This window comes from Rubripirellula lacrimiformis, assembly GCF_007741535.1.
GTDB classification, from domain to species: Bacteria; Planctomycetota; Planctomycetia; order Pirellulales; family Pirellulaceae; genus Rubripirellula; species Rubripirellula lacrimiformis.
The window spans coordinates 5,017,411-5,075,081 of record NZ_CP036525.1; the positions used below are offsets into that span (position 1 = coordinate 5,017,411).

Sequence of the window (57,671 nt, forward strand, 5' to 3'; positions counted from 1 at the left end):
ACTGCTGGATACGTTCGGTGAGTCCGGATGGGTCGAATCAGATTGCGTTGCCAAACGAAGCGGTCCTATTTTGACGGATGCGGTTGCCGCTAGCGTAACGGTGTCGTTGCTGCGGCGGTTCAGCGGTCACCAGTTCACCGGTTCAGCGGTCACCAGTTCAGCGGTTGCTTGTCACTACATCGATGGTTCCCGTGCAGGTTGCCCGGATAGACATTCGCTGAATGCTAATCGGTTTGGACTACCGATTCAGTTGGTCCAAATCCAATCGATACAGGACTTGGTTGTAGTCGTGGCGAGGCGTACTGTCACTCGCTTGGGAGAATGTCGACGTATAAGTCCCTTCGAACAGCAAAATCGGGGAACCTGCGGGCGTAAATTCTGGATGCAACTGAGGGTTATAAAACGTGTAGTGGTCGTGAGTGACGACTTTGATCGCGTTGCCCCAAGGTCCCATGGGGCTGTCCGATTCGGCGTACCAGATTTCCCCTAGAAACGATGGGCCTCCGTATTTCTGAGTGAAGATCGTCACCCATCGTTGTTTGAATTCGTTCCATGCAATCGAACCTCGGTGAGGTGTGATCTTGGTTGGTATTTCGGTTGCCCCATCTGTTTCGTCGCGATCTGCCGTTGTCACATGATCGGGCGTGGACAATGTTTGCCAACGATCGGGCGAGGACCAATCTTTCAAGGTCGGTCGACATTTCAGCGTTGGAAACGGGTCACCGAACAGCACCCAAGGTTGACCATCCTGATCGGTCCATGGCGTCGCATGCCCGCCGGGCATCGGCGGCGGAGTTGGCGTTTGTTCGCTTTTGCGCCAGATCACGCGATGCCGGTCAAATTGCTGGGTGTCGTCGTTCCAAAGGCACAGCCCTTTTTCATACTCGGCCAGTGGCGGCTTGATTTTCGAATACGTCGCCCCCAATCGGGTCCCACCGGTTTCATCTTTCAGCGTGACAAGGCCGAACAGCCATGTTGGCCCGTCGCCCGGCATTTCCGCGACGTTGTCAGGAACTCCGTCATCGTCGGTTCGATAGTCATAATGCAAGGCAATCGGTGGCTCGAATGAACCGAGCGGCTGTCGATCGGTCGTCGCACTTATCATATGGAACCGGCCCAATGGGTAGTTTGCCAACCGCGTGTCGCCCCAGGCCCAGAATAGTTTTCCACCGTAGGGCGATGTTTGCACGCTGTCGCATCCCAAAATTCGTTGCTCGGTCCAGTCCGAACGCAGACCAAGCTTCTGGGATTCGCCAAAGATACCCGCGCCGGTCAAACGCCCCAAACGTTGGGCAGGCAGCGACCGATTCACCTCGATCGTGATGCTGTGACCCGGCTGGGGTGTTGCCCGGACACCGCGATAGCCGAAACCGTCTGCGGGAACGGAATATCCATGACCGCGAACATGAAACCACGTCTCGGTTCCCATCAACTCGGGCAAGTCCATAGCGATCAAGCCCGCGTTGTCCGAAACGAATTTGCAGTGATGAACGGTCTCCAGTTCCACCATCGGGACAGGCCATTGATTCGACGCATCCACGATCTGGATTTGAAACGGCTGGATCGCCATCGCGGTCCCGGCAACGAGCACCGCGAGCCACGAACCCAACCGTAGCGAAACACTTGTTGCCATCGGATTTTCCTGAACAATTGATCCACGAAATTTACGCTTGCGATGCACGATTCGCAAATCCGTCGGGCAGCCCGTCGTGGGTGATTCCGCCACAGCATAAGCGACCGGATGCGTCACGGTGGCCAAGATGAACGGCACCCCAGAATCGGGTCGATCCACGAAATGAGATCGCTCTATCCGGTGTGCGCCAAAATCACATTCCGGAGACGCCAACGTCTGGCAACAGCGATCGATTCGATGACAGACCGATCATTCCGTTGGCGGCTCCGGGTGCTGCGGACAAGCCAAACGACGACGAAAGGCCGCCGGTGTGCACCTGTATACACGGGATCGGATACATCCAGCGACCAGGATCGAAGGCCAAATGTATCCAGAGAATCATCGATCGACGGCGTTGGGAAGACAAATCAAGTGCCGGAACCGACGGAAACCGCGTCCCAAATGATGGTCGGGACAGCTAAGATCGTTTAAGGTTGAACCCTGCCTACGGCGCAGGATCTTGCCGGACCGACATCGACTCCGATAGGCTCTGCAACGCTTTACGCGACCGCAAAGACATTTTTCCTTTTCATCATGAGAATCACCGTGAATCGCTCGCTCTTATCTTTCGCGATTGCATGCGCAATGGCAACCTACACGTTGGCACAGACGCCCAAGCTATCCGAACTGCTACAGCAGCTTCCATCGAAAGCGAATTCGATCGGATACGTGCACGTGCCCACGTTGATCCAACTGAGCGGAGACAGCACGATCGTCGGTGCGATGTCGGACAATGTCGACGAAGTCTGGTTTGCGTCCGATTTGAACATCGGAAACCTGAAACCTAAATGGGAAGCCGGTTACACGATCAGCCGTAACCAAGCGACTGCGAACACGATCGCCAAAGCCGTCGATGGGTATGTGGACACCGTGGCAGCCCGTGACGTGGTGTTTGCGCCCTCGCAAACCTACCTGGTCCCGATGGAAAACAATCGAGTCGGATTCTTGCGTCCAGCCGATCGATCGCTGCTGGCTAGTTTCCTGAAAAAGGGTGCGCATCAAGCGGTGCCGGAATATCTGGCTCAGCAGTCCAAGCAACCCGAGCAATACCTTTCGTTCATGCTGGCTGTCGATCTGCAGGACGTCTTTTCACCGGTCGCACTTGCCAAGCGAGTCGGCGAACTGCGATCACTCAATTCATTGTCGACGGCGGATTCCGCTGACGTGTCGCGAATTTTGGCGTCGGCCCAAGGCGTTAGCCTGATCCTTGGTCGCAAGAGTCTTTCTGACTGCATCCTGTCTTTCGAATTTGGCCAATCGCCTGCCAAGCTGGAACCGGTCGCCAAAGAACTGTTCCATGAACTTTCCGAACAGAACGGCACCAGCATCCCAGAACTATTGGCATGCACGGTCAAGATGGAAGGCAACACGCTGAAGCTGCAAGGCGGATTGAAAGCCGAAACTCTTGGCTTGTTGCTCGGCATCTTCTCGGCCGGCGACCACGTCAGCGACATCACCCATTCCAAAGGTGACGATCAGGTTGCACTGACCAAAGACAAGGTCAGCAGCAGCAAGACCAAGGACTACTTTGATCATGTCAATCTTTACATCGACAGCATTCGACGCTACTCGGCACAGACCACCGGCGCGCGAGCACAGTGGAACAACATCAACGCACGAAAGATCGATGCGATGAGCGTGCTAGGAGTCGACCCAGACATGATCCAGTACGGTTCGACCGTCGCCGCCATGATGCGGAACGACGCCTTGGCGATTCAACAGATCAACATCAAGGCCGGTCAAACCAAGGCGTCGCAGTCGTTGAACCAAGGATTCCAGTACGACAGCTATGGCAACGTTGGCTATTACAACAGCTACAACAATGTCAACCAACACCGGGCAACCGATGCACAGGCTAGAGGAAACGCGTACAGCAACTATCGCGAAATGTTGTCCGCGATCGACCAGTTGACCGCCGATCTTCGCAAGACGATGACACAGAAGTACAACATGGACTTCTAAGCCACCGTTTGGCTTCGATCCGAAGTGGACGCTGAGAGGGGGGGCAGCCGATTGACCGACGTTCTGACAAACGTCAGAATGTTCGCACTCCAACTTTGCTCCTGCCATTCGCACCGGTGAAGCCAATCCAAGTCTTTGGATTTCACACGGGTGTCGTCACCTTGCTTCGCCAACCAAGTCGCGGCGGGGCGATGTGAATGCTGGCCTCCAACGCCCTCCCTTTGCGGAAAGACACGAATGCCGGCACCCATTGAATTCATCATGATCGGCGGGTTTCTTGGCGCCGGTAAAACGACGCTAATCTCCAAGTTGGCCAAGTCGTACCAAGCGGCCGGCAAACATGTCTGTGTGGTCACCAACGATCAAGCGGCCGGGTTGGTCGACACAGAGATGTTGAAGAGCCAGGGGTTGGAAGTCAACGAAGTTGCCGGATCGTGCTTCTGTTGCAATTTCAACGGGCTGACCGACGCGATGCAAGAGTTCGAAACTCGTCGACGGCCCGACATCATTTTGGCCGAACCAGTCGGCAGTTGCACGGACTTGGTCGCGACCATCGCCGTACCATTGATGCAGCAGTTGGGCGAAGAATTCCTGCACCGGCCCTATGCCGTGGTGCTGAAGCCCAACCATGGCAACAAGATCCTGTCGGGGGTCGGTGGAGGTTTTTCGGAGAAGGCGGAGTACATCTTCCGCAAGCAATTGGAAGAGGCCGATATCGTTCTGATCAATCGAGTCGATGAACTGTCGGCAGATAAACTGCAACAACTTAAAGACCACCTTGCGACCCAGTATCCGGGCAAGCAAGTGATCTGCATCTCGGCCAAGACAGGCCAGAACATGGACGCGTTGGTGCAGGCACTCCAGGCCCAATCGTTTCCACGCCAACAGATGATGGACGTTGACTACGACGTCTATGCCGATGGCGAGGCTGAACTGGGTTGGCTGAATGCGACCGCCGTCTTTCGCAGCACCGAAGGTATCCCGGCCGACGACATTGCGGTCGGCTTGGTCGATCACCTTCGCAGTAGCCTGCGCCAAATCAGCGCCGAACCCGGGCACTTGAAAGTCCTGGCCCGCGCCGGTGACGACATTGCGGTAGCCAATCTGATCGATAGCGATTCACCAACGGTGTTATCGCTATCGACCCAGACGACTTCGCCAGAGGTGGCAGCCATCATCAACGCGCGCGTGCGGATGGCTCCCGAAGTGTTAAGCGAACATGTCCAAGCTGCCATCCAAGCGATGGCAAAGTCCTATCAAGCCACGACGGAAATCACGCAGATGGAAAGTTTTCGTCCTGGCCGTCCGGTGCCGACATACCGCAGCACGTCGTCCTAGTTCTCGGATTCGCTGTTGCGATTAGCGGTGTGCGTGTCGCCGCCCATCGTTCGCGTGACACTTTCAATCGCGTCATCATCGCCTTCGTTGAACGTCAACGTCGTCGCGGTGTACCGGGCATTGAAGGTCAGTGGGCTGGTCGCGATCAATTCCAACTTCGCTCCACCGACTCGGACAAACAACGTTCGGTCTTCGCGGCTGACGTCGTATCCGTCGTACTTGCCGACAAGGCGATCCAGTTCGGCCGGCGTCAGCTGGACGATTGATGTTTCGTAGGCGGTTGTCCGTGGGGTTCGCGGCGATTCATCCAACGGGCGGATCCAGATATTGCGGTATCGGACCGGGTTGCCGTGATCCTGCAGCGACAGAGGCAACTTGTCCGAATGATGGTCAAAGGATCCCGGTTCTAGCCACGATGTTGGGCCAAACGGTTCGGTCGAATCTTGAACCAGAACACCGTTGTGCAGGACGGTGACCCGAGGCGACGAAACCAGTTCGCCGCTTGCGCCGAAACGTGGGCGACGGAAAATGATGTCGTAACTTTGCCATTGCCCGGGACCACGCGAAGCATTGACCAAGGGCGGGTACTGGCCATAGATCGATGCGGCACTGCCATCGGCGTAGGTCTTGTTTTCAAAGCTGTCCAGCACCTGCACCTCGTACTTGCCCATCAGGAACACACCACTGTTGCCACGCCCCTGGCTGTTTCCTTTGACATCGGCCGGTGATGCCCATTCGATATGAAGTTGGCAATCGCCGTACGCTTGGCGTGTGAAGACGTAACCGCTGCCTGCGACCGATTCCATCACACCGTCTACGATCACCCATTTCGACGGACCACCGTCACTGCTGCGCCACTGCGACAGGTCCGTGCCGTCAAACAGGACGGTAGCGTCACTGGGCGGAGTCACCTTCAGATTGCCGTCGCCCGGGGTGATCACCTTCGGCAAGGGCCGATCGATGTCATGCTGACGCCATCCGTTGGGCAATTGAGCCACACCAAGGGAAGTCCAGGCACAGAGGACCAAAACCGGGGAGAACAGGCGCCACGTCATAAAGTTGACTCAATCATCGGGAGGGGTAAATGGGGACCCGGCGGACGCCAAGTCGCGGGGCACAATCATAGTCGATCCCATGCCGGGACAGGGACTTTGATCGCCAGACTTGACTGCCTCCTACAATGAAGGCTTCGCCAAACGAAACTCACACCGCGAGGCCCAGTCCCACCCCACACGAAGGTTAAGAATCGCCATTGTGGGGCACCGCAGACGTTGATTCCCCCGCCTGGCCCCAAGCTGACCCAAATGGTGGTTTGCAGCCGCCGATAGGAAGAATGCGGCTCAGTATTGGTGTGGTTCCTGTGAAATGGCGTACGAGCCCACCTCGCGGATCCGGAGAGTTCGAAGCGGATTTGCGATCCCCACCAGATTGAGTGGATGCACTCAACAATAACCTTTTGATTTGATAATAATCGCCCGGGCACGCTGAAAACGACGGTTTACCGCAACGTTTCCTCACCCGACCTCGGGGACGGCAGACCCAAATTCAGGAAACCGGCCCACAGCAGGATTGACCCGGGTAGGCCAAGTGCCACAGAGTCTGAACAGCGGCAGCAAACCAACGAAGTCAATCGGCGCAAAGGGCGTCGCAAATTGCCGCAGCCAATCGAAACGCCAGAATGGTCACCAAAAGTTGTCCCCACTAACCGCATCATCGTTCCCGGCAGCAATCGATTGGGCAAAGCTTTTTGCCCTCGAAGAAGGCATCGGACTGAGCATCATTCGCACCGATGGAATCTTCCGATACTGCAGCCCCGGGTTCCTTCGTAAAGTTGGCATCTCGACATCCAGCGATTTGACCGGCATCAACCTGCTGGACGTTTTCGAAGAGTCGTTTGCCAAAGAACGCATCCAATGGCTCCAGAAGGTTTCTCAAACCGAACGGCCAGCGAGGACCGAACATGTGCTGCATGGCAGGGCGATCGCGTCGACCCTGATGCCGCTGCAGGAAGAACCGTTTGCGGATCACGTCTTGGTGCTTTCGCGATCGATCGCATCGAACGACGAAGATAATCATCCGCCCATGCCGGTTCCCAGTGCGGCCGCCGCCAATCCCGAGGCCCCGCTGAATCCCGACGCAGTGAATCCCGACGCTTCGGGCCACACCGGCGCAGCCCCCCAGACGGAACAACCAGGGGAGATCGCGGACACTGCGGTTTCGCCCAATCCGATCCCATCGGAATCGGCGTGTTCAACCACAGCGGCGTCCGAAACGGTCGATGGCGTCTCGTCAAAAGGCGAAACGTTTCGATCGAACCTGATCGATTTAGGCCCACTTAGCATTTTGGGCAAACGAGAACTGGAAGTGCTGATTTTGCTAGGCAACGGGTATTCGGTTCCCGAAACCGCCCGATTTTTGTATCGCAGTCCACGGACGGTTGAACGGCACAAGGCTGAAATCGGACGGAAGATCGGCGCATCGACCATCGCTGACATCGTTTCGGTGGTCTGCCGTGCCGGGTTGCGTCCCGAGCATCGCAATCTGACACGGATCAACGCCGTGCATGCGTCCTATCGCGAAAACGGCGTCCTCTAGGTCTCGCGTCTGATCGATCAACGCCCCACCCCAAACCCGGTTGGGGGGATTTGGCCTGCGTCGCATTGCCGGGTCATGGAATCCGGCCCACAGCGTCCCAGATCGTGCGGGCGCATCTTTTCAAGCCGTTGAAATAACGATAGCCTTCGCTGAATGGCATCTTCAGCCGCGACGACCGCTCATAAACTCGCCGACGTGCCCCGTCTGTTGGACCAGGCCGCGGGGATCAGCGCGCAATTAGCGAAGCTAAAAAAGCCGAGCAAGCGGTCAAGAAATGCCAAGGCAAAGAAAGCCACTCCATTAGCGTTCGCTGGCGTTTGGGGGGCACTGCGAGGCGTCTTTGCGGCGTCTGTCGCGATCCAGCGTCCCCACATCCTGATGTTGTTGCCACAGGCAGCCGACGCCGACATCGTCGCCGGCGACGCGATCGCGTTTGGGCTGACCGAAGCGGTGTCGCTGCCGTTGTCGGCCGCTGACGTTTCCGCGTCATCGATTCGCGATGAAGACTACGCTGACCGCCTGCAAGTGCTGCAGAAACTGCTGCAGCGGAACGAGGCCCCCGAAAACCCGCTGCTGATCACGGCGTTCATCGGCGGTGCGATGCAGTTGGTGCCGACGCCCCAGAAGCTTCAGGATTCGACGCGCCGAATCAACGTTGGCGACGAAGTCGAGCCCGAGGAAATTCGCCGCTGGTTGGCCGAAGCCGGGTTCGCAGCGACCACGGCGGTGGCGCTGCCGGGCGAATTTGCCACTCGCGGCGGGTTGTTGGATATCTATTCAGCGGACCAACCGCAACCGATTCGAATCGAATGGTTCGGCGACGAAATTGAATCGATCCGCCGATTTGATCCGGGCAGCCAACGCAGTATCGAATCGCTAAATCATGTCGAAATCGCTGCGGTGGGTGTCAGTGGCGCGGATGACGACGAATCGCCCGACGATGCCAGTGCATTCGGTTCGATCGCGGACTATTTGCCCGACGATGCGATCGTCGTCGTGGTCGATCCACAGGACACCGAAAAGTCGGCCCGAGATCTGATCAAACGAACCGGCGACGGTGCGAACTTGATCAGCTATGACCAACTGATGGATTCACTATCCGGTCACAACGTGATTTCCGCGTCGATGTTGGCCGAACCGGATGCCAAGAAAGTCGTCGACGTTCACTCCAGTACCGCTGATGCGTTTGCGTCGTCGCTGGACGAAACGCTGATCAAGATCGATACGGTCGCGGCCGAACATGAAGTCATCCTGGTGGGCGATACGCCGGCCGATGGCGAACGGTTGACCGAACTGCTGCATGACAGCGCAGCGACTCGCGAAGGCCGACTGCACCTGACGGTTGCCGAGCTATCGGGCGGGTTCCGATTGGTGGCCGCCAAAGTGTTGGTGCTGACCGGCGCCGAACTATTCCATCGCAGCCCGGTGCGTCGTGGCCGTTCGCGTTCGCGCGGAAAACCGATCAACAGTCTGATGCAGTTGGAACCAGGTGACCTGGTTGTCCACCTGTCCTATGGCATCGGGCTCTATCGCGGCCTGAAACACATCGAGAAAAACGGCCAGCACCTTGAACACCTAACGATCGAGTTCGACGAAGGCACCAAGATCTATGTGCCGGCATCTCGTATCGGATTGATCCAGCGTTACGTTGGCGGCACCACCCGGCAACCGCGACTTGCCAAGATCGGCGGCCAAGCATGGAAGTCCCAGCGCAAGGCAGCCGAAAGTGCCGTCACCGACATGGCCGAAGAACTGCTGGAAATGCAGGCCCAGCGGACGACCCGGCAAGGGATTTCGTTCGACTTGGACAACGATTGGCAGCGGCAGTTTGACGCTAGTTTCCCCTACATGGAAACACCCGACCAATTGACGGCGATCGATGCGCTGAAGTTGGACATGGAATCGACGCGGCCGATGGATCGGTTGATCTGCGGTGACGTCGGTTACGGCAAGACCGAAGTTGCGATGCGAGCAGCGTTCAAGGCAGTGACCAGCGGTTTCCAAGTTGCGATCTTGGTTCCCACGACGGTGTTGGCCGAACAGCACTATCATAATTTTCGCGAACGGATGGCCGAGTTCCCGGTCGAAATTCGCAAACTATCGCGATTCGCCACTCGATCCGAACAACGCGAAACGGTCAAAGACCTGCGGCGTGGAAAGGTCGATATCGTGGTCGGCACCCACCGTCTGGCCAGCAAAGATGTCGACTTCAGCAATTTGGGCCTGGTCGTCGTTGACGAAGAACAGCGGTTTGGCGTGGCGGTCAAAGAGAAACTAAAAACACTGCACAGCAACGTGGACGTCTTGACCCTGTCGGCGACGCCCATCCCACGGACGTTGCACATGGCCCTTGTCGGCGTGCGGGACATTAGCAACCTGGAAACGCCACCGGCCGAACGCCGATCGATCGAAACCAAAGTGGTCCGCTGGGACGACAACCTGATCCGAACGGCGATCGTTCGGGAACTGAACCGCGGCGGACAGATCTTTTTTGTCCACAACCGCATTGGCGATATGCCCCAACTGGTCGAAAAGCTGAAATCGATCGTGCCGGAGGTACGCATTGGAATCGGGCACGGCCAGATGGCCGAAGGTCAACTCGAACAGGTCATGGTGGACTTTATCGAACACAAGTTCGACATGTTGGTGGCGACCACGATCGTTGAAAGCGGCTTGGACATTCCGAATGCGAACACGATGTTCATTGACGATGGTGATCGGTACGGACTTAGCGAGTTGCACCAACTTCGCGGGCGTGTTGGCCGGTACAAGCATCAAGCGCACTGCTACCTGATCGTTGCCAAGCACAAACACCTGTCGCCCGAGTCGTCCAAGCGTCTGCGTGCGATCGAAGAATTCAGCCAGATGGGCGCTGGCTTTGCGATTTCGATGCGTGACTTAGAAATCCGTGGCGCGGGCAATCTGCTGGGGTCACAGCAATCCGGTCACATCGCCGCCGTCGGATACGAACTTTATTGTTCGTTGTTAGAAGACGCCGTACGCACCCTGCAAAAGTTGCCGCCCAAGTTGTCGGCCGATGTCGACATTGATCTACCCGTCGAAGCCTATCTGCCCGACGACTACGTACCGGACCTTCGCCACAAGATCGATCTGTATCGCCGGATCGCCAAGATCAACAACGCATCCGAGATCGTCACGATCCGCGAGGAACTGAAGGACCGATTCGGCGAACCACCCGAAGCCGCCAAACGCATGCTGGAGATTGCCGAGCTGCGGATGGACGCAGCAGCATGGCAAATTGCAGCCATCACGACCAACGATCGATTCATTGTCCTCCACTACACCAACCGGCAACGAATCGAACAACTCGAAAAGAATACTCAGATTCCCATTCGCATCGTTGACAACAAACGCGCCTACATTCCCACCAAGGCGTACAACATGAACGTCGATTCCGCCGGAACCAGCTGGCTGCAACTGGCTCGCGCGGCCCTTCACTTGGGATAGCACAGCGATCCAGTGGTGAAATGTCTTCCTCGGACGATCCGTCCCATCCCGATCCTAAGGTTCATCATGAAACGCTTCGCATTCCAGCTTTCCGCCCTTCCGGTCATGATGCTGGCCATCGGACTTGGCGGCGAAGCATCGCCCGCGATCGCCGACTGGCCCGCGTTCTTAGGTGGACAAGCCAAGGATCAGATCGAAAAGTTTTCGCCACCGATCGAGTGGTCGCCAACAGAAAACATCGCCTGGCAAGCGGCGATCACCGGTTACGGGCAGTCCAGCCCAGTCATCGTGGGCGACCATGTCTACGTCACGGCGGTTGATGGACCGATGAAAGAATCGAATCTGGTCGCTTGCTATTCGCTGGCCGACGGTACCAAGCGATGGGAAAAGTCGTTCCCCAGTTCGCTGCAGGTCAAAAACGATCTCTACACCAGTCGTGCGGCCCCCACACCGACCGCCGACGAAGCGGGCATTTATGCGTTTTTTGAAAGCGGAAACATGGTCGCACTGACTCCCACCGGCGACCTGCGGTGGGAACGGGACCTGATGGCCGACTATGGAAAATTTGACGGCCGCTTTGGACTCGGGGGGTCGCTGGTCCAGAACGACAGCAGTGTCTTTGTACTAGCCGACAACGACGGCGCCGCCTACATCGCAGCGTTCGATAAATCCAGCGGCAAAACCATTTGGAAGACGGACCGAACGCCTAGAATTTCGTGGTCCTCGCCAACCCTTGTCCCCGTCGGCGATTCCCATCACATCGTGGTTTCGTCCTCGGGTTCCGTCGATGGCTATGACCCTGTCTCCGGTGCATTGCTATGGACGTTTGATGATGTGGGGGGCAACACCGTCGCCACGCCGATCGCGGTCGGCGATGCCCGGTTCTTGGTTGGTGCGTCGCCTGGACGTAGTGGCGAGAATGCAGAGGGCGCGAAACAGTCCAACATGCTGATGCAGATTGTTCCACTGCCAGCCGATGGTGCGACACAGTATGTTGCCGAAGTTGTGTGGCGAAACGAATCGGCGACCAGTTCCTTTGGGTCACCGATCGCATACCGCGGCTACGCCTATTACACCAATCGCGCCGGCGTCCTCTACTGCATCGACCTCAACCATGGTGACACCGCCTACACTTCGCGAATGCCACAGTCCAATTGGGCAACGCCGTACGGAATCGGCGAGAATGTATTCATCTTTGGTAAAAGCGGCACCACTTCGGTGATCGCTGCGGGCGACGAAATCAACATGGTCGCCGAGAACCAGTTGTGGGTCGCATCCGAAGCCGAAGCGGGTGAGACTCTGTACGGGGTAGCCCCGCTACCCGACGGCTTCCTGGTCCGCACCGGCACCCGTCTGTTCCGAATCGTCGCCCCGTAGCGATAAAAACGCCAGATGAAGCAGCCCCGATCCAAGCAGCCCCGATCCAAGTAGGCCGGATCCAAGTAGGTCGGATCCAAGTAGGTCGGATCCAAGTAGGTCGGATCCAAGTAGGTCGGATCCAGGAGCGCAGCGACGCAGATCCGGCAATCCCCCACCCAATCACCCACCAAGCATGCCGGAGCCGCGCTTCGCTTGCTCCTGCCTACATTTGTGCTGGCGGATCGCAATGCGGCTTGGGCTGAACGTGGCAACAGGGCGTGAATTTTGGATGCCGTTTGCCGTTCGGGAAAGAATCGTTAGGTTTGTCGCGGAACACCTCCCCTGAATCTTCCGAAAGAAAGCTGCCAAAACTGTGCGCGACGCTGACTACACCCGCGAGTTCGATGGACTGATTTTTGATTGCGACGGCACCCTGAGCCATTCGATGCCGCTCCACTTCGTGGCGTGGCGCGACACCATGTCGAAGTATGCAATCACATTCGGTGAAGATCGTTTCTATTCGATGGGCGGCATGCCCAGCGACAAAATCATCGAGATCTTGTCCGGCGAACAAGGGGTTTCGGTCGATGCATCCGTCGTCGCCCAAGAGAAGGAAGACGCTTTCGAAAAGCTGATTGACCAGTTGCCCACACTGGACGACGTCGTGGACGTGGCGAGACGACACCATGGTCGGATGCCGATGGCCGTTGCCAGCGGAGGCATCCGAACCATCGTGAACCGGCAATTGGACCAGATGGGAATCACGGATCTATTTGCGGCGGTCGTCACTGCCGAAGACACTCAGCGGCACAAACCCGAACCGGACGTGTTCCTGGAAGCCGCCCGGCAACTGGGACTCGATCCGACCAAGTGCTTGGTGTTCGAAGACTCGCCGCTTGGATTTCAGGCTGCTGATGCTGCGGGCATGCAGTGGATCGATGTGCGTCCCTACCATCCCGAATCAGGTAGCTAGGAGCCGCTCGGTTGCTTCACCGGTTGGGCGATAGCGACCGTGAAGCAGTTCGCATGCGGATGCCAATAACGGTTTGTCGATTCAGTCAGCCGTTTCGCGATAGCCTCGGATTCGTCACCCACGAACCGGGGCTACCGGCCAAGGCGGCTGATGGGGGGACCCTGAACGATTCCAGTCCACCAGCTCGGGCCGATGCCACGTCGCCCCAGGTATCCAGACAGGCAGGTATCCAGACAGCCAAGCATCCAGACAGAATTGGGGATCCTCGGATCCGCTACTTGGCGGCCGAACCGTTGGTTGGCCAGACCGCGGGCCCGTCTGTGACGACTTTCCGGAACCCGTCGGCAATCGGATCGCGTGCATAAAAATAGGCGTTCGCCATGGCCATGGGTATGGCGTTTGGGGTCTGCTGGTCGGGGGCTTCGCCGTCATAGGGGTAGGCCTGCACGACGGCGCGGTCGTACAGATTGGGCAGTCCTGGCTGATGGCATCCTTCGATTTGGTCCAACACCGTCATCACGCGATCGATGTCCGAGTCAGCAAATAGGCGGATTTCACCGACGACGATCCCGTTTCCCGCGACGACGGCGGGGTAGTCGTGACGGTCGAATAGGCACCCCCGAATCCAAGCTGGGCGGATGGAGATCGGTTCCGCCGGCCACAGATGGGCCCGACATTGTCCCTGCTTCAGCGTGCCATAGGCAAATACGTGTGGATTCATCGCAGGAAACGGGGATCCGAGAGTTCGAACGGTCGGCCAGAATGGGTCGCTTTGAGAGCGGCGCCGAATATGTCATGATTACGGTACCGAAAGCAATTCCCGTTCATGACTGCGACCCGACCCACCATGCCGATCGATCCCGATTTTGCCGCCGCGCTCGCTTCCCACTCGATCGAAATGGACGAGGCGATGGCTCAAAGGTTGCAAGACTATGTCACTGTGATGTGGCGATTCAATGAACAATTGAATCTGACCCGCCACACCACGTGGGACCTTTTTGTTGGTCGGGACCTCCGCGACTGCTTGCAGCTCGCACCTCTGTTGGCCGAGGGCGAAGAGGTCTTGGACATGGGCAGCGGAAATGGGGTTCCCGGTATCCCGCTGGCCATCCTGCGGCCTGACATCGAAGTCTCGTTGGCCGAATCGGTTGCCAAGCGAGCCAAGGCGCTCAGCGAGATTGTGGCGGAGGTCGGGATCCAGGTCCCGGTGTACGCGGCCCGGGGCGAAGATCTGATGGAAGATTTTCGGTTCACGTCGGTCGTCTCACGCGCCGTCGGCAGCATCGCGAAGTTCTGTCGCTGGATCGAACCCCACTGGATGATGGTGGACCGCCTGTTGTTGATCAAAGGCCCCAAGTGGCTCGATGAACGGGGCGAAGCCCGCCACTTGGGTTCCTTGGCGAATTTGCAAATGCGAAAAGTCGCCTCCTATCCACTGGGGGATGCCGAAGAATCCGAGGGCGTGATTCTGCAGATTTGGCCAAAGGGCTCGACACGGTACCAATAGCTCTGTTAGGTCCGGGACACTCGTTTCACCCGGGGCTACTAACCACTCAGGCGGCGCTTATACTCCTGGGCTGGATTCTCCACAAACACTCAATTTTTTGGCGAAATGTCGGACTACAACCTCACCCACCTCAAGCAGCTCGAAGCGGAATCAATCCACATCATGCGCGAGGTCGTTACCGAGTTCAATAAACCGGTAATGCTGTACAGCATTGGCAAAGATTCAGCCGTGCTGGTCCACCTTGCGCTAAAGGCGTTCTACCCAGCCAAGCCGCCATTCCCGCTATTGCATGTCGACACGACCTACAAGTTTCGCGAGATGATCGAGTTCCGCGAACAGTACGCACGGAAGGAACTCGGCTTGGACCTGCTGGTTCACATCAACGAAGAAGGAATCAAGCACGACATCAAGCCGTGGGAAGACAGCGAACGCCACACGGAAATCATGAAAACCGACGCGCTGAAGCAGGCGTTGGACAAGTACCAGTTCGATGCAGCTTTCGGTGGTGCACGTCGCGACGAAGAGAAGAGCCGCGCCAAAGAACGTGTCTTCAGCTTCCGTGATAAGTCCCATCGATGGGACCCCAAGAATCAGCGGCCCGAGCTCTGGAACCTATACAACGGCCGCGTGAACAAGGGCGAATCGATTCGCGTCTTTCCAATGAGCAATTGGACCGAACTAGACGTGTGGCAGTACATCCACTTGGAAAACATCCCCATCGTGCCTCTGTACCTATCGGCGCCCCGCCGCGTGGTCGAGCGTGATGGCGTGTTGTTGATGCGAGACGACGATCGCATGCCGCTGCTGGCCGGCGAAAAAGAAGAAACCAAGATGGTTCGCTTCCGCACACTGGGCTGTTACCCGCTGTCCGGAGCCGTCGAAAGCGAAGCGGCGACCTTGCCCGAAGTGATCCAGGAAATGCTGCTGGCGACGACCAGCGAACGCCAAGGCCGAATCATCGACCAAGACGAAGGCGGTGCGGGAATGGAAGAGAAGAAACGCCGCGGATACTTTTAACGAACAGGTTGCAGACGGCTCTGTCCCCCACCTGCTTTTCAGCAAAGCGTTGACGGCTGCCAACCATTCGTTTGTTCTTGTTACCTGACACCTGTCACCTGAAACCTATCTTTCTCCATGTCCCATCAATCTGACCTGATCGCGACCGACATTGACGCCTATCTGAAGCAGCATGAACAGAAGCAGTTGCTTCGGTTGATCACCTGCGGCAGCGTTGATGACGGAAAGAGCACGTTGATCGGCCGACTGCTATTCGACAGCAAAATGGTCTACGAAGACCACCTGAAACAACTGGAAGTCGATTCCAAACTGGTCGGTACGACCGGCGGTCAAATCGATACCGCACTGTTGATGGATGGATTGAAGGCCGAGCGTGAACAGGGCATCACGATCGATGTTGCGTACCGCTATTTCAGTACCGCAAAACGCAAATTCATCATCGCCGACACCCCCGGCCACGAACAATACACGCGGAACATGGCCACCGGCGCCAGTTCGGCCGACCTGGCTGTGATCTTGATCGATGCTCGGCACGATCACGGCGTGTTGACGCAAACCAAACGACACTCGTTCATCGTTTCCCTGCTGGGGATTCGTCACGTCGTTGTCGCGATCAACAAGATGGACTTGGTCGATTACAGCGAAGAACGTTTCGAAGAAATCTGTGACGATTACCGCTCGTTCGCGACGCGTTTGGATCTTCCCGATCTGCACTTCATTCCGATCAGCGCGCTCAATGGCGACAACGTCGTCGATCGCAGCGAGCACATGCCGTGGTACACCGGCAGCACGCTGATGAATTTCCTAGAGAACGTCTACATCGGCAGCGACCGGAACCTGCAAGATTTCCGGATGCCGGTACAGTACGTCAATCGCCCCGATCTAAACTTCCGCGGTTTCTGTGGCACGATTTCATCCGGCATCATCCGTGCCGGCGAGGAAATCATGGTTCTGCCAAGCGGCCAAAAGTCGCATGTTAAACGCATCGTCACCTTCGACGGGGATATCGACGAGGCGTTCGCGCCGCAATCGGTGACGCTGACATTCGCGGACGAGATCGACGCCAGCCGTGGCGACATGATTGTGCGTCCCGGCAATTTGCCGCGATCGCGATCCGAATTTGACGCGATGCTGGTTTGGATGAACGCAGATGGAATGGTGCCTGGCAAAACCTATCTGTTCAAACACACAACGCAAACATTACCCGGAACGATCGACACGCTGAAATATCGCGTGGATGTCAATTCGCTGCACCGCAGCCCCGCCCCGGCGTTGGAACTGAATGAAATCGGCCGCGTCGGCATTACTTTGTCGGCCCCGATCCATATGGACGCCTATCGAAAGAACCGCAGCACCGGTGCCTTCATCGTCGTGGATCGATTGACCAACGCCACCGTGGCGGCGGGCATGATTTTGGACAAATCCGGTGATGCGAAGAACCGAACCGTGTGGGACGATTCGGATGCCGATGCATCGACGTCCCCCAACGCCGTATCGCAGGTTTCTGCGGATGATCGTGCGGCCCGCTTCGGCCAGCGTCCGGCCACCGTGTTGCTGACTGGGCTAACCGGCAGCGGCAAAACCTCGATCGCACACGCAGTCGAACGCAAACTATTCGACGCCGGCCGCGCCGTGGCCAGCATCGATGGCGAAACGGTGCGACGAGGGCTCAGCCGTGACTTGGGCTTCACCGCCGAAGACCGCAGCGAGAACTTGCGTCGCAGCGGCCATTTGGCTCACACATTGAACGATGCCGGCATGATTTGCATCGCGTCGTTCGTCGCACCATCGGGCGACGTACGCCAGAAAGTCGCCAAATTGATCGGCGAAGGCAAATTTTTGGTCGTCCACGTTGCGACCCCCGTCGATGTGTGCCGCCAACGTGATACCAAGGGACAGTATGCCAAGGCCGACGCAGGCGAATTGGTGAACTTCCCAGGCGTGACGGCGACCTACGACGTCCCCGAAAACGCGGATCTGACAATCGACACGACCAGCGACACCGTCGATCAGTGTGCCGATGCCGTCGTCGATATGCTGCGATCCCGCGGTTTCATCAAATAGCGATCCGAGCCGTTGGTGGTCGCCAATCATTTTGACGTCATCCGGTACAAACGTGTACTGGATGTTCGTCAGATGGGATTTTGGCCGTCACCTTTCGCCCATTGTGTCGCTACGATCGGCATGACAGGGATATTGCCCCAGATTGCTGGCTGGGGTAGTGGCATTTGTCACCAAATTGCCACAAGGAGGCTCGAGAAAGTAACGGCGCTGCAATTCTATGGAGGTGATTAGGGCTTCACTTTTTTGACTCCAGCGGGCAAAGGATCTATCGATGTTAGGTATTTCACCTAAGGCGATTAGCGTCCTTTTGGTTGAAGATCAGGAAAGCGAGGCCTTCATGGTCACACGCATTCTGACCCGCACATCGCAGGCTGTCTTCGAAGTCGAACATGCGTCGTCACTGCAGGAAGCCATCCAGCAGCTTTCAGAAAACGATTTCGACGTTTGCTTGCTCGATCTTGGGCTTCCCGACGGACACGGAATTGAATCGCTGCATCAGATCCGATGCGTGGACGCGAGACTTCCAGTGGTGGTCCTGACCGGAAACGACAACGAAACACTTGGCCTAGCCGCGATTGAAAAAGGCGCCCAGGATTACGTTGCCAAGGGAGCAATCAGCGGCCAATTGCTGACTCGATCGCTAAGCTTTGCGATCGCAAGGCAGCAAAAGATGCTGGGCATTGCAGCCGACGCCAACACAGACATCCTGACAGGGATGCCCAACCGCAGGCGTCTTAGCGCCAGTTTTTCCGAACTGGTCGAACATTGCAAAGTGATGTGCATCGCTTTGTTGGACATTGACCATTTCAAGCGAGTCAATGACCTGCACGGCCACTTGGTCGGCGATCACGTGCTTCGCCACATCGCCAAACTGATCAGCGAATCTTCGCAACATGGAATCCAAGCTGCCCGATACGGCGGCGAAGAATTCGCAATTCTGTTGCCAGAGGCCGGGCTAGAAAACGCGATCCACCACGCTACCGAATTGATTCGCAGCATCGAGTCATCGCAAATCGAACTGAGAGACGTTTGTTTGAAAGTCACCGCTAGCGTCGGAATCACATCGGTCATCGACGGGGACCAGTTGGAAGACGCACTACGACGAAGCGATGTAGCCCTGTACGACGCCAAGCGTTCGGGCCGCAACCAAGTCTGCGTGAAAATCTAATGGAAACCTTGTCTGCATCGCCTGCGGAACAGATCCGTACCACGGTTGCGAAGGCGCACGTTCTGCAACGGCTTCTGTGGATCGTGATTGTCCTGGCGATCGGTTTCACGCTATTCGCTTGGAACTATTCTCGGCGTTATCAAACCGAACGATTAGAGCAGCGTTTCGATCGTGAAGCCGACCAAGTCGTCGCCTTGGTGATCGATCGGATGACGAAGTACGAAGACATCCTGTGGGCCGGCACTGCGTTTGCAAACACCGTCGACGGCAGGGTGGAACATGGCCAATGGGAACGTTTCGCAAATTCGATTCGCGTCGAGCAAAAGTACCCGGGAATCAACGGGATCGGATTGATCGAACCGCTTCAAAACGATGAGGTGGAAGCATTCTTAGCCGAACAACGTCTGCAACGACCTGATTTTGTAATTCATCCCAATCGAAAGGGTGAACAGTATTGGCCAATCCAATCGATCACCCCGCTAGTCGGAAACGAAAGTGCGGTTGGTCTGGATATCGCGCACGAAAGCAACCGCATCACAGCGGCTCGCAAAGCGCGTGATACGGGCACCGCACAGGTAACTGGTCCGATCATTTTGGTTCAGGACTCTCAGAAAACACCCGGTTTCCTGTTCTACGCTCCCTATTACGGCCCCAACGGTGGCCCCAACAACGTCGATTCATTCCGCGGATTGGTCTACGCACCATTCGTGTTTCGCAAACTGATTGCCGGAGTCCTAGAGAGCGATCGACGTCAGGTTGGCATACGATTGAGCGACAGCGGCACGGACCTTTTTAACGAATTAATGCCTTCGGATTCGGACTTCGATCCGGATCCCCTGTTCAAAAAGAACTACAACTTCGACGTGTATGGTCGTCGATGGGATTTTTCCATCTGGTCGTCCAAGTCGTTCCGCGACAGTGTTGACCAATCCCAATCCAACTTCATCCTGCTTGCCGGAGTGTTGATCGACCTATTGTTGATCGGAACATTCTTCCTGATTGCGCGCGAATCCAAACGGTCCATTGCGATGGCCGACGAAGCCACCGGGCGTCTGGAAAAACTAGGGCTGGCTGCCAAAGTGAATCGGATCGGCGTCTTTGACTTCGATCCCATCGGCGGAGCGCTCGATTGGAGCGATTCGATGTACGAACTCTATGGGCTAGAGCGTTCCAGCTTTGACGGTGCCTATCAGAGTTGGTTGTCCAGCGTTCACCCCGACGATCGCGCCCCATCGGAGGCCGCATTGGAACAGTCGATGCAGCGTGGCGAGCCATTCGATTTTGAATTCCGTATCGTCCGTCCGGATGGCGAAATTCGCTACCTGGACGCAAAAGCGGTGGTGTTTTGCGATGACAGCGGTCGTGCGATTCGAGTCTTAGGAGCCAACTCCGACGTCACCGACCGTAAACTGGCAGCCTTAGAGTTGGCAGCGACGCAGCGACTACAAGCCGCGATCCAAGATGCTGCGGGCGTGTCGATCATTGCAACCGATCCCTATGGCGTGATCACGTCGGTCAATGCGATGGCCGAAAAAATGTTGGGCTACGAGAGTCGCGAATTGGTGTTCAAGCACTCGCCTCAGATTTTTCACGACCGGGACGAAGTCGTCCATCGTGCAAAGTGGCTTAGCGAAACGACCAATACCACCGTGGAACCAGGTTTCGATGTCTTCGCCCAGATCGCGAAAGGTGGAAAAGTGGCTCCGCTTGAATGGACTTACATTCATAAAAATGGAACCCGATTGCCGGTCGTCTTGTCGGTCACAGCACTGCTGGACAACGATGGAACGACGACCGGATACCTGGGCGTTGCCAGCGATATTTCCGAACAAAAGAAGACAGAACGTGAACTGCAGAAAATGAACTTCAGCCTAGAACGCAGTAACCAAGAATTGGCCCAGTTCGCCTATGTTGCGTCGCATGACCTCCAAGAACCCCTGCGAAAAGTAACCGCGTTTTGCGATTTATTGATGGAAGATTGTATCGACCAAATCGACGATGGCGGGAAACGATACGTGGGATACATCGTCGACGGTGCCAAGCGAATGCGGTCGCTGATTCAAGACCTATTGGCGTACTCTCAAGTCCAAACGTTGGAACACCAAACTGAATTGCTGGATATACGAGTCATCGCATCGTTTGCAGTGGATACGCTTTCCGAAGCAATCGCAGAATCGGACGCAACGATCACGTTCGGCGAAATGCCGCAGGCACATGCGAATGCCAGACAGATGGAACAACTGTTCCAGAACCTGATCGGAAACGCGATCAAGTATCACGGCGATCAATCCCCGGTGATTCAAATCGAGGGCGAGTTCGTCGACGGCAACGCCCGCTACTCTGTCTCGGACAACGGAATCGGAATCAAACGGGAATACCGCGAACAGGTGTTCGGGATCTTCAAAAGATTGCACAACCAAACCGCCTACAAGGGCACGGGAATCGGGCTGGCCATCTGTCAACGAATCGTCGATCGCCTAGAAGGGCGGATCTGGGTGGAGGAATCCCCCCTGGGCGGATCTACCTTCCTATTCGAATTCCCAAGCGATAGCGACGTCCCATTCGAAGCAAACGTCTAGCCACCATCGAAGACCGCGCTGCGTTCGAACAGCAACGAACGGTGGACGGATGGTCGCCAAATCAGACAGACAACCGGCATTGGTCGTCTGAAGGTGATGCGTCAGGTGATCGAGTCACCCGTGCTGCCGCTCGATACGGTGTCCACCGAATGATCCACCGTCTTGGAGCCGATTAAGCTTTCTTGACGAATTCGGACTTCAACGACATGGCACCGACACCGTCGATTTTACAATCGATGTCATGATCTCCGTCGACCAATCGAATGTTCTTCACCTTGGTGCCGCCTTTGACGACCAGTGACGAACCTTTGACTTTCAGGTCCTTGATGACGACGATCGTATCGCCAGATTGCAAGACATTTCCATTGGCGTCTTTGACCGCAGCTTCATCGGCCTTGGCGGCTTCTTCGGCCGGTGACCATTCATGACCACACGACGGACACACCAACAGGATGCCGTCTTCGTATGCGAATTCCGATTGACAAGCAGGACAGGGAGGTAATTGGCTCATAGAAACAGATCGTAACGACGGAACGAACGGGCCAGCGGAACTTTGCCAGCGGAGTTGCAGGATGAAACAGTGGCCAGTATAGCGATTCACACCGCACCTACGAACCTGCGTGACAGAAGGACGCACCGGATCGATGTCGCCGATGCCCTTCGGCTGTCCGGCCTTATTTTGCCATCTGAACTTCTTCCGCCGGCGGCAGCAGCTTAGGCTTGATGGTCAGATGGCCAATCGGAACGAAACGCATGCTGCTGGCGACCGCCGCAATGTTGTGCGTTCCGCATCCGGTCATCATCAGGTGAGCGGTTTTCGTAGAACAAAATCCCGCCCTAGGGGCTTCCATCTTATGAAAGTCCAGCAAGCGAAACGACGTTCACGGCTTTCGGGAACACCCACTGTGTGATGTCGTGCAGTCGTCAGATCGAACGACTTGGCACCGCTTCGATTCTACTTGCTTGCCACGACCTTGGTTCGGCAAAGTCACCGGTTGTCTCGTTCGCATGCAGCATCCACCGTCCGCGGTGAAAGCCTTCTAGAACCAGACGAATCCGCAACGAATCACGTTCAAGATCCGTGAATTTGGGAGGACCTGCATTCAAGTCGTGCTCCTTTGCATCGCGATTCCCAAAGAAATCGACGAAACCTGGCAGCCTAGCGATCCGTTCAGGGTCACAGATGAAGCCCAGGCTCCACGCACCGAAATTCCGCCGCTCGATCACACGATTGGCCAACAGAATCCTGCCGCTGTGTCGCGTGTCACTGGCAATGCGTTCGTAAAGCGAGCTGACCGAACTTGCCGGTCCTTCCAACACATGAAAAAAGGCATCGTCGCGGTAAAGCAACACGCCGCTAATTTGATGCGTTTCGTTTTTATGGCGTGAACGTTGAACGAGTTCGCCAATTTCCGTATCGCTGAACGATACGAGTGCCGTGCTGGCATAGACCAGCTGTTTCAGCTCGCCATGCTCAGTATCAATTGATTTCATGATTTGTACCAATGCCAAGAGAATGCCCCGCGCTTGGCAGCCTTGAAAGGTCAGATTCGTCCAACCGTTCCCGACTATCAAAAGTCTGTGTCAGCTTTGCGACCATTGCAGCTTGGGAAGCCGCGGAATCACCATTCACTGTCACCGCATAACATGCTGTGACGATGGTGCGGGTTCTCTGATCGGATGCTGATCAAGAGGGGCCGCTGGGACCGTCAGAGGCCGGCGGAATGGTCCAGCAGGACGGATGCTGATGCATCCCGATCCCTTGGCTATCCGACAAATGGGCGTAATAGGTCACCGCGTCGGGAGCAGCAAGCAAAATCAGGCGAGTATCCAAGCCCGCCGCATCATGGATCGCTGCAATCAGAGATCGGCCGATTCCCTGGCTCTGAAATGCGACATCGACCGCCAAATCGGAAAGATAAGTGCAGTAGGCGAAATCCGTCATCGCACGCGCGACACCCACGAGCAGCGCACGGTCATTTCGGGCGGTCACGATCAAATCCGCATTCGCCAGCATCTTCGAAATTGTCGCCACGCTATCCACCGGTCGCCGCGCCGCCAGCGTCGATCGCTGCAACACGTCGATGAATTCATCCGCCGTTAAATCCGCCTCGATCGCGTACTGCATCCGTTGTCTTTCGGTCGATAGTGGAGTGGAAAACGATCAGGCCACGCAGCATGGGACAAATCGCGGAGCACGGTTTCACAATCGGCAATCACTTTTGCTGATCAGCATCCATGGATGCCAGGCTTGAAAAATGTTGGGTCAGCGCGATCGTGTTCGCCAATCGTTGTGCGGCGCGGGTGTCGTTCATCGGCGCTGCGGCGTTTGCGTCGGCCGACTCGTCGGCCTTGATCGACTTCAAAACCAAGCATGGGTGACGCGGGGACACCTCGTTTCGAGTGATCAATTTTTCCGTTCCCGGATGGCGAACGACCACGGTGTCATGCTTTCGCAGGAACCCTTGCCACGATTCGCGAAACTCGTCCAACGACACCGCGGTGCCGACCTTCGCATCGTCGAGCCCGATCTGGTCGCGAAAGTACTCGTCGCCCAGGCAATCGGCCTGGATCACCATTTCGAAACGTTCGCCTGTCACCAAACGTTGGGCGACCCAATAGACAGGCCGCGGAGGAACTTTTGACTTCGGCGGACGGACTCGTGGCTTTGGCCGAACGGAAGCCGGTCGATAGTCACCCTGTTCCTGTTCACCGTAGGCGACGACGATGTTTTCCAAAGTGCCGCGCAGTGCCTTAGGAACGTTGTTGGCATCGGGGACTCGTTTGGAGTTCACGCGCCAATTGGATTTTGGATTGGCGATCTGTTGGTCGATGATTCGATCAAACGCCTGCATCAACTCGGCTAGTTGCAAGGCAAGTCCCGGCGTCTCGGGTTCGTTGTCCGCCAATGCAGCGATCACCGCTTCCAAAGTCGAAAGGGCCTGATCGTCGGGTTCACGGCGGATTCGGTATCGTCCCGGTTCGGGTGGCGCCAACTTGAAACGGGGAAGCGTCGCCAAGCGGGGAATGTCCCGCATCAGTGTTTTGGTGTGGTGCCAGGTTCCGTCCAAGACAATCAATTGCGATGGACGCTGATCGACCGGCAAATCGGTCAACAGCGGCACGTCATCGCCGGGATACAGAACGGCCGCATCATCGGCCAGCGTGACTTCGTTCATCCGCCGAGCCAACACGTCGTTGTTTTCAACGATCAATCGGCAACGGTCCAACGCCATGTCGACCATCCGAGCGGTGTTGAACGGATGTTCGCGTTCTCGCCGATGCTGCAAAATCAGCACGTCGGTGCGATTGGCAACCGAAGGAATCAGAGAGCAGTAGCACAGTTTCTGTGGCCGGAAACAGCGCAGGCAACGAGGCTGGAAGTCAGGTGCCGCCTGGGTTTCCCCAGGTTGATTGTTTGAATCGGCGGCGGGCACTGATGGGGGGGGTGGTTGATCCGACGGAGTATTCAAACGACCGGCCCCTCGTCACCAAAAAAGAACATCCGCTGCGATGATGGATCTTGCAAAGGTGGTTGTCTCGATTTCTGCTGCTGTTGGCTCTGTTGCTGAGGTTGGTTCTGTTGCTGCAATCCAGCACCGGGGACCACGCCGGCCGATGGTTCATCAATCGGTTCGACATCCACACTGACACGCAGCGAAGGTTTCCCACCGCCCAACACCACGCCACGCATCGGGCTGACGTCGTTGTAATCGCGCCCGACACAGATCGGCACGTGTTGTGTCCCAACGAAACATGCATTGGTGGGATCATAACCAACCCACTGATGCTCCGAACCAGCGTACACGCTTAGCCATGCATGCGATTCGTCCGCACCGACCATCCGTTCTTTCCCGGGGGGCGGCAAAGTCCTTAGATAGCCGCTGACATAGCGCGCCGGGATTCCCAACGATCGCAGACAAGCGATTTCGATATGTGCGAAATCTTGGCAGACCCCCGCCCGTAGTTCGAACGCTTTATCGGTGGGTGTGTTGACCTCGGTCGCCGACGAATCGTATTTAAAGTCGCGGTGGATTCGGCGCGTCAGATCCAACGTCGCAGCTAAGATCCCGCGGCCCGGCAAAAACGACTGACGTGCGTACTGGGCGAAGATTTCCGATGCCGAGATGCGAGCGGAATCGAAGCGATATTCCAGAACTCGCAGAGGCGTATCGGCGGTCGTAAGCGCCTGTTCGACAATGGTTTCCCAAAGGACGTCTCCCTCGAACGTGCTGCCCTCGGGCGTCGACGTTTCCGGAGGCATGTCGACCGCCGCGACCGTCACATCGCTAGTGGCCACAACCTTCAATTCCCGATGTAAAAACTCGATCGCGAACGAATAGACTTGGTTGCCAAAGTAATCCTTGTGTTCAAACACGCTGTCGGGCGACGGGTGAATCGACATCGTGGAACTATGCACCGTCACACGCCCACCGGATCGCGGCTGCATCCGCAATTGGTTCTGGCAAATCGCCACCTGATCACTATACGAATAGTGCGTCTGGTGGGTGATTCGATAGCGGGCGGATTGATTGGACACGGCGCGTGTGGTGAATGGGATCGAGATGGGAAGTGGGATTCGGTCGCCATGACAGCGACACAGGAATCAGGGACGGCACCAGACCAAATCCGTTACGAAATGATGGGCGGCAGAACACCGGTCAGCGACTGAGTTGCGCCGGTGTGGATCAAATATCTTGCAGCGATCACGTTGGACAATTCCGGCAGGACTTCCAACATCCGATCGAGCAACCGCTGCAGTTTAATGCGTCGGTCGGCATCCCCACTTTCCGACAAATCATTTGGATCCGCCATCCGCAGATAGTGTACCAATTCCAATGCTAGTTTCTCGTCATGCCCCAAGCCGACCGAACTGGAACTATTTGGCAATTGATCCAAAACCCGACAGATTTCGTCAAGCTGGAAGCGAATCGAACGGGGATTCGTCTCGTCGGTGACCAGCAGATCCAAGGTCGGCGCCACACGAACCAGATTCAGATATCGCGAACGATAGGTCATCAGACTGTCGGATGTTTCCAAGACGGCTTCACAGACCGCGCGTTCGCCTCTGCCGACCGGAACCAATGTCGCGGACAATAATTCGGCGGTTTGGTAAGCCCGTTCCAGGCGACGTCCCAGTTCCAAGAACTGCCACGCATGGGTCCGAGTAAAGCTTTCGCTAAGCACCCCGGCGAAACCCAACAGGTCGACAATCAATCCGTTCATCCGCTCGATCAGACGCCCGATATTTCGTTCAGCCAGCGGGGCGTTCAGATCGGCTTCGGCCCGTTGAATGATCCGATAGGCATCGATGGACAGGCGGTCACGAACCACCATCGCATTGTGGATCACGGATCCGATGGTGCTTTGCAGTCCACGTGGTTGCCCGGCGTCCATCACCGATGCGGGCAACATGTCTTCCAGCCGCGGCATCGACACTTCCAACGGCGCGATCGCATAGTCCGGTTCGATCTGACCGATCGCGGCCAACCCAGCCACCAACCGTGGCAGTTCGGGCAATTCGTGCAGTTCGTTTTCGCTGGCCAGCCGAGTCAAGGTGGTTCGCAACAGCCGCGCGATCGCTTCGCCACGCTCGGCATAACGTCCCAACCAAAACAGGTGTTCGGCGACTCGGCTAGGCAGTTCGTCCCCAGACCGTTTCAACACAATCTTTGCATCCGCAGGCGCCAACAAGGTCGCATCGCTGTCGACCGGATGGTCGCTAGCGATCCAACAATCTTGGGCCATTTGACCACTGTGGGCCGACCGTCCCAACGACCTTTCGGTCGGGCTCAATCGTGCCAAGGCACCGGGAAGGACTTCCACGCCCCTTTCGGTTTGCAACTGAAAACAACGCAAAGCGACATGCCAAGGTTGCCACTTGCCGTCGTTCCAGACCGGCGTCGTGCTATGCGGCAACCTTTCTTGCGCAATGTATTCACGCGGATTGGCTTTGATCGCCGATACCAGTTCAGACCTGGCTTCGCTGGATAGTTCCTGCGGGTGGATCGGCGATGTGCCCGTCACCGCGAAGGCACCGCGAATCGCAAGCGTGTCCAGGTTATCCAGGACATACTGCAATTCCTTAGGACCGCCACACCAATACGTTGCGACCGAAGGCAGCTTGAGATCTTCGCCGAAAAAGAATCGGTTTGCCCCAGGCAGGAACGGCATCAATGCAGGAATCTGAGCCATGACGCTGCCGATCGCGTTGGCGACGGCCAGATTGCCACCGCGGATCGCCCGCAACAGCCCCGTCACACCCTCGGTCGAATCGGGCAACAGTTCCAAAGGATCACATTTGCGATCCGAGATGTGCCGCCACAGGACTTCGATCGAAAGCAGGCCACCCAAGGTCTTCAGATTCAGCCGACCGCCGCGAACGGCCAAGTCGGTTCCCTGGACCAGCGTCAGTCCCAGGTACCGAGCCAGGTAGGCGTCTTCGAATTCGCGATAGCTGTCGACACCGGGCGTCAGCAAAGCAACGCGAGGGTTCTCTCGCATCGCCGGTGCAAGCGATCGCAAATGCACTCGCAACGATTCGAAAAAATGCGCCAAACGTCGCGTATTGCTTTGCCGCACCAGCCTGGGGAAAACGCGGCTGGTGATGATCCGGTTCTCCAGCAGGTACCCCAGCCCGCTGGGGGCACGCGTACGATCGCTGACAACCCACCACGCTCCATCCTTGGCGCGTGCCATATCGGTTGCCGTGATGTGCAGCCGAGTGCCACCAAAACTTGGCACACCGTGATAGGCACGTTGGAAAATGGGGTTGGCCGCTAACAGTTCCGCCGGAACGATGCGTTCTTTGACCAGCCGTTGGCGGCCAAGCAGGTCCCCCAAGACGGCCTCTAGCAATCGGGTGCGTTGCGCCAGACCGGCTTCGACCTTTTTCCAAGATTCCGAATCGATCACCAGCGGTACTGGCGAAAGTTGCCATGGACGATTCTGGCGTCCTTCGCCTTCGTTCTCGTTTTCCACCAAGAACGTGGTGCCGTTTTCACGCAGCAATTGATCGATCGTCGATTCACGTTCGTTCATCCCGGCCAATCCGAGTTGTTCAACGTGTGCAGCCAACAGTTGCCAAGAGGGTCGAATTTTCCCGTCGGCGGTTTTGCACTCGTCGTAACGATCCGCCGGCGGCTGGTAATCGCTTAGCGAACAGTTCGAAGTGACGGTAGCGTTCAAATTGCGGGACCTTTGCGGAATTGCTGAACATCAGACTCTCATCACGCCCAATCACTCGGAAGCCGATCGGTTGTCCCCTGCTAAATCCGATGCCAGATCCGAGCGGATGATTGGTAGACGCATCTTATCGGACGGCCACGGGAATGGGCACTCGGGGCGGGCAAGACGGTTTGGCGATTACGGCAACTAGCACACCCTAAGGTGGCGAAATCGTCTCAATCCGTATTTCAGACAGCGAAAACGACGACTCGTGATTCGATCCGATGACCAACTTCGCCTCGTCCGTACCGGTCCAACCGCCCCCCATGACCAACGCCGACGGATCACCACGCCAATCCAAGATCGATTGATCGCCAAAGAAGCACTGGATGCCATCATCGCGGACATCCATCGATATTCGTTGCGGCTGGTCACCAAGTGGGGGACAACGGCGCTGAACCGAAATCAGTCTGCCATCGGACGTAAATCCGATCCCCGCAATCGATTCGGAAGAACGTTGGGAATCGATCAAGATGAAACACTGCGATTGTCCGTGGACCGGCAAGAACATGACCAACGGACCGGTGCCCTCGACGCGACGTACCGTCACGATCAACCGATATTCTTCCAGGACACGAATCGGCACCGACAACAAGCTGGGGGTGGAATTCGGAATCAGCAGTTCGGTGTCCGTTAGTTCCCATCCAGTTCCGGTTTGAATCGAACGATCGGTGTCCAAATAACCGAACAGATCCAACGGGGGAGAAACCGTTTGGATCTTGGGGGGCGACACCACCGCCTGTTTGCCTTCGGATGGATTGTCTGCATCGACGTCACCGGGCAGATCGTCTGCAATCGTCTCCATCACCAGGGCCAGGTTCGCAGCTTGCCGCCGGATCGTGTGCACGGTCAGGCCTGCCAGGATCGCAATCGTCAACATCGCTGCGCCGCCAACCAACGACCACTGAATCAAACGACGACGACGCGAACGGGCCTCGATCATCGATTGCAGACGCGGCGACTGGTCCGAAAGGACACTGCTGAAATCACGCTGGATGCGGCGCAGATCGCCCAACAATTCGGACGCATCGCGATACCGTTTGCTAGGACTTTTGGCCAGCATTTTGGTGAAGATCGGGTCAAATTCAGTGGGCACATCGCGACAGCGTTGGGACAACAACGGGACCGCTTTTTCGCGATGGGCAATCACCCGTTCCAGCGTTGACTTCCCACGTTCGCGATAGGGGGGATTGCCGGTCACCAGAAAGTGGAATGTGCAACCAAGGCCATAGATGTCCACCGATGGTGATACCTTTCGCGAATCGACAGCTTGTTCGGGCGCCATGTAGTCGATCGTCCCGACAATCTGGCCACGCTGAGTCAGGTTGGCGTCGGTGGTCGCGTCGACTGTGACGGGCGCCTGGTCGGCCAGGTCCTTGGTATCGACGTCGTCTTCGCTGACCGTGGCACCGTCGCCAAACCGAGCCAGACCGACGTCCAAAAGTTTGACCTGCCGGTCGCCGCAGATCAAAATATTTCCTGGTTTGATGTCGCGGTGAATGATGTTGTTTTTGTGGACAAACTTTAGTCCCTCGGCCGCCTGCACCAGAACGTTCAACGCGTCGGGAAACGACATCGTTCCATTCTTTTTGACGTGGGTCGAAAGGTCCATTCCTTCGACGTATTCCATCACCAAATAACAATTGGCACCGCGATATCCCGCATCCAGAGCGCTGACGATGTTGGGGTGGACCAAACGCGAAAGGGCTTCCACTTCGCGACGGAACCGTTCGTCGTCCGACGCATCGGGGTCATCATTCTTTGCGAATTTAACTGCGACCTCCCGCCCCATCACGGTGTGCCGGGCGCGATAGACCGATCCCATTCCCCCTGAACCAATTTCGTCCAGAATCAGATAATCGTCCAAGACAAGTTCATCCGATTTTCCATCGCGAACACTGCAAGCCTGAAAGTCGGTCAACACGCCCGAATCGGTCAATTGCTTGGCCAAAACTTGGTCGCGATCCTTCGTGTGGCTATCTTCGCGGTCCCCCATCGCAGCCAGTTCGGCGCGGATGCCTTCGATCTGTCCTTCGGATACCGTGCCCGACTTGATCAACAGTTCGACCAATCGATTCAGTGACTTGCTCATGGTGCCTCACGATCGCGCGGCGTGACATTCGGATGGCTGGACTGTTTGTCCGCCGGAGCGTCCATGATCTGAAACGGATCGGGATAGATTCGGCGCAGCGAATGTTCCCATCCATCGATGTCCGCTTCGGTGGGCGCACCCGCTGCCCCGCGAAACGCGTTTCCGCTGCCATCACTGCCATCGCTGGACAATGTGCCACAGCCCGTCTGTTGGGAACCATCTATCTGTTGGGAACCATCGGGCCAACCACATTCGCTGGCCTGTGGGACGTACGAATCGGATTCAATTCCGAAACCAAAGGGCAGGGACGAATCAACATGGCCCCACGAGCGCCCCTTGGAATCGTACCCGGACCCACTTTCCGAATGCACAAACATCGACGGTGACGATGAATCGTGCGTGACGCCTTGGCAGTCGGTGCTAGGTGACATCGCTGAACCGCGGGTGCGGGGATCACGCGTTGCCCTTCCCGCTGCATCGCCTTGCTGGGCGCGGTTCAGATCGAACGTCATGACCGCGGCGGCCACGCTTTCGTATTCCAAGGTTAGACGTGCGTAGGGCCATCGATCGTACTGACGATCACGATCGCGAATCATCTGATCCAAGCGAAAATCCAAGTCACCGGGAGCTCCACGTCGACGATAGCTAGCCCGCAGCGCGTCGCGGTCTCGGCGCAACTGCAACAGCGTTGGCTTGGACGCTAGTTTGGCGATCACCGGCAACCATCGATGCAGCGTCGACACAAATCGCGGATCCTTGATCACCCAAGGTTGCGGTAGTTCCTGCAGAGCCGCCAGTGCGGCCCGACCATCCCAGCGTCCGGTTTGGATGTACCGTTCGTTGAGATCGCGGATGGTTGCATGTTCGGCAAACTCTTGATCCGCGGGGCCTAGATTCCAGCCCATCTGTTGCAGCATGCGAGTGACGATCGTAGTACCGCTATGCCCTACCGCTAGAACGATTAACGACGGCATCAAGATGGCGTCGTCTTCGAAGTGATAGGGCAAGATGCGTTTGTAGTGATCGATGCCACGCGAACGCAGGTAGGCTTCGAAGAATGCCGCTGCCCGTCGTCGATAAACGAGATAGTCTTTGGGCCTGGGTTGCGGGACGTGATAGATCCGGGGGACCGAACACGCAGCGATCCGCCAATTTCCAGCAAGTTTGATCTCGTAAAAAAACGGGCAGTGCTCGCCAATCTTCAGCTTGTCGACCCAGCGATGTTCCGCCAGCATTTCGCGGCGGAACAACGCAAAATTCCAAACCATGTCGCACAGGCGGTAAGCGATTCCCGACGCCGTGACCTCGACCCGGTGAATCGCTTCGCGAACCCGCATCGTGCGACGGCAAACCTCGATATCCAACGCATAACACGTCACTCGCGAATCGGCCCCGCGAATCGCACCGCCCACGGCACCGATGGTTTCATCCGCCTGAAGAACCTCCCGCATCGGTTCGATCTGCGTTTCCTCGGTAAACAGAAAGTCGTCTTCTAGGATCAGAAGATAATCGGTCTGCAGGTGATCGATCAACGCATTTCGGGCACGGGAGAGACCACAGTCAAAGGGCATCCGCAGAACTTCGACGTCGTCCGGCAACCGGGCGTGGACATTGCCATTGTCGGCCACCACAATTCGCACCCGTGGATAGCGAAGCCGTATCGATTCGACCAACCGTCGGACCAATCCGGGACGATTGAAGGTGGTGATTCCGAACGTGACGTCATGCATCAGCCAAAGTCTCCTGCGCCGTTACGAATGCCCCCGATCAGAAAACGATTGTACCCTTTCGGGGGGCACCCAGGTTCGCCACACGTCGCTGTGACTTGGTTCCTGTTCTAGAATGCTGGTGCAGCACACGCCGAGGCCGCAGTGTGATAGCCCGATCCAAGCATCCCCAACGCCCCCACCTACCTGAACACGGAACATGTCTAGCCAACCTCTTGTGGAATCCCCGACCGGCCCCGCCATGGACGCATTGTGCGAATCGCTACGCGACGCAGCGCCGCGGTGGCATGGCGTGAATGATTGGCCGGGTGAATCTCTGCGTCGGTGTGGCCAGTCGGGCGTGTACCGTTGGTTTCTGCCCCGGCATGCTGGGGGAATGGAATGGTCGGATACCGATCAAACGCGCGGTTATCTGCGACTAGCCGAAGCCGACCTGACCACCACATTCATCATTACGCAGTACATGGGTGCGATTCGCCGCATCGTCAGCAGCGGTAACCAATCGATCATGGATCGATATGTCGAATCGCTGTCGTCCGGCAAACAATTTGGCACCGTCGGGATCAGCCACCTGACCACCAGCCGTCGGCACCTGGCCAAACCCGTGCTGATGGCTACCGAAACCAAAGACGGATTTCGATTGGACGGAATGTCGCCGTGGGTCACCGGAGCTCCGCATGCGGACGTGTACGTCATCGGGGCCACCCTGGATGACGGACGTCAGATTCTTGCTGCGGTACCGTCCGATTTGCCGGGAGTGGTTTCCGGAGCGGGAACAGAATTGATTGCGTTGTCGGCCAGTTGCACCGATCAAGTTCGTTTCGATGGGGTGTTGATTGATCACGCATCCCTATTGGCCGGGCCCGAAGACAACGTGATGACCGGCGGCAGCGGTGCGCGAACCGGCGGGCTTCAGACTTCGACCTTGGCGGTTGGGCTAGCGCGAGCGGCAGGAAACTATCTGGCATCCGAATCCGATCAACGACCGGACCTGCGCGAAGCGAGCGATGAGTTGACCAAGGACATTGATCAGTTGGAGGCATCGCTGCTTCGCGTCGGTCGGGAGGGTGATTCATCGGAAGGATGCGATCCATCGGAAATTCGTGGCCAGGCCAATCGACTGGTGCTGCGGACCACTCAAGCCGCGTTGACCGCCGCCAAGGGGGCCGGTTTTGTGCAGGGTCACTTAGTCGGCCGATTGTGCCAGCAAGCGCTGTTCTTTCTTGTCTGGAGCTGTCCAGCGCCGGTCGCCCAGTCGCATCTGTGTGAACTAGCGTTTGGAAGCGACCATCGAAGCGATTAAGCAACGAGCGATCAAGAATTGTCGTTTCTTTCTTCCCCCCTCTCTCTAACTCCCTCCCTGAATGAGCATTTTCTTCGTGCTGGCATCTTCGGATGCGGCCACATGCGAAGATGCCAGCGAGCGTGCGCCCGAGTTTCTGGCAGCGGAACACACCCAGGAAGGATGGGTGGTTCCGCTGCCAGCCGCGGAATAGACGGCAAGACTTTAGTTCTTTAACCATGCGACCCGCGGTGCATTCTCTTCACTCAGGGCGATCGCAACCCACCCGCCACGCAGTTCCAACTGGCTGACGGCCAACCCCTTCATCGCCGGATGCTGGGTTAGTACCGGTAGTGTCAGCGGCAACGGTCGGCTAGCCGCAAGCACTTTGTTGAAAATCGCTCGCACTGGCAATCGCTCTCGCATCGACATTCCAGGTCCACTGATTCGCAGATGGCCATCACGAACCAGCGAAGCATCCAATCCGTCTACCTGCGGAATGTAGGCCGCACGGACGATGAACTGGGTCAGATCCACTCGCGTCCCTTGGCTCAACCGCACGATCCGCATCGTCACCCACAACTTGCCATCTTCGATTTCGACTGTGATTGGTCGAGTTCGTGCAAATTGGATCGTGACGCCTTCGGGCATATCCTCGGGCATCGAGAATTCTTTGCCGAACATTCCGGCACCATGGGCGATGACGTCTTCGATCGGCATCGGTTGATCACGTGGTACCAACTGTTCCAGCGTGTTGTTGATGGCCGACTGGTGAACCTGCAGGCTCATCAAACTGGACTTCGGTGCCCGAGGTCGCGGGGTGAACGCAGCAAGTTGCCAATCCCCAGCCAATCGATAACGTGCCAACAGTCGATCGTTGGTGGTTTGCATATCGATCACTTGCGGATCCAACTTCAGTTTGCCGAGCGGCCCCAGCACCAAATTGGACAGTTGGTCCGTTGCAGAGGACACTTGTTCGTCCAAGCGTCCCTGCATCTCTGACGCAACTTCCTGTTTGATCTTGCTGCTAGCCATACGGTTCGAAATCGGTGCCATCTCGTCATACCGGCTCTCGGCAATGCTGCGGACCAAGGATCCCACCAATGGCCAGCGATCGTAGTCCGATCGAATGCCACGAAGCTTCATCCGTCCGTCGACGTCCACGTTCACATCGCCAGTGGCGATGCCGTTGCGTGACACGACGATCGGTGTCGCTGCGACAAATCGCGATGAACCAGTCGTATCAACCGCAACCGGACCACTGAAACCCGTCGATCGGGTGCTGACATGCCCCAACGTGCTAAGACGCAGCATCCATCGATCCGGTGATGGGGTCAGCGAGATCGCTAGATCGCTGTTGATCTGGCTGACTCCGCGGATACGGTTGCCCATCATGGTCGTGTTGACCGGCACATTTTGGGGATCGATCGACGGCAACATACGGTTCAGCATGTCTTCGCTGATCGCCATTCGCACGTTGGCGTTTCGATAGTAGGCCCCCAACGATTTTGCGATCGCGACGGCGGAATCATTCTCGGCAAACCGAAGCGTTTGCACAGCGTCGGCAATATCGATCGCGGCCAAATCGATCGCGTCGGTTTCTTGGCGTTCGATTTGTGCCAACAGATCCGCATAGTCCACGGCGCCACGAGCCCAGGGCCGAACCGTGTTGGCCAACTGGTTTACCGAATCACGATCCAACCATTGCAAATGTCCCTCTTGCAGTGCATGCCAGCTGAGTCGGGACAACAGTCGCTGGGCCACGATCGAACGTTCTTCGCGTTTGGCGACGTCACGATGGGTTGCCGTGGCAGCCTTTTCGATTTCGTCCAACAACAGGTACGAAGCCCAACCTTCGACGTCACCGGTTTCATGGAGGTCGGCTCGCACCGCCTCGATCGCCGCAACCACTTCGTCGATCACGACCAACAGCGATGCCGATCCATCGATCTGGTCGGTCACCATCCAAGTCGGCTGACTATCGCGAGTCACCGCCCATACCGGTTGCCAGACCTGGACACGGCGCGTCAGCCCATGAACGGCTCGCAGCCAATCCACTTGGGATTCACGATCTTCCAGGGCCTCGGCCGCCGCCTCGCCCTCGATCGCCAATTTGCCCAAGTCGCCGATCAGATCGCCAGCCCGTTGATCGCCCAGACGCGGCAGCGATCGAAGCGTTGCCAATTTGCTGGCGACGTCCTCTGACCACTGATGGATGGCGGGGTCGTTGGCTTGGTTGGCCAAGGCCGCCAATTGCGCGTCCAACTGCGTCGTCACAGGCCATCCGGCTGGCCAATCACTTGCCGATCGTTTGCTGACCGTGTGGCTGGGCAGATTCAATCGGATCTGCGGCAGGTCCGTCACGAACGACTCGGTGTCGCCGTTGGTGACAGTTTCCAGGACCGGTTGTTCGACCCGAACTGGCTTGGCCAACGCCCGATTCGATTCCGGCAAACTGGACGGTCGCCGGGCTGGCTTCAGCTCGAAAACGTTCGGATCCGAGTCGTCGTTCTTTGCGACGTTGGATCCCGAGTCCTGCTGTGCACGTGCCTGGGCTGGCGAAATCAACGCGATCGTTTCTTGGTCAATCACCAAGTCATCGCTGGCATCCAAATCACGGCGTGGAACCACCTGCAGGACACGACTGCGATTGCGCAGACTTTGCAGCGTTCGATGATTCAGCGGGACGTCGGCAATGATGCAAGTCCCGTCGGCCAAATCCTGTGCCGCCGATTGATCCTGATGCAACTGCAACGCCAACCCAGCCAATTCAAATTGCTCGGACCGAACGGGTGCAAGCAGCGGCGTCGGATTGTCCTGTCCGAAAGCCTCGGCCACTCGCTGCGGTAGCCGCACGCCGCGTGACCCATGCTCGTCACGATCGGTGACGGGATGCGTCGACGCCAATTCGAACACGCCATTGGACCAATCCACAGGGCGGGAGTACGCCGTGGTGGTGGCGTTCGTTACGGCGCCCGACGTCGCGGCTTTGGACGTGGCCGGAGCCAGACGCGCCAGCGCTGCCAGGTTGGTGCTCGACAGGTCCCGCTGCGAATGTCTCGACCCGATCGATCCATGTCGATCGTGCGAGAAGCTATTCGGCACCGGCACCGTCCATTCGGCGCCCGGCACCGGTTCGGTGGACCTCCGGAACCTGGACGACGTCGTCGGCTGCCCCGAGTCGAAGGAAAGGGAATTCAGTGCCAACGCAACCGGGCGTTCGATCGATGCAATCATCGACGAGGTATCCGACAGACTGGGCAACTGGGTACCCATCCACGATACAGCCGTGATCGTCGCAGACGCGGCGGCAGGCCACAGCAACAGGGTTCGTTTGACTTCCTTGCGCATCCCTAGGTCTCTTCCTAACAGGGTGATAAGACAGCCGCAGCGAAATCGGTCCCTCCGATCCATGCCACGGTCGCGTACAAGTCCAATCGACCAATCACGGAGACAGATCTACAGTCCCCTGCCGTCTTCCCCCAAACCAAACAGGCAACGGAATCCGGATAGTCGGTGCAATCGGAATGGACTGGGCAATCCAACCGGTTGCATCGCCCAAACACCGTGAAAACGCGACTGCAAGGATGAATGACGCTAGCGGTCGGGGCATCAACATCCGTCTTGCGCGTGCCCAACATTCGGATTCCCATTCGCGCCTTCCCCTTTCCCAATTATGCTTTCGCCCATGAACACGCCAAATATCGAAAAGGTTTACATCGCTGGGCACCGCGGAATGGTGGGCTCGGCCCTCTGTCGTCGGCTTGCCGGTACCAACACCGATGTGGTGACGGCCAGCCGAAACGAACTGGACCTGTGCGATCCTGCGGCGACGGCTGACTTTTTCCGAACTCACCGCCCCGATGCGGTCATCTTTGCCGCCGCCAAGGTCGGTGGAATCGTCGCCAACAACACGTATCCCGTTGAATTCCTGTCGCAGAACGTCGCAATGGCGATGTCGGCGATCAACGCTGCCTACCAAGCCGGAGTCAAACGATTCCTCTTCCTTGGCAGCACCTGCATCTACCCGCGGGATTGCCCACAACCGATCCGCGAGGAATCGTTGTTGACCGGACCGCTGGAACCCACCAACGAAGCCTACGCGTTGGCCAAGATCGCCGGCTTGAAACTTTGCCAGTACTACCGCCGCCAACACGGCGTGATGTTCCATAGTGCGATGCCGACAAATTTGTACGGTCCCGGCGACAACTATCACCCCGAACACAGCCACGTTCTACCGGCTTTGATCCGGCGATTTCACGAGGCCAAGATGGACGCGCTTCCGTCCGTGACCATCTGGGGAACCGGATCGCCACGTCGCGAGTTTCTGTATGTCGACGACTTGGCCGACGCTCTGGTCCATCTGTGCACGATCGCCGATCCACCGGACTGGGTGAACGTCGGCACCGGAGTGGACCAAACCATTCTAGAAGTCGCCCGCCAGGTTGCTGGAACGGTTGGCTACCAAGGCGAAATCCTGACCGACCCACAGCGTCCCGATGGAACCCCGATCAAGTGCACCGATGTGTCGCGACTTCACGCGACCGATTGGAAACATCAGGTATCGTTAGCAGACGGCTTGAAGAGGACCTACGAAAGCTTCCTCAGCGAAACCGGCGCCGGCAACCTGCGTTCGGTTTAACGAACGGGAATAACGGCACGCATCACGCGGTGGCGATTCCATCGGATCCGCTGTCACCTTCCCACCACACCCCTCGTCCATTTTCCCCTTATCCGCCCAGAACGGCTTTTCATCCCATGACCAAATCAGCATTAATCACTGGTATTACCGGCCAAGACGGCAGTTACCTGACGGAACTGTTGCTCGAAAAAGGCTACAACGTTCACGGGCTGGTTCGTCGTAGCAGCACGTTCACGACGGGACGGATCGACCACCTTTACCAAGACGTTCACACCGAATCGCGATTGCGACTCCACTACGGTGACCTGACCGACGGCCAAGCACTGACCAACTTGGTTTTGGAAATTCAACCCGACGAAATTTACAACTTGGGTGCCCAAAGCCACGTGCGCGTGTCGTACGACCAACCGGTGTACACGTTGCAAACCGTTGGTGTCGGGGCGCTCAACGTTCTGGAAGCAGCAAGACTGTTGAACAAAACTAAAACGGTTCGTGTTTACCAGGCCAGCAGCAGCGAGATGTTTGGCGAAGTTCTGGAGACGCCTCAGAAGGAAACCACACCGTTCAACCCGCAGTCGCCCTATGCGTGTGCCAAGGTTTACGCGTACCACCAAACGGTGAACTATCGCCGCGGCTATGACATGTTCGCCAGCAACGGGATCCTGTTCAACCATGAATCGGAACGCCGCGGCGAAACCTTCGTGACTCGCAAGATCACTCGCGCCGCTGGCCGCATCAAAGCCGGCCTGCAACAGAAACTGTACCTGGGCAATCTGGACGCCAAACGCGACTGGGGCTACGCCAAGGACTACGTCGAGGGGATGTGGCGGATCCTGCAACACGACGAAGCGGACGACTTTGTGCTGGCCACCGGGCGAACCGAATCGGTGCGTGATTTCTGCAAACTGGTGTTCGAGCAGCTAGACCTGAATTACGAAGAATACGTCGAAATCGATCCTCGTTATTTCCGCCCTGCGGAAGTCGACCTGTTGCTCGGTGACGCTTCGAAAGCCAAAGAAAAACTAGGCTGGACCGCCACCACCGATCTGGAACAACTGGCCCGGATCATGACGCAGCACGATTACGAACTGGCCCAACGCGAATCGCATGCGAAGAGCTTCGTGCCTAGCTGATCGACCAACGTCCGCCACCCCACACTGTGTCGGTGGCGACCGCCCCCGCTCGACTTAGTCACCACGACGGGCCACAATCGACCCAAACCGTCGTGTTGGTGACGGAAGACGACATGCGAGACGATCCTTCGGAGAGATGATGGTAAAGAGGAAAAAGGCCGCTGCAACGTTTGAGCACGTCGAACCGATCGGCGATCGAGTGCTGGTGCGAAAAGACGAGCCCAAACGAGAAACCCGCGGCGGCATTGCGCTGCCCGATGCGGCTGAGATCCCCACGATCACCGGACGGATCGTCACGATCAGCGCGGTTGTCGAGAACGACGAAGAACTGCCGCTTCGCCAATACGACAAGATCTTGTTCCACCCCAAGAACGCGATCCCCGTCGATTTGGAACACGATAACCAACTGTTCGTGGTCCCCGTGGACGATATCGTCGCGGTTTTCCGCCGCTCGACGAGCCCCGAAGTGGTCGAAGAAGCCGACGACGATTGATCCGGGGCCCTGCTTGCCCCCCCGGCATTCTTAGGCCGGACGGTATCACTAGGCCTCGATCGGGCTTGCGATCGAGCGTGCCGGGTGACAGAATTACACTGGTTCAGCGAAGTCCATTCGGGCAGTGGATGACGCATCGCTGAAACGTTTGACATCGGTTCGATACTTCGGAAACAGGGGCAAACCAGTTTCCGCAGCAGCGATCGCGTCATGATTTTGGGGCACATCCATGATCAGGACGCATCCACCATCAGCGCGTGCCACGATCAGGCCGGCCGTCTTTCTGATTCGTGGCCCCCGTTTTGCACTGGAACGTCTGGTAGCAGTGGCGTCCGCTGCGAATTGCAGCAGAAGCGATCGCTTGGGATGTTTCTCTGAACCCACGCTGCCGTCGGACTGATACCTAGCCCTCCCTCATCTCAACCAGTGGGCAATGCATGTTTCGTTGTAAACGGAGTTCGGCGATCCGCCGCAACCAAAATACAAAGAGGGTCCGGGTTCGCTCCTCGCGAATCGAATCGCTTGAACCCAGGCGGTTGATGGTTGCCGAAGGTGCGATCTTTGATCTTACCACGCCCGTCGATACCGCTGGTTTAGTGGGCAACGCGTCGGCGCTGATCGATTGGGGCGATGGAACCTCTAGCAACGGTACAGTCGCCGGTGGCAACTCGACGGGCAACATCAAAATCGTGCTGGACTATTCGTTGGACACCAACAAGTTCTTCGGCACGTCGGCCAGCGATCCGTTTCGGATCCGATTGCAGCAAGCCGCCGATGCGCTAGCCAGCAGGTTCAACGACACGTTGGCCGCTGTGGCCCCCAAGCCCTACGTGACTGTCAGGCCAAAGATCTTCCATCCGTCCCAAGGGCCGGCCAACTCGACCGCCGGCACACTCCATTCACTGCCTGAAAATCCAACGATCGCGGCGAACACCATCATCATCTACGCCGGTGCTCGTGACCTGCCCGGTGCGTCGCGTGGCGTGGGCGGCGGTGCGTCGATCAGCTTCACCCGAACCTGCATCCCCGGTCCACAATGCACCACCGCACAAGCCAACCAGGACGCGATCGAAAGTCGGGGCGAAGCTGGCGTGTTGGCGGCCAACCCGACTGATATCGCACCGCTTTACGGTTCGATCAGTTTCGATACCCCCACCAAACCGATGTTCTATTTGGGCCAGGATGGCGATGCGATCGCGCCGGACCAATTGGATTTCCTAAGCGTTGCGACGCATGAATTGGCACACGCGCTGGGGCTAGGGACGTCCGAATCATGGACGACAAATGTCTCGGGAAGTGTGTTCACCGGCCCCAATGCGCGAGCCGCTTACGAAGGTTCAGGGAATGTCCCGCTTTCGGGAGGCCACTGGAACCCGTCCGTCGTCGCGCTGCAGCCAACGTTGATGGGGCCTTCGATCAGCTTCGGTCAACGAGTTCCCTTTTCGCCGCTGGATTTCGCAGCGATGAAGGACATCGGTTGGGAAGTCGCCAATACATCCGCAACCGTGACCGCGTCGCACCGATACGGCGATGACGGTTCCTATCCGGTATCGGTAACATTGTCCGGGTCCACGATTGGCAAGGTCGAAAAAGACCTCAGCCCCGTATCGGTGACGAATGTGGCGCCGACTTTGCAAGTCCCCGCAAACCGCACCGGCACCGTCGGTCAGCCGATCTCCATCACGGACATTGGGATTTTTACGGATCCGGGCTACGCCCAACCCAACGGCACACCTGCGACGAACGAAACCTTTGATTTCACGGTCGATTGGGGCGACGGAACCATCGACAACGGGGTTGCCACCATCGACATCGCAGGCAATTCGACGGGGCGTTTGACCACGGGTTCGTTCAACGCATCGCACACCTACGCGGTGCCCGGAACACGAACGGTCAAAGTCGTGGTCACCGACGATGATGGCGGGACGACACAGAATACATTCCAGATCGCCGTCAATGCGACGCCCGAAATCACGCTTCAGCTTAGCCAGCCCACCGTTCGCGAAGACGACGGTTCCAGCGCCGCAACCTTGACGGTCAGTCGCAGCGGCCCCGTGCTCGCGATCGATCAAACGGTGACGCTTTCGTCCAACGATCCGTCCGAAGCCACCGTTCCGACATCGGTCGTGATCCGGGCTGGTCAATCGAGCGTTACCACGGTGGTGAGCGCCGTCGATGACGCGCTGCTGGATGGCGCACAATCGGTCACGTTGACCGCGGTTGCCGCGGGCGCCACCACGGGATCCATCGGTTTGCAGGTCGCGGATTACGAAACGCTGACAGCACGGTTTACCAACGCATCGGTCGTCGAGGGAACCACGGACGCGAACGTGTTGGTGATCAGCCGAAGCAACACCGACGTTTCCAGCGCGATCACGGTTGGGATCGCTGGCGCGGGCGTCAGTCAAACCAGCCTCGGTACGTCGATTTCGCTTCGCGCGGGCGAGATGAATCGATCGATCAGCTTCGACACCATCGACAACGACCAACCTGAATTGCCGCGGACGCTGCAGTTCACCTTCACTGCGTCGGGATACGATTCGGCTGCTGCATCGTTCGAAATCCTGGATGACGAGTCGCCAGAATTCCAGAACCCCGTCAATCAGTTCGACGTCAACAACGATAGCGAAGTGACCGCCTCGGACGCGCTGCGGGTGATCAACCAGATGGCCCGCCAATCGACACCCCTGTTGGATCCTGCGACCGAAGACCCCAACGGCGTTTTCTATGACGTCAACGGCGACTATGCGGTGACCGCCGTGGACGCGTTGCAGGTGATCAACGAACTGGCTCGGCGTCGGAGTGCAGCGACCGCCCAAGGTTCCCAAGCCCAAACGCCGCAGTTCGGCATTCCAGCCTCGGAAGCAGTGGACGATTCGGCTCGCTTTGATGCGGCCCTAGCAGCATCCAGCATCGGATGGCTGACATCACCGGGTTTGGATGGCGATGACGAGGACGCGATTGGATTTGGCTTGGACTCTTCCGGGCAAATGTTCTGATGGCGAGATAGGCAGAAGGGACTGCAGACGCGGCGCCGCCATCCGCTTGGCACCGCTTGGCACCGTCTGGCAAAATCATCTTGTTGCGGGCGGACTGATTCTCAGCTTGCCAGCAATCCCCTAGGCTGTGTGGCCGTTCGAAGTTTGGACCACTGCCCCCCCAGCCGATATCGCTATGACGGTTTTGCCGCTGCTGTTTACCTATTGTGTCGTGATCGTGATTGCATCGATGGCTGGCGGCTGGTTGCCGACTCTGATGCGGATGACGCACCTGCGGACGCAGCTGTTGATGAGTTTTGTTTCGGGATTGATGCTGGGCATCGCGACACTGCATTTGTTGCCGCACGCCACCGTCGAACTGAATTCAGCCAGCAAGGCGGGCGCGGCGACCCTGGGCGGAATTCTGTCCATGTTCCTGTTGATCCGGCTCTTCCACGTGCACCAGCACGATGCGCCGGCGATAAAATCCAGCCCGGAAGATCAGCTTTCGCACGATCATCAGGCGGCCGCTGCCTGCGACCACGACCACTCGCATTCCGATCCCCACAACCATGGCAACGCCGGTTGGGGATGGCTGGCGATGATGTTTGGACTGGGGCTGCACACGCTGGTCGACGGAGTCGCTTTGGCCGCTAGTGTGGTGGCCGATGCGCAGCACGGCGCGTGGCTTCCCCTGGCCGGGGTCGGAACATTCCTGGCAGTGGTTCTGCACAAACCGCTGGACGCCTTCGCGATCACATCGGTGATGCAGAAGGGTGGCTGGACGGCCGGACAACGTGCCCTGGCGAACATGACGTTTTCGTTGGCCTGTCCGATCGGTGCCGCCCTGTTCTACTTTGGTGCAATGCGGATGACCGGTGGATCGGCCATCCTTGGGTGGGGCCTAGCGATCTCGGCCGGGTTCTTTATCTGTATCTCTTTGGCCGACCTGTTGCCCGAAGTCGCCTTTCACGACCACGACCGCGGCAAACTAACCGCCGCGCTGCTGATCGGTGTCGCCTTGGCTGTCGCGGTCGAGAACCTGCCGGGGCACAAGCACACCGCACCAACACCGGCGGGTGAATCGGTTGAAAGCCCGCAGGATACGATCAGCCCCACGTCCTAGGCTTTCCCCAGTGAAAGCCAGCACGGGCCCCGCTGGCATACGCCCCAACAGTGGCAAGCATCACCCCCGTGCCCAAGCGGCAGAGCGTTGCGCCGTAGCGTCATCACGTAGCGCAAACTCGCCAACAGTTTCGGCCAACACGGGGGGGATCGCCGAAAGTCTTGGCGACTTGCGCTACGGGTGGGGCGGCGAATTGCGTTACGAATTCGGCGGCTTGCGATTTGGGGGGGCAGGATGGCTTTAGCGGTTTGCGATTGGCGGCTGCGAAAACAGCTCGTCAAAGGCTTTGCGATATTCGCGATCGTCTTGGGGGAACAGGGAATCAAAGGTAGCGCCGTCGACCGCCCCTCGCTGAAACCGTTGCTTAGGAAAGACGGGCATTTCCGTACCAGTGATCTGTCGCACGCCTGCTGCGACGACCTGGCCTTTCAGCCCGTACAAGCGTTGGTGATCCCAGTCCGTCAGTTCGACAAACGGAATCGCCTCGGCCGCTTCGATCACGTCGGGCACCGCAAAGGGACTGAATCCGCGAAACCCTAGCTTCGTCGCGGGCGCACTGGTTCGCACATGCCCCCGACTTTGACCGCCGCTATAGGTCAAGGAATGCTTGACCGCATCGACGCCCCAACCTTCTTGATACAGCATGCGATTGCCCAGCACGCTGCGGATCGTCAGTTCGGGATTTTCTTCGATGGGGTAGTCCTTCAGGTTTTCGTCGCCACCATCGCCATCGATCAGATAACGCCATTCGGGGTACCGCCGGCGGACTTCACGCAACAGGGCCAATCCCATGGTTGCCGATTGGATATCCAACGGCTTGTAGTCCTCGGTCACACCGATCGCGTCGCGCCACGACAACGCAGATCGAGGCACCGAAACGATTTCCAGCAGCATTTCACGGTCAACGGCCTTCAAGAACTGCGACGCTTGTCGCGGGTCCGAAGCATCGCCATCGACCGACAATGTAAACGCTTTGAGACGCGACGAAGATTGTCCGCGGCGACGGATCAAGAAATCGGTCACGATCAGCACCGCGCCGCTGTCCACGCCACCGCTGAACATCAAACCGATCGGCTCGTCGGCGGGGATGCTGTCCAACCACGCGTCGATCGATTCGGCCAATTTACCGATGTACGCTTGGCCGATCGCGTCGATGTTCGCAGGCAAACGATTGCGTTGTGGCGAAAAATAGCGGTGCAGTTTCGGATTGGGATCGGGGCAGCCGACCAATTGCAGTTCCAACAGGTGGTGGGCCGGGACCATTCGCGTGTAAGCAGCGCGGAACTGATCGGCCAACCCTTCCTTGTCCAACTGGCTAGCGATCTCGTCCATCCGTTCCGCGACGATCAAAGCCGGCCCTTCGGCTCGCTTGGCCAAAAAATAACGCATTGGTCGTCCGATCGATCGAGCCATCCGAATCGTCTTTCCGGATTGCTGCAGAATCGCGAACTGGCCCCCAATTTGGCGGATCGCTTCGACACTGCCGCTGCGGACAGCCGCATTGGCCTGATCTCGGGTGGTCCCCAATAGAACGTCACCGGCCGGATCCAGCAGATTGACGACCCGGTCAATCAACTCCATCGGTTGCCCCACCACAGGGGGCATCTCGGGCACCTTGGTCGTGTCTGCGGCGGTGGTCCTGTGGGACGAATCGCTGGCCGCTTCTTTCATGCCGGGCACTGCGGATGAATCGGTGGACGCGGATTTGGCGTTATTCATGGGGGATCGGCGACTAGGATAGAAGGAGATATCGGGATCAAACCGTGTTCAAAAACGCTTGTTAACGACTGCGAATGCTTCTCGGTACAGACAATTGGCCAGCTCCATTATCCAGCTCCATTGTCCAGTTCCATTGTCCAGTTCCATTGTTTCGTTGCATCTTCCGCTGTACCGACCGCGTTCGGCACGAACGCGTCGGCGGCGGGTTGGTTCTGCCGGTTCTGGCGATCACGTATTCGGGTGGCTCGCGACATTCCGACCAAAGCTCCGAATCGGTAACGGTCAGGGTGTTTGGGTGGTTTTTTTCCGAAACGCACGCTAGCACAGTGACGTGAATGTCCGTTTCGGTATTCTAGAGGGTTCGTCGGGGCAGCTTACCCTATTTGAATCCAACGCAAACCAGATCCCGACTGGCTTTGATCGAACTCACCATGAGTTCGGTAACGAAGTCGTTTTTATTACTCGCAGAGCAACGGTGAATCGGTCCGTGGACTTGCAGACGTATTTCGGCACGCATTCGCCCCCGAGAGATCATTTCATCTCGGTGCTGGAGCATTGGGCAGAACATCGCCCCAATGACACCGCGTACTACTTTACCGACGTTGAATCGGTCGAGCAGCGATTGACGTACGCCCAGTTGTGGGACCAAGTCCAATCCTTGGCCGGTCACATGCAATCGGCCTGTCGGGTCCGAGCGGGCGATCGAATCCTGCTGGTCTATCCACCGGGGCTGGAATTTGTGGTCGGCTTTTTTGCCTGTCACGCCGCCGGCGCCATCGCAGTCCCGGCCTACCCGCCACGGCGCAATCGCAAAGCATCGCGTATTCGTTCGATCGTGGTCGACGCCAACGCACGTTGGGCCTTATCGACGCGCAGCATGGTGGAACAACTCTCGGGCGACCAACAGCACGACGACTTGATCGGCGTCCAACTATTGGGAACCGACGATCCGGAAATCCGAGACGCCGCGGCTTGGCGACGACCGAAACTAAGCGAGCACTCGCTGGCCGTGCTGCAGTATACCAGCGGTTCGACCGGTTCCCCCAAGGGGGTGATGCTGAATCATCGCAATCTGATCGCCAACAGCGAGCTGATCCTAGAAGCCTTTGATCCGCCCGAACACTTCACAGGCATGAGCTGGTTGCCGACGTACCACGACATGGGATTGGTCGGCGGCGTGCTGATGCCGCTGTACACCGGTCGTACGAACGTGTTGATGAGCCCGATGACATTCTTGCAGCGGCCAGCCCGTTGGCTGCAAGGGATCTCGAAGTACGGCGTGACGATCAGCGGCGGACCGAACTTTTCGTACCAGCTTTGCGCCGACAAGATCCAGGACTCGGAACTGGAAGGCGTCGATCTGTCGAAGTGGGCGATTGCGTTCAATGGTGCCGAACCGATCCGGCCATCCACGTTGCAAGACTTTGCCAAACGATTCGCAAAGCAGGGCTTCAATCCGGCCGCGTCGCTGCCCTGTTACGGGATGGCGGAAACCACGTTGATCGTGACCGGCGGACCAACCACACCGCGTCCGGTCACGACCACCTTCGACGGTCGCGGTCTGGAAGAAAAGATCGTGCGCCCGGTCGCTGCCGATCACTCCTCCGCTCGCGCCTTGGTCGGTTGTGGCGCGGTACTGAAAAACGAAACGGTGATCATCGTCGATCCAGAAACTCGCGAGCAATTGCCAAGCGACTCGATCGGCGAAATTTGGGTCCAAAGCGACTCGGTCGGCCAAGGCTACTATCGCCGCAAAGAAGCGTCCGAGCAGACGTTTCGGGCGACCACGATGGACGGCGAAGGACCATTCCTGCGCACCGGTGACCTGGGCTTTCTGTACAACGGACAACTTTACGTTTCCGGCCGCTTGAAGGACATGATCATTGTTCGCGGCGTCAATCGGTATCCGCAAGACATCGAAGAGACCGTCGAACTAGCGTCCGAAGCCGTCCAAGCCGGTTCGGTCGGCGCGGTGGCGATGGAACATGATGGACGAGAACAATTGGTGATCGTGGCCGAAACCGTCCGCGCCCGTGACTTGGACTGGGACATGCACATCCAGGCCATCCGTCGCGCCGTGACGGCTGAACACGAATTGCCGCCGGATGCCGTCTACCTGGTGCGCAACAGCAGCATCCCCAAGACCAGCAGCGGCAAGATTCAACGCCACGCCTGTCTGCACTCGGTCCGCGATGGTGACTTGAAACTGATCGCCAAGTGGGTCCGCTGGGAAGAATCCGGGGGCAACGGATTTTCCGATGCCGCCCCGATGATGCAGGCCGCATCGGCGAGTGGGTCCGAAAAAGTCAATCCTGCCGATATCAGTGGCCCGATCGTCGAAGTGATCGGACACCACGTGCGCCGCGTAGCAGGTGAACGCGCCGGTGCCCTGAACCTGGAAACCAACATCGTTTTGGATCTCGGCTTGGACAGCCTAGAACGGCTGGAGATCGCTCGAAAATTAGAACGAACCTTCGGCGGCCGTTTTCCTGAACAAGTGCTGGACGAAATCGAAACCATCGGACAGACCGCGCTCGCGATCCAGCGATACCTTCCGCCCGGCGGCGAAGCCCGTGCCGAAGCGCTGCTGCGTGGTGAGTTCACCGACGACGATTCCGCCACCGAGGGCCGCGCGTCGTCCGAACGAAATGGGCAGGCGACCGAAACGGTCGAAGCCGAAGACAGCATCGAACAGTTTGCCGAATACCGTCGACTGAAGACGACGATGCGACAGATGTTGATGACGGGTGTTCCGAACCCCTTCTTCACCGTTCATGACGGAATCGTGGGTGACAAGACCATCGTTGACGGTCGCGAACTGATCAGCTTTGCCAGCTACAACTACCTGGGACTCAGCGGACACCCCGATGTTTCCGAGGCGGCCTCGGCAGCGGTTCGGAAGTATGGGACCAGTGTGTCGGCCAGCCGTTTGGTTTCTGGTGAAAAACCGATTCACGGACAACTGGAAAAATTGATCGCACGATGGATCGGAGTCGACAACTCGATCCTGATGGTGGGCGGTCACGCCACCAACGAAACCACGATTGGCCACTTGGTGGGTGCGGGCGATTTGATTGTGCACGATGCCCTGTCACACAACAGTATCGTGCAAGGCGCCCTGCTGTCGGGCGCTCGGCGGCGACCGTTTCCGCACAACGACTATGCAGCGTTGGACCGCATGCTGGGCGAGATTCGCGGACAGTACCGACGGGTGCTGATCGTGATCGAAGGCGTCTACAGCATGGACGGCGACTATTCGGATCTGCCCAAGTTCATCGAAGTCAAGAAGAAGCATCGCGCCATGTTGATGGTCGACGAAGCCCACAGTTTTGGCACGATGGGCGAAACCGGACGCGGGATGGCCGAACACTTTGGCGTCGATGCTCGCGATGTCGACATTTGGATGGGCACCCTCAGCAAGAGCGCGGCGTCCTGCGGCGGATACATCGCCGGCAGTGATGCCTTGGTCGAACTGCTGCGTTACACCGCCCCCGGCTTTGTGTTCAGCGTCGGCATGCCCCCGGCACAAGTCGCCGCTGCAATGGCTGCGATCGAAACGCTTGAACGTGAACCCGAACGCGTTCAACGACTGCGCCGGCAAAGCGATCTGTTCCTGTCGCTATGCCGCGAAGCAGGCCTGGATACCGGTGACAGCAGTGGCACGCCGGTGGTTCCCGTCATCACGGGCAATTCGATGGTCGCGCTTCGATTGTCGAACCGGTTGAAAGCAGACGGGATCAACGTGCAACCGATCCTGTATCCGGCCGTGGATGAATCCGCCGCTCGATTGCGATTCTTCATCACCAGCGAACATACCGACGAACAAATTCGGTTCACCGTCGCCAAGACCGCCGAACACATGCAAGAGCTAAGCGTGGGAAGTTTGGAACTGGAAGTGAAGAGCTAGCTTCGCCGCACGCGCGAGCAGCGCAGGAACGTTGGCGACCACCGCGCGTGAGTGATTGCCACTGAAACCATTGCCACTGAAACCATTGCCAGTGAAACCATTGCCAGTGACCGATGGCCGGTCGGTCCACGCGGTCGAAGACATCTGACTGCGGCCATGCCAAGCAGTGTTTCTCACTTCCCCTCTAGTGAGTTACGTGCACTGCGATCGATGGTGTCCATTCTGCCGCTGGTACATTTCCAGGCACGCTGCATCGTTGACTTCCGCATCCAGAATCGGTTTAGCCCTTGCGGTGGCGGTGACGTGTTCTAGAATTGGTAGGTGCGCGATTGTCGTGGACGGCGATAGGAATTCGAGTCTGGCGACGGGCTGGAATACCTCACGGCGACGTGTCTAGTTTCTATTTTGAGGAGATTGTTTTGCTTACCGAGTCCACCGTCGAGAACATGTTTCGGCAATTGATGAAGACCGAAGATCGCAACGAAGAGACCTTCGAAAAGGCGGAAGAGCTGTTGGAAGTCGAGCTTCGCCCCGAAAGCCCGTTGCGTCACCGCTTGACCGTCGAATTGGAAGAGCTTCGCACGCTGGCGACCAAGAGCTAGTTCAGCCAACCGGCTTCCCAGTAGCGATCAGTAGAATTGATTCAAGACGCTTCGGCGTCCCACCGCTAGCTATCCATCGGTCGTGGCGATCATGCCCGACTAGCTGAAACGCATCTCTCCCGATTCCTTTGTCCCAGTGCCCACTGCGACAACCGTTTCGGGTTTTTTCTTGCGCCCGCAGGGACGTCGTGACCTGATAGAGATGCCACCGCCCGCGGGGATGCGATCCCGCACTGGGGTGTTTGGGTTCGCTGCGAAGTCCTGGCGTACGTGGACGCCAAGACCGTCTGCGATGTCACCGTCTGCGATGTCACCGCCGGCGCATAAAAAACGACACCGCAAAGTAACCTTTGCGGTGCCGAATGTTCGCTGCAAGCGATGGTAGCAAGTTTGGGTTTAGTGGTTCAGACTCAGTCCGAAGGTTCCACCAACCATCACATAGCCTTGGTCATTGTCACCGGCACTGAGTGCACCGCCGGCTCCGCTGCCTCCTCGCCACAAGCCCCGAGCGATGTCGATGACTTGAACACCGGCTCGGATTTGAAGCATCTTGGTCAGTTGGTAGCCCACTTCGCCCCGCACATCGAATCCGATGAAGAACTCTTCGTTGCGTTCGTATACCGGTGGGACACCGTCTTGGTCATGACGGATGAACACAGGTGGATCACCGATCGTGGTTGGGTTGTCGTAGAACACGCTTTCGATCTGACGATCGTACTTGGCACTTTGGTAAGATCCGCCCAAGAAGCATTTGAAGTCGCTGGTGAAGCTAAACCGTTCACGCTGTTTCAGGTAGCGGAAACCAACTTGCATCCCCAGCATCTCGTTCTCGGTGATCGATCGATCCGAAGTTAGCTGTTCGACAAAGGTGTCGGCAGGGTCACCCGAACCAGGTCCGATCACTGCGGTCGTACCGGGGAAAGCAGCAAAGCTTTGGGTCCCGTTCAGGTCATTGACTCGCAGCCACCGAAGGCCGACCAATGGTTCCAGAATACCACCGTAGTGGTACGGTTCCATCCGCCAAGTCTTGTTCAGTTCGTAACTGTTGTAGTTGATATAGTTCTGGGTATCACCGATATCGATGAACCGATAACTATTCCCCTCGTTGTTCCGAGTTCCCGGAGGCGTCTCGAAACCAAAGGCGCCGAAGGCACCGCTGTCGCCACTACCGCCTGTGACCTGACCGCCGTTGTAACGGTTCAGTCTTTCGCGGCGTACCGTGTAGACTTCATGGACCTCGTTTTTGGTCCAGTTGAAAGTCCAACCTTTGTCTTCGCCGGGCAACATGTAACCGACTTCATATCGGTGCCCGTAACCCGAGTCGAGCCTCGTCTTGGCGTTGGTTTCGCCAAAGACTCCGCCAATGGACGGCGAGTCCAAATCGGGTCGTGATCCATAAAGGTGCAAGCGATCGTACGTCGCGAACCACCCTGTCGCTGCGCGTTTGCTCGGCTTCATGTCGGCCAAGTCCATGTCATAGACCGGCTCGAACCAGTTAAAGTCGGGATCGAACGCGAATGGGTCCGCCACCGGAACGTGTTCCTGGGCGCCCACCGATGCGACTCCGCCTAGCAGTGCTAGGGCTGTGAGCAGACTTGCAGTCAGCTTCCGTACCGACATCGCTTGTTCCACCGTCTTGCAGTTAATTTGTCTCGAGAGTGCCGCCCCTGTGGCCGACCCTCGTCATCCCAAACGCCGGAAAACTCCCGACGCGACCCGCTCCGTTCTCAGCTGACCTCGGAAACTCAATTCCGTGGTTCCGAATCACCCCCGTAAAGAGGCTTGCTGTTCTGGAAAACTTCGGGTTGTGCCGGTAGTATCGGCCAGGCCATGCGAAAAGGCTTAGCTTGTTTAGGCATAGAAGCGGCAAAAGTGCGAGAATCTGCAAAACCCGCACAAATTATGGCCGCGTTGGGCTGGACCAACGTCGGACTTTCCAGCCTAGGTAATCTAGGGAACTTCCGACCTGCCAGAAGATGCCGTTTGATTCCGATCCCTGCGGGCCCCAGCCAACGCCTACGGTCGATGCGTTCCGAAACCGAGTATCGCGACCAGCGGAACCCACGCGTTGCCCAGCGGAGCTGACAAGCGTCCCGTCGTGGACGGCAGCGAGTCGCCTGCCACCATCTTGGTGCGAGTGGACGCGATCAGGGACACCGGCGCGGTGGGATCGCCCCCTCTTCCCCTCGACGCGGATCCGGACGATCAAACTCGAACCAGGCCAAGCAGGTTCCGGCCGGCTACTTCTTTCCCATCGCCCGCTTGGACGCAAAAAACTCGGTCAGTACACGTCCCGCCTGATCAGCCATGACGCCGGACGTCACCAAGCATTGGTGGTTCAGCCGTGGATCGGTCAGCACCTGGTACAGACTCTGGACGGCGCCGCCCTTGGGGTCAGCGGCACCGAACACGATCCGGGGGATACGTGACTGCACGATCGCACCGGCGCACATCAAACAGGGTTCCAACGTGACGTACAACGTGCACCGTTCCAGTCGCCAATCGTCGATGGCGGCGGCGGCCTGAGTGATCGCGATCATCTCGGCGTGCGCGGTGGGGTCGTGCAGGGATTCACGTTGATTGGCCGCTGCGGCGATCATTTCACCATCACGCAGGATGACCGCCCCGACCGGGACCTCGTCCGCCGTCGCGGCGGCATAGGCCTGTTCCATCGCCCGCTGCATCCAGTGGGCGTCAAACTGGGCCAGCAACTCTGCATCTTCGCTACTCATCTTCACTCGCTCGCAAATCGGCGGCCTTTTTTGCCTCGGCCAATTCGGCCTTCGAGAGGGTCCGAACGCGAATTTTCCGATACTCTGCGTCGCACTGGTACGCCGCTAGCCCGATCGGTTCGCATAGTTCCATCCCGAATCGCAGATCGAACGTGTGATTCAAGCGTGGCTGTTCGACCGAGATTTTGTCATCGATCCAGCACTGGATCTGATGCGGGTCCACACGCACGCGGACTTTGTACCAACGATTCATATCGAAGGTTTGGTAATAGGTTTGTTCGTTTTCGCTGGCGTCCATCCCGTCGATATTGCTGATCCCGACGACGCCGCCCCCCCATCCGCCTAGGACATAGGTCACATGGCTATCCCCCACGGGGAAGGTCAATCCACAAAAGAAATCGAACCCATCGGTGCGGCGTGCTTCCAGTTCGATCTCGAAGCTGTCCTTGGCTGCATCCCCCGTCCAATGAACTCCCGTCAACGGATCCCCCACGCCCATCTTGATCGAGTTGCCTTTGATTTCGATGGGTCCGTCGCCACCGAACTGAGCTGCTTTCCACGATCCCTTCAGCTCCCGCCACTCGGTGGACGGGGTCGCGGACGAGTTTCCCGGCTTGGTCTTTGGTTCTGTCGTAGTTTTCGGATCCGATACAGGCGGCTGATCGGCGTTTAGGACACCGGTAGTCGCCAGCAGCGCGAAAAACAGGACACAGCAGATAAATCGATTCACGACAGACACCTCTAAAGATCGATGGAAACGTACGCCGGGACTACCGATTATTCCGGTCGCGCCGATCATGATTGACGCGGATTTGACGCGGGTCAGGAGACGATTGTGCAGCGAATTCGACAACCATTCTTTCGCGCGGTGGCCACCACGGCGGCGACTGTGCCAGCTTACTCGATCGAAAACTATCCCATGCGCCCGGTCACAAAAATATCGCTGCTGGGAATCCGGTTGGCCATCATTGCGCTGGCGATCTACTGGATCGCAATTTTTACCGGCACCCACCTACCGGCGGTCTCGGACTTCTCACCGCGAATGAACGACAAGATCAAGCACTTTTCGGCGTTCTTCGGGCTGGCCACTCTGTTGTGCTATTCCACCACGTCATCGAACTTGGTCAAGCGTTTCGGGACGATCGCTGCCGTGATCGCGGTCTACGCTGCGTTCGATGAATTCACACAGCAGTTCATTCCGGGACGGACAGCCGATCCGTACGATTTCATTGCAGACATGGCAGGCGCTCTGACCGCGATCGCGGTCTACATCGTCGTTCGCTGGATGCTGGCATCCAAACGCACCCCGGCGGTTTGACGCACAGCCCACGACGGCTGGAAAGATGCGGATCAATCCCCGACCGCCGTTCCGGTGGCTGGGCGACAGGGGGTCTCGCTTGCTGAACCGGCGTTTCGGGGTACAGGAAAGTTCTAGTTCGTTTCTTTCAGGCGGCCTGTTCGTCAGGCCAAGACTTCTTGGATCACGTGACCGTGGACATTGGTCAGCCTGAAATTGAATCCCTTGTAGCGGTACGTCAACTTTTTGTGGTTGATGCCCAACATGTGCAGCACGGTGGCATGGAAATCGTGCACATGGAACGGGTCAACGGCGGCGGTGAAACCGAAATCGTCGGTCTCGCCATAGCTGCTGCCGGCCCGCACACCGCCACCGGCCATCCACAACGAACCGCTCTTGGTGTGATGGTCCCGTCCGCTGCCGCCCTGCGACATCGGCGTCCGACCAAATTCACCGCCCCAAATCACCAGTGTGTCTTCCAACATTCCGCGCTGCTTCAGGTCGGCGATCAAGGCAGCACACCCTTGATCGACTTCTTTGGCCCGATCGGTCACGCCCTTGACCACTCCGCTGTGGTGATCCCATCCGGTGTGGTACAGCTGGATGAACCGAACTCCACGCTCGGCCATTCGCCGTGCCATCAAGCAGTTCGACCCGAAACTGCCATCGGGTTTCCCAGCGACTCCGTACAACGACTGCGTCTCGGCGCTTTCGGATGAAAAATCGGCCAGCTCTGGGACGCTGGTCTGCATCTGAAAGGCGAGTTCATATTGGTTGATTCTGGTCGTGATCTCCGGATCATCGGTCCGGGCGTGATGCAAGCGATTGATCGCCTGAATCGAATCGATGGTTTGTCGCTGAGTCGACTGGCTCACTCCCGCTGGCGAACCGAGGTAGTTCAGCGGCTGTTGGCTGCCATAAAATTCGACACCCTGGTGCTTTCCAGGAAGGAATCCGTTGTGCCACGCCGTCGTGGGGATCGGTTGCCCCAATGGTCCGCTACGCATCACAACAAAATCCGGCAGATTGGCTGATTCCGATCCCAATCCGTACGACAACCACGATCCCATGCTGGGGCGACCGGCCAAACTGAAGCCGGTGTTCATGAACGTGTGCGCCGGATCATGATTGACTTGATCCGTTTGCAAAGTTCGCACCACGCACAATTCGTCAGCCAATGGCTGCAGGTTCGGCAACAGGTTCGATATCGCCTGACCCGATTGACCACACTTTTTGAAACCAACGTCTGTGCCGAAACATTTCAGCGCCTCGTACTGCAGAAACGCCAACTTGACTCCGGCCGTCAACGACTTGGGAATCGGCTTTCCATTCAATTCCCGCAACATCGGTTTGTCATCGAAGGTCTCGAACTGACTGGGCCCGCCCGACATGTACAAATAGATCACACGCTTGGCGGTCGGCGGGTGATTGGGAAACCCTGGGCCGGTTTGTCCTGATCCCGAGCCGATCGAATCACGACTGCCGATTCCCCCGCTGGCACCACTGGTAGTCGTTTCGGCCGCCCAAGCGTCCGATTGCCCGTTCAAAGATCCCAACAGCCCCGCCAGCGCAGCACCGCCGATGCCGTGGGCGGTGCGCGAGAAGAAGTGACGCCGAGTGACGTCCAATGCAATGCGTCGATGCATGGTTTATGACCGGTTCAGGAATTCGTGGAGGTTCAGGATCGTGCGTGTCACAACGGTCCATGCCGCGATCTCGGTGACGTCGGCGCCGTCGGCAAGCGGAGTCTGCCCGATCGCGACAAGTGCCTGCGCGTCGTCAGGATTCGATGCGTAGTGAGCGCGTTGACGGCGCAGCAGTTCCGCCAAGACCTGGTGTTCGTCGGACGTGGGAGACCGCTGCAGAGCAGTCTGAAACGCAAACTCGAAACGATCGCCATCGATCTTGGCTTCGTCGTCCGCACCGGCGTCAACGGAACCCGGGACATCCGCACTAGCGTCTGCCCCCGAGGTCGCATTCGAATCTTGCGGCGCAGAATCCAGTTCGCGGGTCTCCGTTGTGCGGGTCTCCAGTTCGCGGGTCTCCAGCACACGGGTCTCCAGCACACGGGTCTCCAGTACGCGGGTCGCAAAAACACGGGCCGCCTCGACGAACGTCGGGTCGTTCAACAATGCCAATGCCTGGCCCGGCGTGTTGGTGATGTTCCGCATCGCCGTACACTCCTGCCGCGTGGGAGCGTCGAAAGCCAACATGGTCGGATGGATGTTCTGTCGTTTCCAGAACGTGTACATGCTGCGGTGGTACTGATTGCGATCTTCGCTGGTATTCCAAGCCAGGTGTCGGCTGCCGAACATGACTTTGTCTGAACGGGTCCAATAGGCACTTGGCTGATAGGGAAAGAAGCTAAGGATTGGCACATCGCCGGACACTTTCAGCAATCCCGCAGCGTCCAAAGCCGAATCACGAATCGTTTCGGCAGGCAGTCGAAAACGACTTTGCCGGGCATGCCAACGGTTGCTGGGATCACGTTGACGCAGATCATCGCTAGGCTGCGAATCGAGTCGATAGGCATCGGTCGACGTCAACAGTCGGACCATGTGTTTACGGTCCCAACCACTGTCGCGAAACTCGGTCGCCAACCAGTCCAACAGCGCCACATGCGAAGGCCACGATCCCTGTGTCCCGGCGTCTTCCAATGTTTCGCTGATGCCTCGGCCAAAGAACGTCTTCCACAGTCGATTCACATACACTCGTGCGGTCAACGGGTTCTGGGCATCGAACAACCAATTCGCCAGGTCCAGTCGGGTCGGACGTCCCTTGTCCGTCGCGATCGTCCCCAGAAACTCGGGGATCGCCGGCGACACGAGCGGCCCAGCGGTGTCTTGGTAGTCGCCCCGATTCAACAGCCGCGTTTCCTTCCGTGTTTCCGATTGGCGCGACACCAACACCGGCATCGCCGCGGCACGGACCCGACCCAATTCCGATTCCAACTTTCGCAATCGATCCATGGACGAACCGCCGGTCGATTCACGATAGGCATCGATGACAAGT

Annotated in this window: 42 protein-coding genes (2 of these 42 only partly in view); 21 read left to right on the forward strand and 21 right to left on the reverse strand. The window is 57.7% G+C overall.

The window, feature by feature from the left end; all coding sequences use genetic code 11:
• Both K227x_RS17735 and K227x_RS17740 read right to left on the reverse strand, forming a co-directional pair.
• Window positions 1–54, reverse strand: partial view of an aminotransferase class V-fold PLP-dependent enzyme gene (locus tag K227x_RS17735; protein WP_145171560.1) — the start only. 1,167 nt of this gene lie to the left of the window's left edge; only the first 54 of its 1,221 coding nucleotides appear in the window; the start codon lies at window positions 52–54; its stop codon lies beyond the left edge, outside the window.
• 184 nt (window positions 55–238) lie between these two features.
• Window positions 239–1,633 (reverse strand): hypothetical protein, encoded by a 1,395-nt coding sequence (locus K227x_RS17740; RefSeq protein ID WP_218933331.1) that lies wholly within the window; start codon window positions 1,631–1,633, stop codon window positions 239–241.
• A 585-nt stretch (window positions 1,634–2,218) separates the two neighbouring features.
• Here K227x_RS17740 and K227x_RS17745 point away from each other — a divergent pair.
• Window positions 2,219–3,634, forward strand: coding sequence for a hypothetical protein (locus K227x_RS17745; protein WP_218933332.1), 1,416 nt, complete (start codon window positions 2,219–2,221; stop codon window positions 3,632–3,634).
• 237 nt (window positions 3,635–3,871) lie between these two features.
• Window positions 3,872–4,972 carry a CobW-like GTP-binding protein gene (locus K227x_RS17750; RefSeq protein ID WP_246145889.1) on the forward strand — a complete coding sequence of 367 codons (1,101 nt, stop codon included), beginning with the start codon at window positions 3,872–3,874 and terminating at the stop codon, window positions 4,970–4,972.
• Here K227x_RS17750 and K227x_RS17755 read toward each other — a convergent pair.
• On the reverse strand, window positions 4,969–6,027 hold the full coding sequence (locus K227x_RS17755) for a 3-keto-disaccharide hydrolase (RefSeq protein ID WP_145171564.1): 1,059 nt from the start codon (window positions 6,025–6,027) through the stop codon (window positions 4,969–4,971). The two genes, K227x_RS17750 and K227x_RS17755, sit on opposite strands and share 4 nt — an antisense overlap.
• A 637-nt stretch (window positions 6,028–6,664) precedes the next feature.
• On the opposite strand from K227x_RS17755, the gene K227x_RS17760 reads away from it, so the two are divergent.
• The 4 genes from K227x_RS17760 to K227x_RS17775 all read left to right on the forward strand — a co-directional run bounded on the left by K227x_RS17760 (window position 6,665) and on the right by K227x_RS17775 (window position 13,367).
• Complete coding sequence (locus K227x_RS17760) at window positions 6,665–7,567, forward strand: LuxR family transcriptional regulator (protein WP_246145890.1); 903 nt, start codon at window positions 6,665–6,667, stop codon at window positions 7,565–7,567.
• 153 nt (window positions 7,568–7,720) lie between these two features.
• Window positions 7,721–11,035 (forward strand): transcription-repair coupling factor, encoded by a 3,315-nt coding sequence (mfd, locus tag K227x_RS17765; RefSeq protein WP_145171566.1) that lies wholly within the window; start codon window positions 7,721–7,723, stop codon window positions 11,033–11,035.
• A 66-nt stretch (window positions 11,036–11,101) separates the two neighbouring features.
• Window positions 11,102–12,412 carry an outer membrane protein assembly factor BamB family protein gene (locus K227x_RS17770; RefSeq protein ID WP_246145891.1) on the forward strand — a complete coding sequence of 437 codons (1,311 nt, stop codon included), beginning with the start codon at window positions 11,102–11,104 and terminating at the stop codon, window positions 12,410–12,412.
• A gap of 355 nt (window positions 12,413–12,767) precedes the next feature.
• Window positions 12,768–13,367: an HAD family hydrolase gene (locus K227x_RS17775; RefSeq protein WP_246145892.1), complete on the forward strand. Its 600-nt coding sequence runs from the start codon at window positions 12,768–12,770 to the stop codon at window positions 13,365–13,367.
• Between the two features lie 274 nt (window positions 13,368–13,641).
• On the opposite strand, the gene K227x_RS17780 is transcribed toward K227x_RS17775, so the two are convergent.
• Window positions 13,642–14,088: a gamma-glutamylcyclotransferase family protein gene (locus K227x_RS17780; protein ID WP_145171568.1), complete on the reverse strand. Its 447-nt coding sequence runs from the start codon at window positions 14,086–14,088 to the stop codon at window positions 13,642–13,644.
• Between the two features lie 105 nt (window positions 14,089–14,193).
• On the opposite strand from K227x_RS17780, the gene rsmG reads away from it, so the two are divergent.
• From rsmG to K227x_RS17805, 5 genes are all read left to right on the forward strand, one after another.
• The gene (gene rsmG, locus K227x_RS17785) at window positions 14,194–14,874 is read left to right on the forward strand and encodes a 16S rRNA (guanine(527)-N(7))-methyltransferase RsmG (RefSeq protein WP_246145893.1); all 681 of its coding nucleotides are present in this window, start codon (window positions 14,194–14,196) and stop codon (window positions 14,872–14,874) included.
• A gap of 105 nt (window positions 14,875–14,979) precedes the next feature.
• Window positions 14,980–15,891 carry a sulfate adenylyltransferase subunit CysD gene (gene cysD / locus K227x_RS17790; RefSeq protein WP_145171570.1) on the forward strand — a complete coding sequence of 304 codons (912 nt, stop codon included), beginning with the start codon at window positions 14,980–14,982 and terminating at the stop codon, window positions 15,889–15,891.
• Between the two features lie 117 nt (window positions 15,892–16,008).
• Window positions 16,009–17,955, forward strand: a complete 1,947-nt coding sequence (gene cysN / locus K227x_RS17795; RefSeq protein WP_145171572.1) for a sulfate adenylyltransferase subunit CysN — start codon at window positions 16,009–16,011, stop codon at window positions 17,953–17,955.
• Between the two features lie 271 nt (window positions 17,956–18,226).
• Window positions 18,227–19,123: a GGDEF domain-containing protein gene (locus tag K227x_RS17800; protein ID WP_145171575.1), complete on the forward strand. Its 897-nt coding sequence runs from the start codon at window positions 18,227–18,229 to the stop codon at window positions 19,121–19,123.
• Entirely contained in the window at window positions 19,123–21,702 is a 2,580-nt protein-coding gene (locus K227x_RS17805; RefSeq protein WP_145171577.1) for a CHASE domain-containing protein, read from the forward strand. The genes K227x_RS17800 and K227x_RS17805 overlap by 1 nt, the downstream gene beginning before the upstream one ends.
• Before the next feature lie 172 nt (window positions 21,703–21,874).
• Here K227x_RS17805 and K227x_RS17810 read toward each other — a convergent pair whose 3' ends face one another.
• From K227x_RS17810 to K227x_RS17845, 9 genes are all read right to left on the reverse strand, one after another.
• Window positions 21,875–22,213: a zinc ribbon domain-containing protein YjdM gene (locus K227x_RS17810; RefSeq protein WP_145171579.1), complete on the reverse strand. Its 339-nt coding sequence runs from the start codon at window positions 22,211–22,213 to the stop codon at window positions 21,875–21,877.
• Between the two features lie 163 nt (window positions 22,214–22,376).
• Window positions 22,377–22,505 carry a hypothetical protein gene (locus K227x_RS31450; RefSeq protein WP_261343404.1) on the reverse strand — a complete coding sequence of 43 codons (129 nt, stop codon included), beginning with the start codon at window positions 22,503–22,505 and terminating at the stop codon, window positions 22,377–22,379.
• 121 nt (window positions 22,506–22,626) lie between these two features.
• Window positions 22,627–23,196 carry a BLUF domain-containing protein gene (locus K227x_RS17815; protein WP_145171581.1) on the reverse strand — a complete coding sequence of 190 codons (570 nt, stop codon included), beginning with the start codon at window positions 23,194–23,196 and terminating at the stop codon, window positions 22,627–22,629.
• 193 nt (window positions 23,197–23,389) lie between these two features.
• Entirely contained in the window at window positions 23,390–23,830 is a 441-nt protein-coding gene (locus K227x_RS17820; protein WP_145171583.1) for a GNAT family N-acetyltransferase, read from the reverse strand.
• 88 nt (window positions 23,831–23,918) lie between these two features.
• Complete coding sequence (locus K227x_RS17825) at window positions 23,919–25,139, reverse strand: tRNA-uridine aminocarboxypropyltransferase (RefSeq protein ID WP_218933334.1); 1,221 nt, start codon at window positions 25,137–25,139, stop codon at window positions 23,919–23,921.
• A gap of 32 nt (window positions 25,140–25,171) precedes the next feature.
• The gene (locus K227x_RS17830; RefSeq protein WP_145171586.1) at window positions 25,172–26,242 is read right to left on the reverse strand and encodes a transglutaminase family protein; all 1,071 of its coding nucleotides are present in this window, start codon (window positions 26,240–26,242) and stop codon (window positions 25,172–25,174) included.
• Window positions 26,243–26,334: 92 nt separating this feature from the next.
• Complete coding sequence (locus tag K227x_RS17835) at window positions 26,335–28,890, reverse strand: circularly permuted type 2 ATP-grasp protein (RefSeq protein ID WP_218933335.1); 2,556 nt, start codon at window positions 28,888–28,890, stop codon at window positions 26,335–26,337.
• A 196-nt stretch (window positions 28,891–29,086) separates the two neighbouring features.
• The gene (locus K227x_RS17840) at window positions 29,087–31,021 is read right to left on the reverse strand and encodes a serine/threonine protein kinase (protein ID WP_145171590.1); all 1,935 of its coding nucleotides are present in this window, start codon (window positions 31,019–31,021) and stop codon (window positions 29,087–29,089) included.
• On the reverse strand, window positions 31,018–32,751 hold the full coding sequence (locus tag K227x_RS17845; protein WP_145171592.1) for a glycosyltransferase family 2 protein: 1,734 nt from the start codon (window positions 32,749–32,751) through the stop codon (window positions 31,018–31,020). Before K227x_RS17845 ends, K227x_RS17840 begins: the two co-directional genes overlap by 4 nt.
• Window positions 32,752–32,947: 196 nt before the next feature.
• On the opposite strand from K227x_RS17845, the gene K227x_RS17850 reads away from it, so the two are divergent.
• Window positions 32,948–34,051, forward strand: a complete 1,104-nt coding sequence (locus K227x_RS17850) for an acyl-CoA dehydrogenase family protein (RefSeq protein WP_145171594.1) — start codon at window positions 32,948–32,950, stop codon at window positions 34,049–34,051.
• A 61-nt stretch (window positions 34,052–34,112) separates the two neighbouring features.
• On the forward strand, window positions 34,113–34,244 hold the full coding sequence (locus tag K227x_RS31455) for a hypothetical protein (RefSeq protein WP_261343405.1): 132 nt from the start codon (window positions 34,113–34,115) through the stop codon (window positions 34,242–34,244).
• Between the two features lie 11 nt (window positions 34,245–34,255).
• On the opposite strand, the gene K227x_RS17855 is transcribed toward K227x_RS31455, so the two are convergent.
• Window positions 34,256–37,381, reverse strand: a complete 3,126-nt coding sequence (locus K227x_RS17855; protein ID WP_145171596.1) for a hypothetical protein — start codon at window positions 37,379–37,381, stop codon at window positions 34,256–34,258.
• A 337-nt stretch (window positions 37,382–37,718) separates the two neighbouring features.
• On the opposite strand from K227x_RS17855, the gene K227x_RS17860 reads away from it, so the two are divergent.
• The 3 genes from K227x_RS17860 to K227x_RS17870 all read left to right on the forward strand — a co-directional run bounded on the left by K227x_RS17860 (window position 37,719) and on the right by K227x_RS17870 (window position 40,298).
• A complete protein-coding gene (locus K227x_RS17860; RefSeq protein WP_145171598.1) occupies window positions 37,719–38,672 on the forward strand; it encodes a GDP-L-fucose synthase family protein in 954 nt (317 codons plus the stop codon).
• A gap of 116 nt (window positions 38,673–38,788) precedes the next feature.
• Window positions 38,789–39,805, forward strand: a complete 1,017-nt coding sequence (gene gmd / locus K227x_RS17865; RefSeq protein ID WP_145171600.1) for a GDP-mannose 4,6-dehydratase — start codon at window positions 38,789–38,791, stop codon at window positions 39,803–39,805.
• Between the two features lie 139 nt (window positions 39,806–39,944).
• Window positions 39,945–40,298 (forward strand): co-chaperone GroES, encoded by a 354-nt coding sequence (locus K227x_RS17870; RefSeq protein ID WP_145178059.1) that lies wholly within the window; start codon window positions 39,945–39,947, stop codon window positions 40,296–40,298.
• Between the two features lie 93 nt (window positions 40,299–40,391).
• On the opposite strand, the gene K227x_RS30670 is transcribed toward K227x_RS17870, so the two are convergent.
• Window positions 40,392–40,562: a hypothetical protein gene (locus K227x_RS30670; RefSeq protein WP_218933336.1), complete on the reverse strand. Its 171-nt coding sequence runs from the start codon at window positions 40,560–40,562 to the stop codon at window positions 40,392–40,394.
• 275 nt (window positions 40,563–40,837) lie between these two features.
• Between K227x_RS30670 and K227x_RS17875 the strand changes: the two genes are divergently transcribed.
• Window positions 40,838–43,297: a dockerin type I domain-containing protein gene (locus K227x_RS17875; protein ID WP_246146859.1), complete on the forward strand. Its 2,460-nt coding sequence runs from the start codon at window positions 40,838–40,840 to the stop codon at window positions 43,295–43,297.
• 175 nt (window positions 43,298–43,472) lie between these two features.
• The gene (locus tag K227x_RS17880) at window positions 43,473–44,402 is read left to right on the forward strand and encodes a ZIP family metal transporter (protein ID WP_145171604.1); all 930 of its coding nucleotides are present in this window, start codon (window positions 43,473–43,475) and stop codon (window positions 44,400–44,402) included.
• Window positions 44,403–44,642: 240 nt separating this feature from the next.
• Here the strand turns inward: K227x_RS17880 and K227x_RS17885 are convergent, their stop codons facing one another.
• Window positions 44,643–45,983, reverse strand: a complete 1,341-nt coding sequence (locus tag K227x_RS17885) for an asparagine synthase-related protein (protein WP_145178061.1) — start codon at window positions 45,981–45,983, stop codon at window positions 44,643–44,645.
• A gap of 613 nt (window positions 45,984–46,596) precedes the next feature.
• Between K227x_RS17885 and K227x_RS17890 the strand changes: the two genes are divergently transcribed.
• Both K227x_RS17890 and K227x_RS17895 read left to right on the forward strand, forming a co-directional pair.
• Window positions 46,597–50,028, forward strand: coding sequence for an aminotransferase class I/II-fold pyridoxal phosphate-dependent enzyme (locus K227x_RS17890; protein WP_246145895.1), 3,432 nt, complete (start codon window positions 46,597–46,599; stop codon window positions 50,026–50,028).
• A gap of 419 nt (window positions 50,029–50,447) precedes the next feature.
• Complete coding sequence (locus K227x_RS17895; protein WP_145171608.1) at window positions 50,448–50,630, forward strand: hypothetical protein; 183 nt, start codon at window positions 50,448–50,450, stop codon at window positions 50,628–50,630.
• A gap of 396 nt (window positions 50,631–51,026) precedes the next feature.
• Here K227x_RS17895 and K227x_RS17900 read toward each other — a convergent pair whose 3' ends face one another.
• From K227x_RS17900 to K227x_RS17910, 3 genes are all read right to left on the reverse strand, one after another.
• Window positions 51,027–52,250: a hypothetical protein gene (locus K227x_RS17900; protein WP_145171610.1), complete on the reverse strand. Its 1,224-nt coding sequence runs from the start codon at window positions 52,248–52,250 to the stop codon at window positions 51,027–51,029.
• Between the two features lie 620 nt (window positions 52,251–52,870).
• Window positions 52,871–53,362, reverse strand: a complete 492-nt coding sequence (gene tadA, locus K227x_RS17905; protein WP_145171612.1) for a tRNA adenosine(34) deaminase TadA — start codon at window positions 53,360–53,362, stop codon at window positions 52,871–52,873.
• On the reverse strand, window positions 53,355–54,092 hold the full coding sequence (locus K227x_RS17910) for a DUF1080 domain-containing protein (RefSeq protein WP_218933338.1): 738 nt from the start codon (window positions 54,090–54,092) through the stop codon (window positions 53,355–53,357). The genes tadA and K227x_RS17910 overlap by 8 nt, the downstream gene beginning before the upstream one ends.
• Window positions 54,093–54,281: 189 nt before the next feature.
• Between K227x_RS17910 and K227x_RS17915 the strand changes: the two genes are divergently transcribed.
• Window positions 54,282–54,680, forward strand: a complete 399-nt coding sequence (locus tag K227x_RS17915) for a VanZ family protein (protein ID WP_145171616.1) — start codon at window positions 54,282–54,284, stop codon at window positions 54,678–54,680.
• 143 nt (window positions 54,681–54,823) lie between these two features.
• Here K227x_RS17915 and K227x_RS17920 read toward each other — a convergent pair whose 3' ends face one another.
• Window positions 54,824–56,305: a DUF1501 domain-containing protein gene (locus K227x_RS17920; RefSeq protein WP_145171618.1), complete on the reverse strand. Its 1,482-nt coding sequence runs from the start codon at window positions 56,303–56,305 to the stop codon at window positions 54,824–54,826.
• 3 nt (window positions 56,306–56,308) lie between these two features.
• Window positions 56,309–57,671: the 3' portion of a PSD1 and planctomycete cytochrome C domain-containing protein gene (locus tag K227x_RS17925; RefSeq protein ID WP_145171620.1), read on the reverse strand. It continues 2,027 nt past the right edge of the window; 1,363 of the gene's 3,390 nt are visible here — the last part of the coding sequence; its start codon lies beyond the right edge, outside the window; the stop codon is at window positions 56,309–56,311.

Coding starts and splice junctions, on each gene's coding strand:
- K227x_RS17740 (WP_218933331.1), bottom strand. CDS start 1,633: ATGGCAACAAGTGTTTCGCTACGGTTGGGTTCGTGGCTCGCGGTGCTC.
- K227x_RS17750 (WP_246145889.1), top strand. CDS start 3,872: ATGCCGGCACCCATTGAATTCATCATGATCGGCGGGTTTCTTGGCGCC.
- K227x_RS17755 (WP_145171564.1), bottom strand. CDS start 6,027: ATGACGTGGCGCCTGTTCTCCCCGGTTTTGGTCCTCTGTGCCTGGACT.
- mfd (WP_145171566.1), top strand. CDS start 7,721: ATGGCATCTTCAGCCGCGACGACCGCTCATAAACTCGCCGACGTGCCC.
- K227x_RS17770 (WP_246145891.1), top strand. CDS start 11,102: ATGAAACGCTTCGCATTCCAGCTTTCCGCCCTTCCGGTCATGATGCTG.
- K227x_RS17780 (WP_145171568.1), bottom strand. CDS start 14,088: ATGAATCCACACGTATTTGCCTATGGCACGCTGAAGCAGGGACAATGT.
- rsmG (WP_246145893.1), top strand. CDS start 14,194: ATGACTGCGACCCGACCCACCATGCCGATCGATCCCGATTTTGCCGCC.
- cysD (WP_145171570.1), top strand. CDS start 14,980: ATGTCGGACTACAACCTCACCCACCTCAAGCAGCTCGAAGCGGAATCA.
- cysN (WP_145171572.1), top strand. CDS start 16,009: ATGTCCCATCAATCTGACCTGATCGCGACCGACATTGACGCCTATCTG.
- K227x_RS17800 (WP_145171575.1), top strand. CDS start 18,227: ATGTTAGGTATTTCACCTAAGGCGATTAGCGTCCTTTTGGTTGAAGAT.
- K227x_RS17805 (WP_145171577.1), top strand. CDS start 19,123: ATGGAAACCTTGTCTGCATCGCCTGCGGAACAGATCCGTACCACGGTT.
- K227x_RS17810 (WP_145171579.1), bottom strand. CDS start 22,213: ATGAGCCAATTACCTCCCTGTCCTGCTTGTCAATCGGAATTCGCATAC.
- K227x_RS31450 (WP_261343404.1), bottom strand. CDS start 22,505: ATGATGACCGGATGCGGAACGCACAACATTGCGGCGGTCGCCAGCAGC.
- K227x_RS17815 (WP_145171581.1), bottom strand. CDS start 23,196: ATGAAATCAATTGATACTGAGCATGGCGAGCTGAAACAGCTGGTCTAT.
- K227x_RS17820 (WP_145171583.1), bottom strand. CDS start 23,830: ATGCAGTACGCGATCGAGGCGGATTTAACGGCGGATGAATTCATCGAC.
- K227x_RS17840 (WP_145171590.1), bottom strand. CDS start 31,021: ATGAGCAAGTCACTGAATCGATTGGTCGAACTGTTGATCAAGTCGGGC.
- K227x_RS17845 (WP_145171592.1), bottom strand. CDS start 32,751: ATGCATGACGTCACGTTCGGAATCACCACCTTCAATCGTCCCGGATTG.
- K227x_RS17850 (WP_145171594.1), top strand. CDS start 32,948: ATGTCTAGCCAACCTCTTGTGGAATCCCCGACCGGCCCCGCCATGGAC.
- K227x_RS31455 (WP_261343405.1), top strand. CDS start 34,113: ATGAGCATTTTCTTCGTGCTGGCATCTTCGGATGCGGCCACATGCGAA.
- K227x_RS17855 (WP_145171596.1), bottom strand. CDS start 37,381: ATGCGCAAGGAAGTCAAACGAACCCTGTTGCTGTGGCCTGCCGCCGCG.
- K227x_RS17860 (WP_145171598.1), top strand. CDS start 37,719: ATGAACACGCCAAATATCGAAAAGGTTTACATCGCTGGGCACCGCGGA.
- gmd (WP_145171600.1), top strand. CDS start 38,789: ATGACCAAATCAGCATTAATCACTGGTATTACCGGCCAAGACGGCAGT.
- K227x_RS17870 (WP_145178059.1), top strand. CDS start 39,945: ATGGTAAAGAGGAAAAAGGCCGCTGCAACGTTTGAGCACGTCGAACCG.
- K227x_RS17875 (WP_246146859.1), top strand. CDS start 40,838: ATGGTTGCCGAAGGTGCGATCTTTGATCTTACCACGCCCGTCGATACC.
- K227x_RS17880 (WP_145171604.1), top strand. CDS start 43,473: ATGACGGTTTTGCCGCTGCTGTTTACCTATTGTGTCGTGATCGTGATT.
- K227x_RS17885 (WP_145178061.1), bottom strand. CDS start 45,983: ATGGAGTTGATTGACCGGGTCGTCAATCTGCTGGATCCGGCCGGTGAC.
- K227x_RS17900 (WP_145171610.1), bottom strand. CDS start 52,250: ATGTCGGTACGGAAGCTGACTGCAAGTCTGCTCACAGCCCTAGCACTG.
- tadA (WP_145171612.1), bottom strand. CDS start 53,362: ATGAGTAGCGAAGATGCAGAGTTGCTGGCCCAGTTTGACGCCCACTGG.
- K227x_RS17915 (WP_145171616.1), top strand. CDS start 54,282: ATGCGCCCGGTCACAAAAATATCGCTGCTGGGAATCCGGTTGGCCATC.
- K227x_RS17920 (WP_145171618.1), bottom strand. CDS start 56,305: ATGCATCGACGCATTGCATTGGACGTCACTCGGCGTCACTTCTTCTCG.